49 protein-coding genes, 2 tRNA genes and 1 pseudogene (1 of these 52 cut by a window edge) are annotated in these 57671 nt (G+C 34.0%); 29 read left to right on the top strand and 23 right to left on the bottom strand.

Translation table 11 applies throughout. From position 1 onward, the window contains the following. The first annotated feature begins 119 nt into the window (after window positions 1–119). Window positions 120–1994 (top strand): phosphodiester glycosidase family protein, encoded by a 1875-nt coding sequence (locus CYAN10605_RS01845; protein WP_015218236.1) that lies wholly within the window; start codon window positions 120–122, stop codon window positions 1992–1994. 162 nt (window positions 1995–2156) lie between these two features. On the opposite strand, the gene CYAN10605_RS01840 is transcribed toward CYAN10605_RS01845, so the two are convergent. Further along, window positions 2157–3020, bottom strand: a complete 864-nt coding sequence (locus tag CYAN10605_RS01840) for a fructosamine kinase family protein (RefSeq protein WP_041922608.1) — start codon at window positions 3018–3020, stop codon at window positions 2157–2159. A 135-nt stretch (window positions 3021–3155) separates the two neighbouring features. Between CYAN10605_RS01840 and CYAN10605_RS01835 the strand changes: the two genes are divergently transcribed. The 7 genes from CYAN10605_RS01835 to CYAN10605_RS01810 all read left to right on the top strand — a co-directional run bounded on the left by CYAN10605_RS01835 (window position 3156) and on the right by CYAN10605_RS01810 (window position 9844). After that, complete coding sequence (locus CYAN10605_RS01835) at window positions 3156–3359, top strand: hypothetical protein (protein ID WP_015218234.1); 204 nt, start codon at window positions 3156–3158, stop codon at window positions 3357–3359. Continuing rightward, complete coding sequence (locus tag CYAN10605_RS18495) at window positions 3337–3516, top strand: hypothetical protein (protein WP_150108921.1); 180 nt, start codon at window positions 3337–3339, stop codon at window positions 3514–3516. The genes CYAN10605_RS01835 and CYAN10605_RS18495 overlap by 23 nt, the downstream gene beginning before the upstream one ends. Before the next feature lie 31 nt (window positions 3517–3547). After that, on the top strand, window positions 3548–3742 hold the full coding sequence (locus tag CYAN10605_RS18310) for a hypothetical protein (protein ID WP_051018083.1): 195 nt from the start codon (window positions 3548–3550) through the stop codon (window positions 3740–3742). A 260-nt stretch (window positions 3743–4002) separates the two neighbouring features. Then, window positions 4003–6150 (top strand): IMS domain-containing protein, encoded by a 2148-nt coding sequence (locus CYAN10605_RS01825; RefSeq protein WP_015218233.1) that lies wholly within the window; start codon window positions 4003–4005, stop codon window positions 6148–6150. A 252-nt stretch (window positions 6151–6402) separates the two neighbouring features. Then, entirely contained in the window at window positions 6403–8022 is a 1620-nt protein-coding gene (locus CYAN10605_RS01820) for a tetratricopeptide repeat protein (RefSeq protein ID WP_015218232.1), read from the top strand. 20 nt (window positions 8023–8042) lie between these two features. Beyond that, window positions 8043–8744: a hypothetical protein gene (locus tag CYAN10605_RS01815; RefSeq protein WP_015218231.1), complete on the top strand. Its 702-nt coding sequence runs from the start codon at window positions 8043–8045 to the stop codon at window positions 8742–8744. A gap of 80 nt (window positions 8745–8824) precedes the next feature. Next, complete coding sequence (locus CYAN10605_RS01810) at window positions 8825–9844, top strand: methyltransferase (RefSeq protein ID WP_041922607.1); 1020 nt, start codon at window positions 8825–8827, stop codon at window positions 9842–9844. Window positions 9845–10067: 223 nt separating this feature from the next. On the opposite strand, the gene CYAN10605_RS01805 is transcribed toward CYAN10605_RS01810, so the two are convergent. After that, on the bottom strand, window positions 10068–11312 hold the full coding sequence (locus CYAN10605_RS01805; RefSeq protein WP_015218229.1) for an efflux RND transporter periplasmic adaptor subunit: 1245 nt from the start codon (window positions 11310–11312) through the stop codon (window positions 10068–10070). A gap of 92 nt (window positions 11313–11404) precedes the next feature. Between CYAN10605_RS01805 and CYAN10605_RS01800 the strand changes: the two genes are divergently transcribed. The 6 genes and pseudogenes from CYAN10605_RS01800 to CYAN10605_RS01785 all read left to right on the top strand — a co-directional run bounded on the left by CYAN10605_RS01800 (window position 11405) and on the right by CYAN10605_RS01785 (window position 14752). Further along, the gene (locus CYAN10605_RS01800; RefSeq protein ID WP_015218228.1) at window positions 11405–11851 is read left to right on the top strand and encodes an ABA4-like family protein; all 447 of its coding nucleotides are present in this window, start codon (window positions 11405–11407) and stop codon (window positions 11849–11851) included. 49 nt (window positions 11852–11900) lie between these two features. Then, a pseudogene (locus tag CYAN10605_RS19425) lies at window positions 11901–12032 on the top strand (hypothetical protein); the annotation flags it as partial. A 179-nt stretch (window positions 12033–12211) separates the two neighbouring features. Continuing rightward, window positions 12212–12388, top strand: a complete 177-nt coding sequence (locus CYAN10605_RS18750; RefSeq protein ID WP_190275009.1) for an HmpF-related protein — start codon at window positions 12212–12214, stop codon at window positions 12386–12388. Beyond that, window positions 12376–13776, top strand: a complete 1401-nt coding sequence (gene hmpF, locus CYAN10605_RS01795) for a pilus motility taxis protein HmpF (RefSeq protein ID WP_241212815.1) — start codon at window positions 12376–12378, stop codon at window positions 13774–13776. The genes CYAN10605_RS18750 and hmpF overlap by 13 nt, the downstream gene beginning before the upstream one ends. Window positions 13777–13779: 3 nt before the next feature. After that, window positions 13780–14622, top strand: coding sequence for a hypothetical protein (locus tag CYAN10605_RS01790; protein ID WP_015218227.1), 843 nt, complete (start codon window positions 13780–13782; stop codon window positions 14620–14622). Window positions 14623–14668: 46 nt separating this feature from the next. Beyond that, window positions 14669–14752 (top strand) — tRNA-Leu (locus CYAN10605_RS01785). Between the two features lie 151 nt (window positions 14753–14903). Here CYAN10605_RS01785 and CYAN10605_RS01780 read toward each other — a convergent pair. Further along, entirely contained in the window at window positions 14904–15227 is a 324-nt protein-coding gene (locus CYAN10605_RS01780; RefSeq protein ID WP_015218226.1) for a hypothetical protein, read from the bottom strand. Between the two features lie 134 nt (window positions 15228–15361). Here CYAN10605_RS01780 and arsS point away from each other — a divergent pair, with 134 nt between their 5' ends. From arsS to CYAN10605_RS01745, 7 genes are all read left to right on the top strand, one after another. After that, window positions 15362–16351 (top strand): arsenosugar biosynthesis radical SAM (seleno)protein ArsS, encoded by a 990-nt coding sequence (gene arsS / locus CYAN10605_RS01775; protein ID WP_015218225.1) that lies wholly within the window; start codon window positions 15362–15364, stop codon window positions 16349–16351. Between the two features lie 301 nt (window positions 16352–16652). Then, the gene (locus CYAN10605_RS01770) at window positions 16653–17360 is read left to right on the top strand and encodes an HAD family hydrolase (protein WP_206536265.1); all 708 of its coding nucleotides are present in this window, start codon (window positions 16653–16655) and stop codon (window positions 17358–17360) included. Window positions 17361–17374: 14 nt separating this feature from the next. Next, window positions 17375–17447: transfer RNA gene (locus tag CYAN10605_RS01765), tRNA-Ala, on the top strand. 116 nt (window positions 17448–17563) lie between these two features. Next, a complete protein-coding gene (locus CYAN10605_RS01760; RefSeq protein WP_015218223.1) occupies window positions 17564–18322 on the top strand; it encodes a class I SAM-dependent methyltransferase in 759 nt (252 codons plus the stop codon). 99 nt (window positions 18323–18421) lie between these two features. Then, the gene (locus CYAN10605_RS01755) at window positions 18422–19648 is read left to right on the top strand and encodes an LL-diaminopimelate aminotransferase (protein ID WP_015218222.1); all 1227 of its coding nucleotides are present in this window, start codon (window positions 18422–18424) and stop codon (window positions 19646–19648) included. 331 nt (window positions 19649–19979) lie between these two features. Then, window positions 19980–22412 (top strand): SpoIIE family protein phosphatase, encoded by a 2433-nt coding sequence (locus CYAN10605_RS01750; protein ID WP_241212792.1) that lies wholly within the window; start codon window positions 19980–19982, stop codon window positions 22410–22412. A 394-nt stretch (window positions 22413–22806) separates the two neighbouring features. Beyond that, window positions 22807–23484 carry a GDSL-type esterase/lipase family protein gene (locus tag CYAN10605_RS01745; RefSeq protein ID WP_015218220.1) on the top strand — a complete coding sequence of 226 codons (678 nt, stop codon included), beginning with the start codon at window positions 22807–22809 and terminating at the stop codon, window positions 23482–23484. Between the two features lie 187 nt (window positions 23485–23671). Here the strand turns inward: CYAN10605_RS01745 and CYAN10605_RS01740 are convergent, their stop codons facing one another. After that, complete coding sequence (locus tag CYAN10605_RS01740; RefSeq protein WP_015218219.1) at window positions 23672–24565, bottom strand: CoB--CoM heterodisulfide reductase iron-sulfur subunit B family protein; 894 nt, start codon at window positions 24563–24565, stop codon at window positions 23672–23674. 150 nt (window positions 24566–24715) lie between these two features. Between CYAN10605_RS01740 and CYAN10605_RS01735 the strand changes: the two genes are divergently transcribed. Next, window positions 24716–26299, top strand: coding sequence for a glycerol-3-phosphate dehydrogenase/oxidase (locus tag CYAN10605_RS01735; protein ID WP_015218218.1), 1584 nt, complete (start codon window positions 24716–24718; stop codon window positions 26297–26299). Between the two features lie 248 nt (window positions 26300–26547). On the opposite strand, the gene CYAN10605_RS01730 is transcribed toward CYAN10605_RS01735, so the two are convergent. From CYAN10605_RS01730 to CYAN10605_RS18745, 3 genes are all read right to left on the bottom strand, one after another. Continuing rightward, window positions 26548–26937, bottom strand: coding sequence for a RidA family protein (locus tag CYAN10605_RS01730; RefSeq protein ID WP_015218217.1), 390 nt, complete (start codon window positions 26935–26937; stop codon window positions 26548–26550). A 101-nt stretch (window positions 26938–27038) separates the two neighbouring features. After that, entirely contained in the window at window positions 27039–27284 is a 246-nt protein-coding gene (gene psaC / locus CYAN10605_RS01725; protein ID WP_012307203.1) for a photosystem I iron-sulfur center protein PsaC, read from the bottom strand. Between the two features lie 342 nt (window positions 27285–27626). Further along, window positions 27627–27773 (bottom strand): hypothetical protein, encoded by a 147-nt coding sequence (locus tag CYAN10605_RS18745; RefSeq protein WP_015218216.1) that lies wholly within the window; start codon window positions 27771–27773, stop codon window positions 27627–27629. Between the two features lie 331 nt (window positions 27774–28104). On the opposite strand from CYAN10605_RS18745, the gene CYAN10605_RS18740 reads away from it, so the two are divergent. Together CYAN10605_RS18740 and CYAN10605_RS01715 are read left to right on the top strand one after the other, a co-directional pair. Then, the gene (locus CYAN10605_RS18740; protein ID WP_155082486.1) at window positions 28105–28647 is read left to right on the top strand and encodes a hypothetical protein; all 543 of its coding nucleotides are present in this window, start codon (window positions 28105–28107) and stop codon (window positions 28645–28647) included. A 187-nt stretch (window positions 28648–28834) separates the two neighbouring features. Beyond that, window positions 28835–29617 (top strand): hypothetical protein, encoded by a 783-nt coding sequence (locus tag CYAN10605_RS01715; RefSeq protein ID WP_150108919.1) that lies wholly within the window; start codon window positions 28835–28837, stop codon window positions 29615–29617. A 434-nt stretch (window positions 29618–30051) separates the two neighbouring features. Here the strand turns inward: CYAN10605_RS01715 and rseP are convergent, their stop codons facing one another. From rseP to CYAN10605_RS01675, 8 genes are all read right to left on the bottom strand, one after another. Beyond that, window positions 30052–31146 carry an RIP metalloprotease RseP gene (gene rseP / locus CYAN10605_RS01710; protein WP_015218213.1) on the bottom strand — a complete coding sequence of 365 codons (1095 nt, stop codon included), beginning with the start codon at window positions 31144–31146 and terminating at the stop codon, window positions 30052–30054. A 127-nt stretch (window positions 31147–31273) separates the two neighbouring features. Continuing rightward, window positions 31274–32518, bottom strand: coding sequence for a D-alanyl-D-alanine carboxypeptidase (locus CYAN10605_RS01705; RefSeq protein ID WP_015218212.1), 1245 nt, complete (start codon window positions 32516–32518; stop codon window positions 31274–31276). Window positions 32519–32772: 254 nt separating this feature from the next. After that, complete coding sequence (gene fni / locus CYAN10605_RS01700; protein WP_015218211.1) at window positions 32773–33810, bottom strand: type 2 isopentenyl-diphosphate Delta-isomerase; 1038 nt, start codon at window positions 33808–33810, stop codon at window positions 32773–32775. 186 nt (window positions 33811–33996) lie between these two features. After that, window positions 33997–34806 (bottom strand): TIGR03943 family putative permease subunit, encoded by an 810-nt coding sequence (locus CYAN10605_RS01695; protein WP_015218210.1) that lies wholly within the window; start codon window positions 34804–34806, stop codon window positions 33997–33999. A 17-nt stretch (window positions 34807–34823) separates the two neighbouring features. Beyond that, window positions 34824–35858: a permease gene (locus CYAN10605_RS01690; RefSeq protein ID WP_015218209.1), complete on the bottom strand. Its 1035-nt coding sequence runs from the start codon at window positions 35856–35858 to the stop codon at window positions 34824–34826. Between the two features lie 692 nt (window positions 35859–36550). Next, a complete protein-coding gene (locus tag CYAN10605_RS01685; protein WP_041922603.1) occupies window positions 36551–37144 on the bottom strand; it encodes a DUF3011 domain-containing protein in 594 nt (197 codons plus the stop codon). 16 nt (window positions 37145–37160) lie between these two features. Continuing rightward, window positions 37161–38132 carry a TAXI family TRAP transporter solute-binding subunit gene (locus CYAN10605_RS01680; protein ID WP_015218207.1) on the bottom strand — a complete coding sequence of 324 codons (972 nt, stop codon included), beginning with the start codon at window positions 38130–38132 and terminating at the stop codon, window positions 37161–37163. A gap of 276 nt (window positions 38133–38408) precedes the next feature. Next, entirely contained in the window at window positions 38409–40019 is a 1611-nt protein-coding gene (locus tag CYAN10605_RS01675; RefSeq protein ID WP_015218206.1) for a YcjF family protein, read from the bottom strand. A 421-nt stretch (window positions 40020–40440) separates the two neighbouring features. Between CYAN10605_RS01675 and CYAN10605_RS01670 the strand changes: the two genes are divergently transcribed. Continuing rightward, on the top strand, window positions 40441–41742 hold the full coding sequence (locus tag CYAN10605_RS01670; protein ID WP_015218205.1) for an AMP-binding protein: 1302 nt from the start codon (window positions 40441–40443) through the stop codon (window positions 41740–41742). Between the two features lie 209 nt (window positions 41743–41951). Here CYAN10605_RS01670 and CYAN10605_RS01665 read toward each other — a convergent pair whose 3' ends face one another. Then, on the bottom strand, window positions 41952–42224 hold the full coding sequence (locus CYAN10605_RS01665; protein WP_041922399.1) for a BrnT family toxin: 273 nt from the start codon (window positions 42222–42224) through the stop codon (window positions 41952–41954). Between the two features lie 120 nt (window positions 42225–42344). Between CYAN10605_RS01665 and CYAN10605_RS01660 the strand changes: the two genes are divergently transcribed. The 3 genes from CYAN10605_RS01660 (at window position 42345) to CYAN10605_RS01650 (ending at window position 46338) form a co-directional block, all read left to right on the top strand. Continuing rightward, window positions 42345–43055 carry a hypothetical protein gene (locus CYAN10605_RS01660; protein ID WP_015218203.1) on the top strand — a complete coding sequence of 237 codons (711 nt, stop codon included), beginning with the start codon at window positions 42345–42347 and terminating at the stop codon, window positions 43053–43055. 156 nt (window positions 43056–43211) lie between these two features. After that, window positions 43212–45158, top strand: a complete 1947-nt coding sequence (gene glgB / locus CYAN10605_RS01655) for a 1,4-alpha-glucan branching protein GlgB (RefSeq protein WP_015218202.1) — start codon at window positions 43212–43214, stop codon at window positions 45156–45158. Window positions 45159–45417: 259 nt separating this feature from the next. Next, entirely contained in the window at window positions 45418–46338 is a 921-nt protein-coding gene (locus CYAN10605_RS01650) for a lysylphosphatidylglycerol synthase domain-containing protein (protein ID WP_015218201.1), read from the top strand. A gap of 68 nt (window positions 46339–46406) precedes the next feature. Here the strand turns inward: CYAN10605_RS01650 and CYAN10605_RS01645 are convergent, their stop codons facing one another. The 3 genes from CYAN10605_RS01645 to CYAN10605_RS17690 form a co-directional block, all read right to left on the bottom strand. After that, complete coding sequence (locus tag CYAN10605_RS01645) at window positions 46407–47378, bottom strand: hypothetical protein (RefSeq protein ID WP_015218200.1); 972 nt, start codon at window positions 47376–47378, stop codon at window positions 46407–46409. Between the two features lie 124 nt (window positions 47379–47502). Beyond that, on the bottom strand, window positions 47503–50148 hold the full coding sequence (locus tag CYAN10605_RS17695; protein ID WP_015218199.1) for a choice-of-anchor Q domain-containing protein: 2646 nt from the start codon (window positions 50146–50148) through the stop codon (window positions 47503–47505). Between the two features lie 61 nt (window positions 50149–50209). Then, window positions 50210–51928: a choice-of-anchor Q domain-containing protein gene (locus tag CYAN10605_RS17690; protein ID WP_015218198.1), complete on the bottom strand. Its 1719-nt coding sequence runs from the start codon at window positions 51926–51928 to the stop codon at window positions 50210–50212. Window positions 51929–52723: 795 nt separating this feature from the next. Here CYAN10605_RS17690 and CYAN10605_RS01630 point away from each other — a divergent pair. Beyond that, window positions 52724–53104, top strand: a complete 381-nt coding sequence (locus CYAN10605_RS01630) for a DUF7682 family zinc-binding protein (RefSeq protein WP_015218197.1) — start codon at window positions 52724–52726, stop codon at window positions 53102–53104. Window positions 53105–53396: 292 nt separating this feature from the next. Here the strand turns inward: CYAN10605_RS01630 and CYAN10605_RS01625 are convergent, their stop codons facing one another. The 4 genes from CYAN10605_RS01625 to CYAN10605_RS01610 all read right to left on the bottom strand — a co-directional run. Then, complete coding sequence (locus CYAN10605_RS01625) at window positions 53397–54269, bottom strand: S-methyl-5'-thioadenosine phosphorylase (protein WP_015218196.1); 873 nt, start codon at window positions 54267–54269, stop codon at window positions 53397–53399. Window positions 54270–54389: 120 nt separating this feature from the next. Beyond that, complete coding sequence (rsmG, locus tag CYAN10605_RS01620; protein WP_015218195.1) at window positions 54390–55115, bottom strand: 16S rRNA (guanine(527)-N(7))-methyltransferase RsmG; 726 nt, start codon at window positions 55113–55115, stop codon at window positions 54390–54392. Window positions 55116–55514: 399 nt separating this feature from the next. Then, entirely contained in the window at window positions 55515–56699 is a 1185-nt protein-coding gene (locus tag CYAN10605_RS01615) for an aldo/keto reductase (protein WP_015218194.1), read from the bottom strand. A gap of 163 nt (window positions 56700–56862) precedes the next feature. Continuing rightward, window positions 56863–57671: the 3' portion of a serine/threonine protein kinase gene (locus CYAN10605_RS01610; RefSeq protein WP_015218193.1), read on the bottom strand. The gene runs 736 nt beyond the window's last position; 809 of the gene's 1545 nt are visible here — the last part of the coding sequence; its start codon lies off the right edge, out of view — the gene reads right to left on this strand; the stop codon is at window positions 56863–56865.

Here is a 57671-nt window from a genome sequence, read left to right as displayed (position 1 = left end):
CAGTTTTCATAGTTAGGGCTTTAGCCCTTATATATCAATTCTTTAAAACCCCTAAAGGGGTAACTACAAACTTTTATTTATTTAGTTTGAGCCACCTAGTTAGACTCAGGAAGGTCATTATGAAATTAACTTTGATAAAATCTAAGTTTTTAATTCTTTTTATTGCGTCTCTTTTTTTTGTAAATTTAATTAGTGCATTTCCTCTTTTAGTTCAAGGAAAATTTTTCAAAGATGTTTTTGCTCAAGATGTTGTCCCTCAAGTTACACAAGATGAGGTTTTAAACGTAGTTAATAAAGGTAATGAGGTAATTATTAATGATAAAAATGTTAATTTACCTTGGATACAATGGCAACAAGGAGGGGAAATTCATACAGGTTTAGCAGATTTTGCCGCAGAAGCTAATTTAGGAATAGAGTTATTAAGTACAACGAATAAAGATAAACAACCTGTGCAATGGTTCGCTTATAGTAATATTTTACCAACTCAATTTCTCAATCCTTATCGTTATTTAGACATAACAGATTTAGTTAAAAATACTTCTTTAGAGATAGAGAATATTAATCCTTATTTAGCTTTAAAATTGCCCCCTAGTAGAGTTAATAAGATTTATGAGGTGTCAGAAACTCAGGGTAAAAAAATTATTATTGAACTGAATCAACCTAGTTTTTTTCAAGTAAGTCAAGGTAAAGATGTGGGGATAATTTCCCTTGATAGTCAAGCGGATAATTCTCTTTTTCCCAGTCTCCCGTCTAATAATAATAACCCCGTTATTCAAGAGGAAGAAGGGGACGAAATTCCTGAAAATATAAATATTAATAATAGTAAATTATTTACTATTTCTAGTAAAGATAATAAAACTTTAGTTAATATTAATTTACCTGCTTTTTCTAATTTAAAAGTAACTTCTGCTAATCCGAATATATTATTTGTTGATATTAATGCAACTGCTATTAATCCTAGGGATATATTATGGAATGATGATGTTATTTATAGTAGAAAGTATGTTGGTATAAATAATAACAAAGACCAGTTTTTAGTATCCTCTCTTACCTTAAATACAAAAAGCTATAATTTAGATTTACGTCCTATTTTGACGAATAATAATACTGTCATTGGTATAGCACCTTTAAAAACCACAGCTCAAAATTCAGGGGCAATGGCGGGAATCAATGGGGGATTTTTCAATCGTAATAATCAATTGCCATTGGGAGCGATTAAAGATAGAGAAAACTGGCTATCGAGTCCAATTTTAAATCGAGGGGTTATTGCTTGGAATGATTTAGGAGAGGTAAAAATTGATCGCATTAAATTAGAAGAAACTATTACAACGGGTAGAGGCGATCGCATCATCAATAATTATGTTAATAGTGGATATATACAAGCAGGATTAGCCCGTTATACGGAAAATTGGGGTTTCAATTATACTACTCTTAGTGATGGAGAAATCGTTGCAGTGGTGGAAAATGGCATTATCAGAGACAAAATTGTGGGAGTTAAAGCAGGAGAAGACAGTATTAATATTCCCCCTAAAGGTTATCTGTTAGTGTTTCGTAAATTTAGGACAGGAGCAGACAAATTTAGTCTTAATGACTCTGTTACCGTCAATACATATACTAATCCTACGGATTTCGCTAGTTATCCTTATATTATGGGGGCGGGTCCTCTATTGCTTCTTAATGGTCAAATTGTTTTAAATGGGGAAGCGGAAAATTTCAGTAAAGCCTTTAATACCCAAAAAGCCTCCAGAAGTGCGATCGCAGTTAACAATCAAGGTAAAATTCTCTTAGTTGCCGTACATAGTAGAATCGGTGGAGCAGGTCCAACCCTTGCCGAAATGGCTCAAATTCTCCAAAGAATGGGGGCTATTTCCGCCCTTAATTTAGATGGAGGAAGTTCTACTCAAATTTACCTCGGCGGGGCAATTATAGACCGCTCTCCCGCCACTGTTGCCAGAGTTCATAACGGAATAGGAGTATTCCTAAGACAAAGATAATACTGGATCTGGGTTCAAAGTTAGGGGTGATAAAAGAGGTTTCAGGTTTCAGGTTTCAGGTTTCAGGGTATTGGGGTGTTGGGAGAAGTTAAAAGACTTTTGCCTTTTGCCTTTTACCTTGTCTTAATTACTAATTGCCGTTGTCCTTTTGAAATATATTCGCTACTTAATGATTCTGTTAATCATCGATTTTGCTTGAGATAAATAACCACCTCCAAAGAGGTTAAAGTGATTAAGAATATGATAGAGGTTGTAGATAGTTTTTCTTTGTTGGTAGCCACTATCTAGGGGGTATTCTTGGTTATAGCCTTGATAGAAGTCAGAGGGAAAACCGCCGAACAATTCCGTCATAGCTATATCAGCTTCTCGATCGCCATAATAAAAAGCAGGATCAAAAATAGTAGGTGTGCCATCAGCAGTAAAAGCGGCATTGCCAGACCATAAATCACCGTGAAGTAAAGAAGGATGCGGGTTTCTATGGCTAAGAATATCTTTAATTTGAGCCACTATTTCCCCAATATTTGAAAAATTTGCCCCTTTACGATTAGCTAGTTTCAGTTGATAGCCAATTCTCGTTTCTGCAAAAAATTCTGACCAATTATCCCCCCAATCATTAATCTGAGGAGTTGAACCAATCGTATTATTTATTTTCCAACCGAAACGGGTTTCTTTTTGATAGCGATGGAGTTGTGCTAGTTTTTTCCCCATTAGTTGCCATGATTGACTGCTACCTCTACCTAATTCAAAATACTCCAAAACAATATAGCTATTATTTCCCGCAATACCGTAACAAATTGGTTTCGGCACTAAAATGGTATGGGTTGAGTACATTTCTTCTAATCCCAACGCCTCCGCCATAAACATATCTAAACTAGAGGCACTATTTAATTTAATAAAATAACTTTCTTGAGTGCCAATTAATTGATAGGCTTGATTAATACAACCCCCTCCAATAGAGCGGCGATCGCACATTTCAAATTTTTGCTCAATATTTTGATTAATTTTTGAGATAATTTCTGACCACATTTCTGATGTCATAATTTGGTAAGCTAGTTCAATGAAAATTAACTAATTCTACATTAAAATTATTTAAAATAAAACTATTACAAAAAGAATTAATATGTTAAAATAAATAAAAATAATTAACAATAGCTAATAATAATGACAAAAAAAAGAATAGATAAATCAGTAATAAACATCACCAGTTTAACAGATGAAACAGACGAAAAAACTTATTGGTTAAAGAAGAAACCAGAAGATAGGTTAAAAGCGTTAGAAATGATGAGAGTAATTAATTATGGCGAAGATGCAACTACCGCTAGACTTCAGAGATTTTTTGAAATTGCTGAATTTAAAACAAGTTGAATATCTGTTGGTAGGAGGTTATGCGGTTAGCTATTATGGTTATCCTCTTTCAATAGGAGATATGGATATTTGGATCGCAATTAATCCAGATAATGCCGAAAAAGTAGTGGAAGTATTAAAAGAATTTGGATTTGATTTACCTGAATTTATCACCTAAATTATTTTTGCAGGAAAATAAAATTATTAGAATGGGAAATCCACCACTGAGATTAGAAATATTAACCACCATTTCAGGAGTTAAGTTTTCAGATTGTTTTGCTGAAAGATTAATAACAAAAATTGACGATATTGATGTCAATTTAATTAGCTTAAAACATTTAAAATTGAATAAACAGGCTAGTGGAAGATTTAAAGATTTAAACGATTTAGAAAATTTACCTTAGTTTTTTACTGTAGTATTATTACTTAGCAACTATCAAGTAACTTAGTGCAAGACAATGGCGATAGTATTTTTAGTATTTAGTAATTAATAATCAATTGAAGCCTGAAACCCACCCTTATCCGATATTCTTAAACCAAAATTGAGGTTTTGTTAACAAGTTTTCTTAATCGTAATGTAAATCAATTTCTAATTCAAATAGTCAATGCTAAAATCTCAAGTTAGTAAATTAATGTCCTTCTGCAATCTTAATTATAGTTAGTCGTGCAAATATCCTTAGATTACTTTCGTATTCTCGGAGTCCCCCTTCAGGCGGATTCAGATTTAATTAATCAAGCCTATGAAGATCGTTTGCTTCAGTTACCCCATGAGGGTTATAGTGAATATGGCATCACCTCTCGTCAGAACTTACTTAAAGTTGCTTATGATGTCCTAAAAGATGAAGAATCTCGCCTAGAATATGAGTCTTCTCTATTTACGAAAGAATCCCAAGAGGATATTTTTCTTGAAACATCGGAAGAAGTGACGGTAGAAATTACCAATGATTTGTTAGTAGGGGCGTTAATTATTCTTTATGATTTAGGAGATTTTGAATTAGTTTTAAGATTAGCAACACCCTACCTTGAAGATAAAAATAACCTAGAAGATTTAACAGATAATAAGGAAGAAATTGATTTTATTTGGCAAGATTTAATTTTAACGGCGGTTTTAGCCTATTTAGAATTAGCAAGGGAGAAGTGGCAAGATAAAGAATATGAATTAGCGGCTAATTATTTGCAAAAGTCTTATAATCTTTTGAATCAAGAAGATTTATTTCAACCTTTAAAAAAAGAAATTAAGCAAGATTTAGGAAAGTTAAAACCTTATGAAATTTTAGAATTATTAACTAGAGAAAATGAAATAAAAGAAGATCGAGAAAAAGCTCTTAATTTGCTTCAAGAAATTTTAAATATTAGGGGAGGCATTGAGAGTCAAAAAATTGATGATTCTGGATTAAATGTTGATAGTTTTTTACGTTTTATACAACAAATCAGAGTTTATTTAACAGCAGAAGAGCAACAAATTTTATTTGAAAATGAGGCAAAAAGACCCTCTCCTGCGGCGGCTTATTTAACTGCTTATGCTTGTTTGGCGAGAGGATTTACTGAAAGAAAACCAGATTTAATTATTAAGGCAAAAAATAATTTAATTTCTTTAACTATTCATCAAGATGTTTATTTAGAACAGTCTATTTGTGCTTTATTATTAGGACAGACTACCGAGGCAGAGTTTTCCCTAAGTCAGAGTAAGGAAAAAGATGCGATCGCACGTATTCAAGAAATATCGGCTAATTCTCCCGATTTATTACCCGGATTGTGTGTTTATACGGAAAAATGGTTACAAACAGAAGTTTTTCCCCAATTTAAAGGTTTAAGAAATGTGGATTCTTCCTTACAAGCCTACTTTGCGGATGAGAAAGTGCAAAATTATTTAGAAAGTATCTCTCCTCCTTTAATCAGTGAAACAGAAGTCTTAAACGAATCTTCTCCTTCTGTAGAAGTTAACAATATTTCACAAATTAACTATTCTGCATCAAACTTACCTATCAGTGAGGAAGAAAAAATTATTGATGATAACAGACAAGAAAACCAATCTCATATTATCAATACTCAAGTAGTAGAAGCAGAAGAAGAAAAGCAAACCACATCTTTGTTGGTAGAGGATGAATTATCCCCATCAGAAGATTTAATTGGTTTTGGCGATTTTCTGGATGCGGAAATAGAAACAGATTCGGAGGAAGATACGCCATCTGTTGCTAAGTCAACCCCCCGAAATTTATCTCCTTGGTATAAAAGTCCTGTTTTTGTTCCTTTAATTGGCTTAATTATTTCAACTGCGCTCGGCGTAGCCGCACTTTCAGTGACCGCATTTTTAGCGGTTAAAATCTTATTTAAACCAAAACCCGAACCCTTGAATATACCTTTGTCAGAACCTTTAATTCAATTACCATCCCCAGAAAAAGAGCTAATCAAAGAGAATCTGCAAAATCAATTAACTCCAGAAAAAGCCTCAGAAATTATTGCAGGATGGCTAAATGCAAAACAAGAAGCCACGGGGCCTAATTATAATTTTATCCCACTCAATCAGGTGCTTTCTCAACCCCTTGCTTCCGTATGGATTGCTAATGGTAATGCTTTAAGAAGAATTAATGCTTATAGACGTTATGAACATGATATTAAGATACAGTCAGCAGAAGTTAACCCTCAGAATACAACAGAAGCAATTATTAAAGCCGAAGTGTGGGAAAAGTCTCAATATTATCAAAACGGTGCATTAAAACCCAGATTTTCTTATGAAGAACGATTATTAGTAGAGTATTCTTTAGTAAAAGAGGGCGATAAATGGTTGATTCAAGAAATTAAAGTTTTATAATTCAGGTGTTGGCTATCATATAAAAAGGTTAAAAGGGCAAAGAGTAAAGGCAAGGGGCAAAGGAAGAATGAAGAATTAAAAATGAAGAATGAAGAATTAAAAACTCCTAACTCTCATCTTCATTACTCATTACTTGTTTCTCCCCAATACCCCAACACCCCAAACCCTCAAAACTCCGAATTCGTTTCCTCCTCATCCTCCATCTAATCGTATTACTTATTAACTAGGAAAAATGATGTTTAGATAAAAACTATGGATTGGGTTGCTCTACTCAAAAATCAACAAGAAGACTTCATTTATCGCCTTAAATCAGAACATTTTTTGTCTCATCGTTTTAAGGGTGTATTTGGAGAGTCTTTTGTTGTTAATAAAAATAAAGCTATTCCTCTGATTCAATCTTCCGAAAAATTAGCAGAAAAATTACAAGAAACCCTAGATAATCATGATAATCAATTAACAGAAAATATCTTTAAAAATAAACTGATAAAATACTGTGTTAATTTAAGTTTTGGCGATTTGCTAGTGGAAGTAAATCCTGAGCAACATTTTCTTGATGATTTTTTGATTCTTGCATTGAAGGATAATCATAACTTTCGCATTATCGTCAAATTAGTCATAGCTGATTCTGCAAATATTGCTGATTTTGCTGATGTAAAATGGTTTTTTACCCCAGAAGAAGTAAAAAGTAATCAAATTGTATTATGTGCTTTTTCTGGGGAAGATTTAACACTAAATAAAAGTCAATATAAAATTATTTTTGCCGGATTTTTACCTACCTACACTTTAAATATTTCCAAAAGACAAAATAGATTCACTTTTTCTTTTTCTCATCTCTTATATATGGGGGGGTTAAAATTTTATTTAACATCTTATTTAGATCAAAAATATGACTATTTAAAACAAGCTAGTTTACATAACAATCATGGTGATTATTTAAGTGCTATTTACTGCTATGATCAAGTTTTAAAAAATAATTCTATCGATTATAAAGTTTATTTATTAAGAGCGATCGCAAAATGGAAAATAGGGAGTCAACAAGGAGCATTAGCAGATCTTAATCAAGCTATCATTATATATCCTAAGTATGACTTAGCTTACCATTGGCGAGGTTATATAAAATATAAAATACAAAGTTATCAAGAAGCAATATTTGACTATACAGAGGAAATAAAAATTAATCCCCTCTCAATTTATGCTTACTATAGAAGAGCGTTATGTTATGAAAAAACAAATAGTTTATTAAAGGCTTTTGAAGACTATTCCCAAGTGCTTATTTTAAATAATAATCTTTACCAAGGCTTTTATAATAGGGGAAATATTCGCTACGAATTAGGCGATAAAGAGGGTGCATTAGAAGACTATCGAAAAGCCTTACAGTTAAATCCTTCCCTAGCTAAAGCCTATTATAATTTAGCTATTATATACAATGATTTAGGAGAAATAAACCAAGCAATTTATAACTATAAATCAGCCATTAATTTAGTACCAAATTATGTAAAAGCCTATTATAATTTAGCTATTATTTATGTAGATTTAGGGAAATATAGACAGGCGATTATTCACTATGATAAAGCCTGTGAATTAGATAACGAATTTATACAAGCTAAATATAATAAACAATTTTTACTAGAATATTTAAGACAAGAAAAACAAAATAAATATAACCCAGAATATAATCAAAATAGCGAAGGTAAAAGTAAGTTTAAGAAACCCGAACAATTCACTCCAGAAATAACATCAGATTTGTTACCAGAAAAGGAACATCATCAAGATGAGAAAAAAATAGTAGTTAATAATGATATTATTAAAGTACAAAAAGAAAACAATTTTGATAAAATATCCATAGATCCTTGGAATACGAAACCAAGATAATATAGTGATTAAAAAAATTTATGATGGACAAAAAATATGATCCTTTACAACCTCGCTTAAATCCTGAAATTGAAGAAATTTTATGGTTAATTAAAAAAAACTGTGATGAGTTAATTAAGGAAAAAAATTTTTTAAGCAGACGAGGACAGGCTAGAATTTTAATTGCTCATTTGGAAGAATTGGTAGAACAACCAGAATATTTTATTGATGTTGAAGAAGGATTGATAGATGATTCTCGCTATTGGATGAAAGAAGGCAATTTTACTAATAACTCTCCTTTATTTTTAAAAGAAAAACCTTTTGATTTTGCTGAAACGACAGAAAATTTATATTTTTTTTATAGTAATAATAAATTCTCTTTATTGTATAAAAATGTACCTTTTGACCCTTATTATTGTCCTTGTTTAGACTATGGTTTTATTGTTTATACCTTAGAAAAACTTTATACAACTCAACAAGAAACACAAGTTCATATCAATGATAATGAAGTAATAACAAACTGTTTGGATGAAATCAAATCTAGTTATTCTCAACAATACTTACAAACGGATAATCGTTATTTTATTTTAATTGATCCTTTAGGGGTAAATTATGGTTTATCTTTAACAGTAACTACAACTAATAATTATGAAGAAGCTATATTTATTGCCAATAGCTTAACAGATTATTTGCCTATTCGTTTTTTAGTTGCTAAACAAATTTATGTTTTTGATACCCATTAAAAAAGGATTTAAATTTTTAATTTGATCAGTAAATTGTGATTTACAATCAAGATAAACCTAGAAAAAATATCGTTAAATTGATGAATAATCATCTCTTACCGCCTCATATTCAATTAACTCAGATGATTTCTGGTTATTGGTTATCTCAATCTATTTATGTCATTAGCAAATTAGGTATTCCTGATTTATTGCAAAATAGCCCTCAGACTTGCGAAAAAATGGCTAGTTTAAAGAATATTAACTCTTCCGCACTGTATCGTGTGATGAGAGCCTTAGCTAGTGTGGGAATTTTTTCTGAAGTTGAATCTCAACGTTTTAGTCTAACTCCTTTGGGGGAATATTTATGTGAAAATCATCCCCAATCGGTAAAAGCAACAGCGATTATGTTAGGAGAAGCCCCTCATTATCAGGCATGGGGTAATTTATTTCACAGCGTGAAAACAGGAAAACCAGCCTTTGATGATGTATTTGGCATGGGAGTTTTTGAATATTTTAAGTCTCATCCAGAAGATGCAGAAATTTTTGAAAATTCTATGAGTAGTTTTTCTTTCAGTGAGGAAAGGGCGATTTTAGAGGCTTATGATTTCTCTGATTTTACTACCATTGTTGATGTGGGAGGTGGTTATGGGGAAATGTTAGGCTCAATTCTGGAAAAATATCCTCAATGTCAAGGTATTCTTTTTGATGAGGAATATGTTATTAGCCATTGTCAGGAAACCTTGAAAAAACATAACATTAATAACCGTTGTCAGGCAATTAGTGGCAGTTTCTTCGAGAAAATACCTTCTGGAGGTGACGCTTATTTACTTAAGCATATTATTCATGATTGGGGTGACGAAAGTGCGATCGCAATTTTGCAAAATTGTCGTGAAGTGCTACCAGAACATGGTAAAATTCTTGTGATGGAAATGATTGTACCTCAAGGAGATACACCCTCATCAGCAAAGATGTTGGATTTGAATATGTTGGTAATGTGTCCGGGGGGGAAAGAAAGAAGTAAAATCGAATTTGAAGAACTTTTTTCTCTAGCTGGTTTAACTCTCCATCGGATAGTTACTACATCCGAGGAAGTCTGCATTTTAGAAGCAACAAAAAAATAAAAGATTGGAATTTGGAGTTCAAAATTTTGGGGTATTGGGGAGAAACGAGTTCGGAGTTATGAAAGAGGTGTCAGGTTTCAGGTTTTAGGTTTTAGAAGAAAGTAATGAGTGTTCAGAGTTTTTAATTCTTAATTTTTAATTATCAACTATTCACTATTCACTAATTGCCCTTTTCGCCATCACTCATAGATGAAAATTTATCCCGACTCGGGTAACTTATTGCTTATTTGCTAATAGCACTGAGTTTTACTTTCTGGTTATCTTTTAAAGAGTTACTACTACGGGAAACTATTTTATCTGCTTCATTTAAACCCGTTAAAACTTCTACCTTACCGTTTCTTCTTTTTCCTAGTGTTACTTCTTTGGCAATAACTTTTGTTTCTGAAGATTGATTATTAACCACAAATACTATATTATCTCGCTCTCCCACCTGTAAAGCTGATTCAGGAATCGTAAGAGAAGGATTATCGGCGGTAAATTTAACCCTTGCAAGTAAGCCTTGTTTGATTTTCCCTTCGGGATTGCTTAAAAGAATTTCTAGGGGAATTTGTCTGGAGTCACCTTGGGCGGCAGGGGATATTTGATTAATAATACCTGTAAATGTTTGATTAGGAAACGCATCTAGTTTGACGTTAACGGTTTTACCTAATGCCACTTTCGCTAAATCCAATTCCGATACCGCTACATTGACAATGGCTTGGCTAAAATCGCCGATACTAATAATTTCCCCCCCTGTTTGAATTAAGTTACCTTCTTCCGTTAATCTTTCTAAAACATAACCATCAGAGGGAGATTTTATTTTTGTAAATGCTAATCTCTTTTTTTCCTCAGCAATAACCGCTTTTTGACTGGTAATTCTTCCCTTAGCGGTTTCTACTGCCGCTTCTCTCACCTTTACTTGAGATTGTGCTGATTTTAAAGTCTGTTCTGCGGTTTTCGCTTCTGTTTGAGCTAATTCTACTTCTCTTTTTGCGATCGCACCTTCTTCGTATAACTGTTGTAATCTATTGGCATCAACTTGAGCTTGTTGAAAACGCACCCTCGCAGATTCCACCTCCGCTTGAGCAGAAATAACATCAGATTGAGCTTCGGTAACGGCAGAGTTAAGGGAAATTAATTCCGCTTGCGCCCTTGCTAAAGAGGCATTGAGTAAAGTATCATCCAAGGATGCGATAGTTTGACCTTTCAAGATGCGATCGCCTACATCTACTGTTAACTCCAATAATTGCCCCTCCGCTTGAGAACGTATGATAACCTCTTTTAAGGGTTCAGTTGTACCGATATATTCCCTTGTAGGAGTCAAAAATTCCCTAGAAACTGCCTGAATATCCACAGAAGGAATACGAGCAGATGGAGGTAAAGATTCCTCTTCTTGGGCAGTAGTTTCAGGCGGATTTCCACAACTAGCCAGAGGAAGAAGAAATAATAATAAACAAGAAAACTTAATAAAATTAGAATAAATATTCATAATAATTAATTGGGTAAGGTTTGATTAAAGTACAGAAAAAATTGTTTTTATTGTATCATTTTCATATTTGGAGTTAGAAAAAATAGAAATCAATGATCGAGCTAAACCAATTATTTAATTTAACCAATTTATTTGTTTTACCATTTTGGACAATGATGGTTTTTCTTCCTAATTGGCAGTGGACACAAAAAATAATGAAATCTTATGTGATCTTTTTGCCCTTAATATTTGTCTATATATATTTATTTATTACTGGCTTAAATTCTGAATCAATTGAAATATTATCAAATCCTAAATTGACAGATTTAGCACAAGTTTTCAGTAATCCAAATATTACTTTTGCTGGTTGGGTTCACTTTCTTGTTTTAGACTTATTTTTAGGTAGATATATTTATTGGCAAGGACAAACTGAAAAAATCTGGACGATTCACTCCCTAATTCTTTGTTTATTCGCTGGTCCTATTGGGTTTTTATCCCACATAATTACCCGTTTTATTCAATTAAGTCTCATCCAAAAAACAGAAGCAGAAACGGTCTAATTAGAGTTTCTTTCTCTGATTTAATGGTGAGAGTCGTCAATTTGCTGGAGATTTTACTACCCACCCCGATTTCAAGGTAGAAGGTGCGATCGAATCAGGATTGAGAGCGGCAAGACAAATAGACCCCTTAGCACGTTCAGAAGCTGATAGTTTTGTACGTCAAGAACAACTTTGTCTTTAATAGAAACTCCAAGGACTTAAAATCAACGAGTGAGGGGAGAAAAAATTAGGATAATCATGGTCAATTAGGATACAAACAACCTCAATCATTTAGTGGCAAAATCCAATCATGAGCTATTATCATTTATGATTAGAGGAATATATTATAAAAAGGTAAACCATAAGTAGGGATCAGGATTTGTGTTATATCTGGCAGAGGTAAAAGTTCAAAATAGAGGTTTTGTTGGTGGCTATAAAACAGAATTAAAACTGTTAGCAGTACAAGCCAGTGATCAAACATGGAATATTGTTTCCGGAGATGACATCGTTACCATAACGATCAAACAGGAAAAGGTACTCTCTATATTCTCAATTTAGATGGAAATAAACAATTACAATCCAATCCTGAATTGGCAGGTCAAAGAATAGTTAATTATTTACGTCATCTTTCCAGAACCTTAGAGAAGTCAAAGGCTCAAGAAGAGGAAATAGAAACGTGGAAAGAATCTTTGCAACTTCAAGGGGAAGAAATTGGTCGTCGTCAAGCAGAACTAGATCAGCAACAACAATTATTACAGCAACAGCAACAAGAACTAGCCAGACTAGAAGAGGAGAAAGAAAAACTTAGTGGTGCATGGGAACAAGTTAGACAAGAACAGGCTCGTTCCAATCAAAATAAAGAAAATTTAGCTAACGTTATCCAAGAATTTAGTCAAAGTGGCTATAACAGAGAATTATTACCCCAAGCACTATCAGCCTTAGATAATCAACAAGCATTATTAGATAATTGTTGGCAACAGCTAGAAGTTCAAAAAACCACCTTGCAACAAAAGCAACAGGCACTAAGTTCTAAAAAGCAAAGTTTATTACAACATAGGCAAGAGGTGAGGGTATTGCATGAAAAATTGCAACAAGCCGTTATCAATTTAGAATTACAAGAACATTTACTGAAAGAAAAAGAAAGCGCTTTTGAGCGTATTAATCATAATTTTCAAGCTGTTCAACGTCTTGATGATGAGGTTAGTTTTTTAATGGATGACAGTGATGAAACTGATATTGATTTCCAAAGACTTGAATCTATGCCTTTAGGGGAATTAGAGGAAGTTTTTAATAATTTACAACAAGAAACTTCCAAGCTGGTTAATTTCGTCAATATGCAAGAAGAAGAATTATCTTTACAAAGTAATGAAGTGAAGGAAGTTCAACATAAACTTTCTCAAGCTAGTGAAGTGGAAAAATTTTCCCTAGAAACAGAACTAGCAGATGCTCAGGAAGCCATGAAACTGTTAAATGAAACCTTAGTAGGACAAAGAAGAAACCTCAAAAAGCAACAGAAAGTTTTAAATGAGCATTTGAAAATTTTAAGTCGTCGTAAGGGTTTAGCAGATGTGGAATTTTCTGAAACAGTTAGCCTTCGCCCTTTAAAGGATGAAATAGAGGTGCAAAAAGATATTATTGCCAGAAATAAAGAAAGAGTAGAAAATGAGATGAATAATTTACGACAAACTCGCCCCCATTTAGAACAAGAATTAAATCAAGTTAGACAACAGTATGAACAAAAACAAGCTCAAACGGAAATTTTAGAAGAAGAGTGGTTGAATTTATATCAACAAGTTGCGAAAATTGAGGTTGAGGTGGAACTTTTAGAACAAAATATCAATCCTTTGCAACAGGAATTAAATTCTGCAAGAAATCAACTTCAAACCTTAGAACCCGCAAACAAAAAAATAGAATATCTCTTACAACAAATCCAATCTATATTATAAATTGTGAATATTTTAACTGTACTCTGTGAGGGAATAAAAGATAGTAGTGAGGTTAGAGAAAAGGAAAGAGAAGAGAGGGAAAAGGGTTATTTTAAATACCCTAATTATGACCTTGTTAAATATATTCAGGTTTTTGTGAATATTCGTTTTTTGTCTTTACCTGTTTTTGTTCTTACCCTCGTTTTTTATTCATTGTCTATTTCCCAAGTTTGTGGCGAGACAGTCGGTGATAGTTCAAACTTAGATGTTGATCCTAGCCTAATAGAAAATAGTCCAGTTATTCAAAAATGGATTAAAGAAATTCCCGATGTTAGTGACGAAATTCGCAATCAGCCTAGTTTTCCTACCTTATTTCGCATTGGATATAGTCAGTTTCCCTCTAATCATCATTCTGGTGGCGTTTATTTTGGCATTGAAGATTTATTTGTAGGTGATACTCCTCTAACTTTTAGTGCCGACTACAGCAGTGATTTAAGTAATAATTCTCAAGGGCAACGTCTCTCTGTCGGTAGCACGATACAATATTATCTTTTACCTTTAGGTAGTTATATTAACATTGCTCCTGTGGTTGGTTATCGGTACATTGAAACCAATGGTTATCATAGTGATGGTGTTAATGTTGGTGTTAAAGTCAAATTGGCATTTTCTCCTCAAGGTGCGGCGGATATATCTTTAATTCAAAGTTTTATCGCTCCTACTAGCAATGATGAAGTGGGGGTTACAGAAATCAAAGCAGGATATGCGATTAATAAACATTTACGCTTATCGAGTGGTATTAGTTGGCAAAATTCTATTAAGCAGGAAGACTCCCAACTTAATATTGGTTTAGAATGGATTTTGAAATAATTTCCCAGATAATTGCTAAATACGCTAGAATTGTTAAATTATCAGGGCGGGACTGGCGGAATTGGTAGACGCGCTAGATTCAGGTTCTAGTGTTCGCAAGAACTTCCGGGTTCAAGTCCCGGGTTCCGCATTTATTAATTAACCTAAGTTCGAGATTTTATCTATGAGTGATGGAGAAAAGGGCAAGGAACAAAGGAGAATAGTTTATAACTGATAAAATAAATGTCTGACATTTATCTTTGCTTACAAAATTGACTATATTTCATTATAAATTTATTAATTTAAATTTCTTCTGTTGTCTGTGTTGAGTTATTTTCCGAGAGGATTAATTTGGCACAAATATCTCTAAGTCGCATTCTTTCTATGTAAGGCCATCCTCCTACTTCTTCTAAATGTCTTAAAAGTAAATAGAGGCGATGACGAGTATCTGGCAAAGCTGGTTCAAACATTTGTTGTTGAATGTTGCGGTGCAATGTTTCTAATTCCCTTAAGATAAAGAGTACTGCAAAAAGATTTTCTTGGGATTCTTCGGCTATATCCCAAATCTGTTTAACTAATTCTTTAATTTTGGGTTCGATCGCACTATAATTATAATCGCTATTCATGAATATTCAATTTACTAACAGGAAAACCATGATAATTGATCCTACTGACTTTTGCCTTCATAATCAATTATGAGTTGTTATAACTTAAATAATAGTTAAAAATAAGAAAATAATATCAAATTTAAGAAGCAACAATGAGTTTTTCTGACAGCATTATGAGTTTTTCTGAGCGAGTTAAGCATAATTTACCCAAAGAGAAAATTGATATTCTGCAAATTAATTTAGGAAGAAAATGTAATATTAGTTGTACTCATTGTCATGTAGAAGCATCCCCAAAAAGAACAGAAGAATTAAGTGAAATAGCCTGTCAAAAAATATTAAAAATTATTGAATTGTTCCCCCAAATAAAAACAGTAGATTTAACGGGGGGAGCTCCAGAAATGAATTATGGTTTTGCTGAGATTGTTAGAGTAGCTAGAAAATTTAATAAAGAAGTAATAGTAAGAACTAACCTGACCATATTTTTTGAAAATAATTATGAGTATTTACCTGAATACTTTGCTGATAACCAATTAAGAGTAGTTGCATCTCTACCTTGTTATTTAGAGGGTAATGTTGATAAACAAAGAGGTAATGGAGTCTATAATAAGTCAGTATTAGCTTTACAAAAGTTAAATCAGCTAGGCTATGGCTATGATCCTAACTTAATTTTAGACTTAGTTTATAATCCTGTTTTACCACAAGAAAAAAAATTTAATTTAACTCCTAGACAAGATAACTTAGAAGAGAATTATAAAAAATATTTAAAAGACAATTTTCAAATTAAATTCAATAATCTATTTACTATTACTAATTTACCCATTGGAAGGACTAAATTCTACTTAGATAAATTTAATTTAACACAGGATTATTTAAGATTTTTAGAAGCTAATTTTAATAGTGCGACCTTACCTTTTTTAATGTGTAGAAATCAGTTATCTATTGATTATTTGGGAAATATTTATGATTGTGATTTTAATCAAATGAGTGGTCTTAATGCTGTCAATCATCAAGGAAAAAAACTAACCTTAGATGATATTTTAGATAGCAATAGTTTAGATCTAATTTCTCAAATCAGAACGGAAGATTATTGTTATGGTTGTACTGCAGGGAGTGGTTCTAGTTGTGGGGGTGCTTTATTGTAACTTCAGTTTGGCTTAAAAATATTTAATTGAGGTAGTTTCTAGGTGTTAGGTAGCAGGTGTTGGGGATAGGGGGATGAGGGGATGGAAGGAGAGGTGGCAGGTATCAGGTTTCAGAAAAAAGTAATGAGTAACGAGTAACGAGTAATTATCAACTATTCACTATTCACTATTCACTACTTACCTTTGCCCTTTTTTTGACCATAGTCAGAAAAATTTATCATGAACTCGGGTTATTATAATTAATTGTAGTGATGTCAGTGCTTAGGTTTTATTAATCGATGCTTTAAGGGGTTATTGTATGGTGTTGAAAGCGATTCTATTTGATTTTAATGGGGTTATTGTTAATGATGAGATAATTCACCAAAAACTAATTGATGAGTTATTATTGAGGGAAAATTTACCGCCATCGGGTAATCAATATCAGAAATTTTGCCTAGGAAGAAGCGATCGCGCCTGTATTAAAGATATATTAGAAGCAAGAGGTAGAGTTATAGGTGAAGAATATTTAGACAAATTGATTCAAAGAAAAGCTCAAGATTATCGGCGAATCCTTGAGGAAATGGAAAAATTACCAAGTTGCGATCGCATCACTGAATTTATTTTATCATTACAATCTCGTCATTTATCCCTCGGAATCGTTACAGGGGCATTACGCACAGAAACAGAATATATACTAGAAAAAATGAACATTTGTCAATACTTCTCCGTAATTGTGGCAGGAGATGACATCAAAACCAGTAAGCCTTCTGGTGATGGTTACTTGCTCGCAGTGGAAAAAATCAATCAACAAAATCCCTCCCTAGAATTAAAACCATCGGAATGTTTAGTAATTGAAGATACCCCCGCAGGAATCGAAGCTGGAAAAAATGCTGGTATGGCAGTGGTTGGAGTCGCAAACACCTATCCCTTACATCTGTTACAACGACAAGCTAATTGGTGTGTGGATAATCTGATGCAATTAGATTTAGATTGGATCAATGATACTATGAAAGCTAATTTTACGTTATAATGGAAGGTTGATTCGGGGCATTAGCTCAGTTGGTAGAGTGCTGCGATCGCACCGCAGAGGTCAGGGGTTCGAATCCCCTATGCTCCATTTATTTATCTAACACTCAAAATATTATTACCATTGCAAGAGTGCTTCGTTGCCCATTCCCGATCTAAACTAAAAAGCATAGCTTAATTCACTAACCCTGTACATAAGAAGAAAAAATGGAAGATTATCAACTTTTAATAGATCTTCATAAAAATGCCTATAGACAAGGTCCTGGAGGTGATACTGAGTCAAAAAAGGCACTTGATTTAGGAATGCTAGATAAATCCCAACCTTTGAAGATTGCCGATATAGGCTGTGGCACAGGGGCTTCTACTCTATTATTAGGGAATCTTTTAGATGCTCAAATTACGGCGGTGGATTTTCTTCAAGACTTTCTCGACATACTTAACACTAGGGCAAAAAATTCTGGATTGGCAGAAAAAATAAGTACTCTTTGTTGTTCCATGGAAAATTTACCCTTTGAAGACGAAGAATATGACGTTATTTGGTCTGAGGGTGCAATATACAATATGGGTTTTGAAAAAGGAGTAATAGACTGGAATCGTTATTTAAAAGTGGGTGGATTATTAGTAGTTTCAGAAATTACTTGGATTAGTAATTCTCGCCCTTTAGAGGTTCAGCAATATTGGGAAAAAGAATATCCAGAAATAGATGTGTCATCTTCCAAGATTAAGATATTAGAGAAAAACGGTTATTCTCCCATTGGCTACTTTGTTTTACCAGAACATTGTTGGTTAGATAATTACTATCAACCGATGCAGAATAACTTTCAAGATTTCCTTATGCGAAATGGTAATAGTGAAGATGCTAGAGCAATAGTCGAAGCTGAAAATAAGGAAATAGAATTATACAAGAAATATAAAAATTATTATAGTTATGGTGTATATATTGCTAAAAAGTTACATTTACCATAGAAACTTAGCAAAGTAGTGATTATATGTAATGAATCCAACTATTTCAGCAGAACCTAATTAATGATAAACTGAGATGATTAATCTTTACATTTATTAATAATGGCACGAATTAACGATAATTACTTAAAATTAAAAGCTGGTTATCTTTTTCCTGAAATTGCTAGACGGGTTAACGCTTTTGCTCAAGCAAATCCCGACGCTAAAATTATCAAATTGGGCATTGGTGACGTTACTGAACCTTTACCCCAAGCCTGTCGTAATGCGATGGTGAAAGCAGTGGAAGATATGGGCGATCGCGCTAATTTCAAAGGTTATGGACCTGAACAAGGATACCTATGGTTAAGAGAGGCGATCGCAACTAATGATTTTCAAGCTAGAGGGTGTGATATATCCCCAGATGAAATCTTTATCTCTGACGGTTCTAAGTGCGATACAGGCAATATTTTAGACATTTTTGGCAAAGATAATAAAATTGCCGTTACAGACCCAGTATATCCTGTTTACGTTGATACAAATGTCATGGCTGGTCATACAGGAGAAGCCAACGAGAAAGGAGAGTATGAGGGTTTAGTTTACCTCCCCATCAGTGCCGAAAATGATTTTACCGCCGAATTACCTAACGAAGCAGTTGATTTAATCTATCTTTGTTTCCCCAACAATCCTACCGGTGCAACAGCTACTAAAGAGTATTTACAAAAATGGGTGGACTATGCCAAGGCAAACGATTCTATTATTTTATTCGATGCCGCCTATGAAGCCTTTATTACCGATCCTACTTTACCTCATTCCATTTATGAAATAGAAGGGGCAAAAGAATGTGCGATCGAATTTCGCTCTTTTTCCAAAAATGCAGGATTTACAGGAACTCGTTGTGCTTTAACCGTTGTACCTAAAACCCTCAAAGGAAAAGCGAATGATGGCAGTGAAGTAGAGTTATGGAAACTCTGGAATCGTCGCCAATCCACAAAATTTAACGGTGTATCTTACATCGTACAAAGAGGAGCAGAAGCAGTATATTCTCCCGAAGGAAAAGCACAAATTAAAGAATTAGTCAACTTTTACCTCGAAAATGCTAAGATTATTCGAGAAGAACTCACTAAAGCTGGTTTAACCGTTTATGGTGGTGTTAATGCACCTTATGTATGGGTAAAAACCCCCGATGGTTTATCTAGTTGGGACTTTTTCGACAAACTCTTACACAATGATAATGTAGTTGGCACTCCCGGATCTGGTTTTGGTGCCGCAGGGGAAGGTTATTTTCGTCTTAGTGCTTTCAACAGTCGTGAAAACGTCATCGAAGCCATGAGAAGAATTAACGGTAAATAACCTCAATTCGGTTTAAGAATATCGGATAAGGGTAGGTTTCGGGTGGCAGGTTGCAGGTGTTAGGGTGATGAGGAGATGGGGGGATGAGGTGATGAGGGGAAAGGGGGAAACAAGTAATAAATAATAAATTAGTAATAAGTATTCGTGATAAATTAGTAATAAGTGTTCGGGGTTTTTAATTCTTAATTTTTAATTCTTAATTCTTAATTCTTAATTATTGCCTATTGCCTTGTCCTAATTAACTCCTAATTAAAAATTCCTTACTATGCTTAGGTTATTCAATCAGCTTAATTGTCGAACAAATCTGCGATCGCTGCTTGTGTTTCCTTTTGTGTGTCAAATACTTATCGTTTTAGGAGTAGTTAGCTATTTATCTTATCGTAGTTCTCAAAAAGCCCTGCAAGAAATAACGAATAATCTACAACAAGAGATAATATTGCGTATTGATAGTAATATAAATGGTTATTTAGAAGAAGGAAATCATCTCAATCAAGTAAATAATAATAATATTATTTTTAATCCTTCATTAATTAATAATTTGCAAGAATTAGGAAGGTTTTTTGTTTACCAATATCGCTGGAATAATACCGCTAATATTATTGGATTTGCCCGTCAAGATGGTAGCTATGTAGAAGTTTCTCGCCAACCATCAGGGGATTTTCACTTAGTTATTTTAGAACAAAAAGAGGGGCAATCAAATCAATTATCGACATATTTGATTAATGCCAAAGGTGATATTTTAAAAACCCTTAGTATTGAAAAAAACAGCGAGTTTGACCCACGTGAAAGTTCATGGTATCAAGAAACAGTCAAAAACAATCCAAGCGGTTGGCAGAATATTTATCAAACCAAATTAACCAATCAATTAGTTATTGCTAGTAGTCGAGTAATTTATAATTCAGATCAAGAATTTATCGGTGTTTTAACTAATAATATTCGCTTGGGAGAATTGAGTTTATTTTTAAATCAATTAAAAGTAGGTAAAACAGGAGCGGCTTTTATTCTTGATAGAAAAGGTAGATTAATTGCAGATTCGGTTAAATTTTCTCAAGGTACATTAGAAGAAGAAGAAAGATTTTTATTTACCCCTGCCACTACTAACAACAATCCTTATATTCGCAATATAGCAGAATATTTAAAGAAAAAAAATTTATTCTCTAAATCATTAGAAAATAGCTTGGTTATAGATTTAGCTATTAATCAAGAAAAAATATTAATAGATGTCATTCCCTTTAATAATCAAGAAGGTATTGATTGGCTGATTGTTTTAGTTATTCCCGAATCAGATTTCACAGGATTTATTCGAGCAAATACCCGTGTTAGTCTAAGTTTATCTATCTTGGCTATTATTATTGCAACCATAAGCGGTTTAATCACATCCAAAGTAATTATTCAACCAATTATTAACCTAAAAAATGCGTCTCAAAAAATATCCCAAGGCAAATTTAATCAAAAAATTCCCTCTCAAGGAATACAAGAATTAGACTCTTTAGCACAATATTTTAATCACATGAGTGAGATGTTAGAGTCTATTTTTAATAACCTCAATAAATCTTTACAAGACGTTTCTAATCTAAAGTATGCTATAGATCAATCCGCTATTGTTACGATAACAGACCCAGAAGGAATTATTATTTATAGTAATGATAAATTAGTAGAAGTATCCGGTTATTCTTATGAAGAATTAATCGGCACAAAAACAAAAAAATTAAAATCAGGTTGTCATAGTCAAGAATTTTATCATCAATTATGGACAACGATTTCTCAGGGAAAAGTTTGGAGAGGAGAAATAAAAAATAAAACTAAAAATAATCGTTTTTATTGGGTAGATACAACTATTGTTCCTTTAACTGATGAAAAGGGAAATATCTTACAATATTTATCTATTCAAACAGAAATTACAGAAAGAAAAAAATTAGAGAAAAATTTAGAGCAAATAGTACAAATCAGAACTCACGAACTTGCCCAAGCCAATGAAGAAATTACCTTACTAAATCAACGATTATGCTCTGAAAATTTGCAACTAACAGGCAAACTAAAATTACTCCATCAAATGCAACAATTAATTCTACCAAAAAAAGAGGAATTGGAAAAAATACATTGTTTAGATATTGCGGGTTATAGTGAACCTACTGACGAATTAGGAGGAGATTATTACGATATTTTAGCGGATGATAATAGTGTCACTATTGGCATAGGAGATGTCACTGGTCATGGTTTAGAAAGTGGTATTTTAATGGTAATGACTCAGGCGGCAATATGCACTTTAAAACATTTAGGAGATACAAATCCTATTGACTTTTTAGACATATTAAATCGGGCGATTTTTTTTAATGTTCGTCGAATGAAGTCAGAAAAAAATTTATCATTAGCTATTATTAATTATTGTCAGGGAGAAGTTTGTATCGCTGGACAACATGAGGAAATAATTATTGTGAGAAATCATGGAGAAATAGAGTTAATTGATACTATTGATTTAGGTTTACCTATCGGTATTGATGAAGATATAAAAGAGTTTATAAATTATCACAAAATTACTTTAGATAAAGGAGATGGTATAGTGCTTTATACAGATGGTATCACTGAAGCAAGGGATGTTAATAAAAATCAATACGGTATTGAGCGTTTGTGTCAGGTTGTGAGTGAAAATTGGAGTTTAAGTTGTGAGCAAATAAGAGATATTATTATTGATGATGTAAAAAGGTTTATTGGTTTGCAAAAAATCGAAGATGACCTTACTCTATTACTATTAAAACAACGGTAAATAAATTAAGAATGGCTCTCTTACTTCTCGTCGTGTCAATTATTGCTTAGGAAAAGGTGTCAGGTTGCAGGTGTCAGGTGTCAGGTCAAATACAAACTTTTAATTTATAAAAAATACATTTTCGTTATAATTTGTCCCATATATTATAAGGTTTATAACAGTTATTTTCTAATAATTTATTATGACTACTTTAGAAGAGCCTTAAAAATTAAGAATTAAAAATTAACTATCGACGACATTGAAAAATATCATGGTTTGAATATTTTAAAAAACCTTTTCCCTTTTCCCCTCCCCCCTCTCGAGGGGGGATAAAGGGGGGTTTCTCTTCCCTAAGCTAACCAGCAAAATTAGACTCAAACTAGCTTACTAATTGAATAGATTACTAATTGACAAAATGCAAACACTTGATAACTTGACTCTGAATAATCAGGTACTGTCTTCACAACCATTGCGCATTATTGCCATTGGAGATAGTTTGGTATATGGTTATGGAGATAAAGAAGGGGGAGGATGGGTAGAAAGATTGCGCCGTCACTGGATGAATAGTCCTCAAGATCATGTATTGTATAATTTGGGTATAAGAGGCGATCGCACTTCTCAAGTAAAAAAAAGATTAAGCCTAGAATTTAGCTACCGAGGAGAAATCAGAAATAAATATCCTGACCTAATAATAATGTCTGTCGGGGTCAATGATACCCCTCGTTTGGGACATAATCAAGGACGAAATCAAACCAGTTACGAGCAGTTTAGTGTAGAGATAAATAGCTTGTTAGATCAAGCCCAAGAATTAGCTCCTGTCATGTTTGTCGGCATGATTCCCGTTGATGAGGATAAAATGCCCTTTCTCGACTGTTTTTACTTCAATCTTAGAGACCAATATCACTATAAAGAAATAACGAAACAAGCCTGTCAACTAAGAAATATACCTTACCTTGATACCTTCGATTTATGGATGAGTCGAGGTGAAAACTGGCGAAAATCTCAAATGTCACCAGATGGGCTACATCCAAATGTTAAAGGCTATGAAACTCTTTTCCAAGAGATACAACAATGGCAACCAATTTTTTCTTGAGTTCAAAGTTCGGAGTTTAGAAAAAGGTGTCAGGTTTCACTCAGATTTTGCTTGCATCTAGCCAAAAATGCACTGGTGAAGGAAGAGAATAGGAAACAGTAAAAACTGTTGATATTTGAAATTAATAAGTGCGATCGTATCTTTTAATTAAACCTTAATTCGGCAACACCATTTTGTTAATTTTATATCAATATCCCAATAAATGTAAAACTTTTGCGGTGGAAACCACATGATTATTCAGACCCAACTTTTCAGGCTCAATGCCTAAAGCTAAACCAACTAATTGGGGTAAATGTAAAATCGGTAAATCTAATTTTTTTTGTATAACTTTCGCAACTTCTGGTTGACGAGAATCGAGATTAAGGTGACATAAAGGACAAGGAGTTACAATACAGTCTGCACCATTGTTGATTGCATCCAAAAGATTCTTTCCTGCCATTTTAAAAGATTGTTCTGTGGCATAGCTAGAAAGAGGCCAACCACAACATTTGATTCTACCCTCATAAAATACAGGAGTTGCCCCTAATACTGAAAATACTTGTTCTAATGATTGAGGATTGAAAGGATTATCAAAAGGAAGATGTTTTTGAGCCCTTAATAAGTAACAACCATAAAAAGCGGCACACTTTAAACCTTTAAGGGATTTGACCACTTTTGCTTGTAGTGCATCTAAACCATAATCACTAATTAAAGCCCATAAAATATGTTTTACTTCTGTTGTACCTTGATAAGGTGAGCAATTTTCTTTCTTTAAAAAACCATTGACTTGGTTAAAATATTCCACATCATTTTCTTTTGCTTCTTTTAATCTCTCATCCACATGACCAATTACTCCCTGACAAGTACTACAGTGGGTAAGCAAAGGTAAATTTAGCGATTCTGCAAGGGCAATATTTCTTGCATTTACAGTATCTTCTAATAACTGTGAGTCTTCTTTGTAAGTTCCAGAGCCACAACAAGCCGCTTTTTTTAATTCGATTAATTCAATATCTAAAGCCTGAGATATGGCTATAGTAGATTGATGTAACTCATGACAAGCCCCTTGAGCAACACATCCGGGAAAATAAGCATAGCGAAGCATAAGTAAATAGAAAAATGAGTGGTTTAGAGATTAGTATTTTAATCATAACTAAATTTTGCAACACCAGATAATCGAGTAAGAAATGAATTAAAAATGTAAGTTAAATGAGTCTTAGCTTATACTGAAAGAGACGATCAGAATTGTATTATCATGAAAACACAGCTAATCGAAAGACAAGCCCAAATCAAAAAATTAAAGCAACAAGAGTTTGACTGTCTGATTATTGGCGGTGGTGCAACGGGTGTTGGATCGGCGTTAGAGGCTACAAGAAGAGGCTTAAAGACTGGTTTGGTAGAGCGTTTTGACTTTGCACAAGGTACAAGTAGTAAAAGCACTAAATTACTTCATGGGGGAGTGCGTTATTTAGAACAGGCTTTCAAAAAATTTGATTGGAATCAATTTAATTTGGTACGAGATGCTTTAGCAGAGAGAAAAAATGTCATTCAAATGGCTCCACATTTAGCAAAGCCCCTACCTCTGATTATTCCTCTTTATCAGTTTTGGCAAATGCCTTATTATTTTTCTGGGCTATTAATGTATGATTTTTTATCTGGAAAACAAAGTTTAGGTAGAAGCAAGTTATTGAGTCTCAAACAAACTTTAGAGCTATTCCCCACTCTCAATACAGAGGGGATGATTGGTAGTGTCATGTATTATGATGGTCAATTTGATGATGCTCGTTTGAATGTAGAAGTTGCTATGACAGCTATTGAATGTGGAGCTGCGATCGCAAATTATGTAGAAGTTACGGAAATTATCAAAGAAGGAGAAAAATGTAGAGGAGTTAGAGTGAAAGATACTTTAACCCAAGAAACCTTTGAAATAAAAGCTCAAATCATTGTTAATGCCACTGGTCCTTATACTGATTCTATTAGGGAATTAGATCAACCCACCACAGAAAAATTGTTGAAAGTTAGTTCTGGAGTGCATATAGTTATAAATAAATCTTTTGCTCCCGGAGAAGGTGCATTATTGATACCTAAGACTGAAGATGGTAGGGTTATTTTCATCGTACCTTGGCGAGGTTTTACTTTAATTGGCACAACAGATGAACCAGCAAAAGTAGAAGATAATCCTCAAGCCACCGAAGCCGAAATTCAATATCTACTTAAATATACGAATCAATTTTTAGACAAAACTGTCAAACGAGAAGATGTATTGTCTGCGTGGTGTGGGTTACGACCATTAGTTTCCCCTACCCATGCGGCGGCTAAATCCACAGCAAAATTATCACGAGATCACACTATAATAACCTCTAAATCTGGTTTAATTACTATCACTGGCGGAAAATGGACTACTTTCCGCAAAATGGCAAAAGATACTATTAATAAGGTGTTTAATCAATTATCTTTTTCTTCCACTGCCAATTCATCTCTATCTTTAATTCCTGTTGTGGGGGGGAAAGACTTTGACAGAAATGAATTAGACAAACAATTAGCCACTAATGTTGATGATGAGCAGATAAGAAGTCATTTAATCAATTACTACGGTTCAAGAAGTTTGATAATTCAGGAAATAACAAAAGAATTAGGCGTTGAGAGATTGACCCCCAAATATCCTTTTATTACGGCAGAAGTTGTTTATGTTTACCGCTATGAAATGGCTCAAAAACCAGAAGATATACTAGCAAGAAGATTTAGGCTTAGTTTCTTAGATTCTCAAACCAGCCAACAATTGAAAGAAAGGGTGTCAGAAATTATTAGCAATCTTCAACAAGTCCCAATTGAAAAATAAAGAGTGGAGACTTGTATTTGACAAAATTTCTCTGAAACAATTATTAAATTGAGAAAAAATGTATTTAAAACCATTTTAATCGTAGTTTATATTAATTACGAATACTTTTCTCTGTTCCTCTTCTCCCCTTAAAAGGGGAGACACAGAGGGGTTTGCCCTTTTCCTACCGCCACCTACGGTAATTCTACTCAAATTCTTTATTTAATGGGAGTCTTACGTCAACAAGATAAATATTTTCTGATTTATTGTTATCTTACGGCAATACACTCAATTTCTACTAAAACATCCTTGGGTAAGCGAGAAACTTCTACACAAGCACGAGCGGGAGGTTGTTCTTTAAAATATTCAGCATAAACTTCATTCATTGGGACAAAATTAGTTAAATCACTGAGAAAAACTCCTGTTTTAACAACATTAGACCAATTAACACCACTTTCGATTAAGATGGCTTCAATATTTTTCATCACTTGTCTAGTTTGTGCCTTTATGTCTCCCTCTCCAACAATTTCTCCTGTTTCCGGATTTAAGGGAATTTGCCCCGCAAGAAAAATTAATTCCCCTGTAGCTGAGATGGCTTGACTATAAGGACCGAGGGGAAAAGGAGCATTCTCTGTAAAAATAACTTTTTTCTGACTCATAATAAAATTTGGTTAATGATTATAAAAAAATATTTAAGCAAAAAAAAACCAACTGCCGTCAAAAAAAAAGACAACAGTGGTGATTTTGATATATTTATTTATTAGTAGGCTAGACCCATACTGCGAGTGGTTTCTGCACCTAAATAAACACGGATACTTAAAAAGTCGGTAGGACAAGCAGTTTCACAACGTTTGCAACCTACACAATCCTCAGTACGAGGAGAAGACGCAATTTGTCCAGCTTTACAGCCATCCCAAGGTACCATTTCTAATACATCAAGGGGACAAGCACGAACACATTGAGTACAACCAATACAAGTATCGTAAATTTTTACACTATGGGACATAAAAAATACTCCTTAGCGAGTTGTTATTAATGATTTCTTAAGTCAGTTTACTTAAACGCAGTATATAATCTCTGTCACCTTTTCTGATATATAACTTCAAACTCTGTAACAATTTTTCTTCTTTTAGGATGGACAACGATAGATAAAAAGCAATGATTAGAAATTATAAAGTTTAGAATCAGGATAAATAATAAATAATTCAACTTTAAATAATAGATAATGATTAAATTTCTATGGAGAAAGAGTCGTTTTTTAAACTTTTGCCATGTGAAATCTCGCCTCTTATTTCACTTCAGGAAGAAGTGTGGCAATACTAAAAAAAGAAATAATTATATTACAAGACTATGATATATAATTTCCCATCATTAACCAATTTTGTTTTTCCCATAATACATTGAACACATCATCAACGGTACATAAAAGAAAGTCAGAAAAAGTTATCTTACTATTAACATTAACCTCTGGTTTTATTCTGATTCCCTCATTCATATTGCTTATGGCCTCATCATGGGGTATTGATGACTACTTTATCGCTAAACTTTATCAGACAGAGAACTTTCATGGTTTATCTAACAGAATTTTCTTTTGGAGTCCAAGGTTTTTTTCCGAAATTGTTTTATATGTATATTATCGATTAGTTCCTTTTCTTGGTAAACCGTTAACAGGAGGGATTAATCTTATCACATGGCTTTTTTTAATAAGTTCTATTTTTTTGTTTATCAAGGAAACTCTGAAAAAACATAGTTTAGTCCGACAAGATGTTTACATAAAATTATTAATCCCACTTTTTATTACATTTGTTCTGTTAAATTATTTTCTCTTGAGTCAAAATCCGGGCTCTATGTTTTATGAGTCAGTAATTTCTGTTCCTTATGTTTCAACTTTGGCAGGAATAATATTTAATCTCAATTTTTTTATTAATCAAAGTAATTCCATTAGTATTTCTCGGTTTTATCTTTTATATTTAATTATCTTCGGTGTTATCACATCATCTTCATGGGAAATGGGAGCAATTTACCAACTACTTTTTAGTACGTGTTTATTTTTCTCCTTGATATTAACTACTATTTCAACTAGATTTTATGATCTTCCTTTTCATAGTTTACATACTTTTAGTCGTTGGACATTATCGATAGCTAATTTAATCCCGTTTTCCCTTTCTTTATATATTTTATTTTTGCTTAAATCAAATAGACTTGAAGTTGTTGAATTAGCTCAAATTGAATCCCCATTAAAAGGAAATTTTCAAAATAGTTTAAGTAGTTCCTTTATACAATTTTTTAGAGAAATATTTTTTTTAAATGATGTGTCAGGAGAAGCTCAAGTTAATTTTTTTTTCTTTTACATATTCTATTTTTTATAAGTTGGCTTTTTTGCTTTTGCTTATTCTAATCTTTTATCGAGTACAAATTAAGTTTAATGTTATTACCAAAAATGCCTGTTTTATATCAATTTTACCCCTTTTTGTTACTCAGTTTGTTATTACATTATCTTGCTATTATAAATTTGGTCTAAGTTCTTTGCCTAGACAGTTAAGTTTTAAGTCTGCATTGATCGGATTATTACTAGTTATTATTGCATTAATAATTGCTTCAAATTTATCTTATAAATCAAAGAAATTTAGATTCAAATCAATACTAAATAATTCTATTAATCTACTTATTACTTTTTCTTTAACTTTTATTCTTTTAATTAATTTACAATTCAAATATCTCAAACAAGACCTAAATAACTTAAGTAATATTGTTGCTAGTAATACTCAAAACTGGCAAGAAAATCTTAACTCTGATCAGCCAATAGCTATTTATACGACAATATTAACACATTATGTGGGAAGGACATATTTAGATGATGGGTTTTATCCTTCTTGTGACAAAGAAGAAGGATTTAATGTTTTTGCGGAACGATATGCAAATTACTTTAATAAAAATAAATTATATGTAATTCCTTTTAATTCTGAATCCCCAAATTTTAATCTAAATATATTACAAAAAAAAGCAAATAAGATCAATTTTATTTGTAGTCATAGCAGTGATTTAGGTAATGTTGATTCTATTAATCAAAGTGAAATTAAAAATTCTGTTTTTGAGTTAGTGGAAAATCAAGAAATTGTATTAACAGGATGGGCGATTAACCCAGATAAAAGTAAAGGGAAAAAAGTATTAATTACTATGGGTGATGATAATAAAATAGTTAAGGAGACACAAGTTAATTTACCACGTCCAGATGTTGCTGATTATTTCAATAATCCAATTTATCTTAATTCAGGTTGGTTACTATCTTTTATTCCCACTATTAACGCTTCTCAAGATCCTGTTAAATTCAGAGTATAGTCTTATGATCCTATTACAAAAGAGGCTTACTTATTTAAAGAATTTTACCTTAAGTTTCACGAATCTTAATTTTACTCTGATTGAATTTGATTAAATAATTTGCTTATAATCTTGATATTCTTGAGAAGATCGAAAAAAACTTCTATCAGGGTGAAGCTATTTCATTATAATTTTTTGAGTATTTTTTTGAGTATTAAGTAATAAATAAGGTTCTTCAGAATGTGGTTATGATAAATTAAGAGAAACAGGACTTCTATAACCTTTATAAAATAGTGTTTATAGTTAAATAAAAACTAAAAGTTTATAAATTATTATTTAATAATCCCTTATTGCCTCTTGCCTGTTGCCTACCCTAACTAATAATTTACATACTCACACTGATAGAGCTATAAGTGTTCCTAATTCCTAATAAAATACACAGTATTTTTACTTTTTTATTCAGGCAATAATTGTTGGAAGAAAGCGAGATTTGCAGTGTCTCTTAAGATTAAGAAAACTCCTAAACCTAAAAGTAATACTAGGCCCGTTTGCATAATACCTTCTTGTAATTTATTGGGTAAGGGTTTCCCTGTGATTCCTTCTACTACTAAAAATGCTAGTTGTCCTCCATCGAGGGCAGGTAAAGGTAAGATGTTGATAATGGCTAAGTTGATGCTAATTAATGCTCCAAATTGGAAAAGATTACCTAGATCATTTTTTGCTAATTCTGCTCCTACTGCAACAATGGCAACAGGCCCCGCCACCTGACGGGCATTTTCTTGAAAATTGGTGATTAATTGTCCAAATCCTTGAACTGTTAACGTTGTATAGCGTTCAAATTGTTCGGCGGCAAGGGTAAATGGTTCAATTATATTTTGAGGACGGCGTTTTATAATTTCTCCATTAGGTGCTAACATTACTCCTATTTTTCCTTGCCCATTTTCTCCCAATTCGGGGATTATAGGTAAAGATAGGGTTTCTTCTCCTCTTTTAATTGTAAAGTTAAGGGTTTGATTGGGTGATTTCTGGATGGTTTGTCGTAAAATATCGATCGCATCTTCTTGAGTAGGTAAAGTTTGATTATCGATGGCTAAAACTACATCACCACTTTTCAACCCTGCTTTTTGGGCTGGAGATTCTATTTCCGTGAGAATTTCAGGAATTAAGACACCTTGTTGATAATTAAAATCCTGAACACCGACGGTAGCAACTTGTCCTACTAATAAGAGATAGGCAAAAATCAGATTTGCGATAACCCCTGCACTAATAACAATAGCACGATCGAACACTGGACGATTTCGTAATAAATTGGGATCATCTAAAGGGATTTTACTATCAGGATCATCATCTGGAAAACCTACATAACCCCCTAACGGAAATGCTCTGAGGGCATATTCTGTTTCTTTACCGTCATATTTAGCCAAAACTGGTCCAAAACCAATAGAAAACTTATTAACGTGAATTCCCTGTAATCTAGCCGCACCAAAATGTCCTAATTCATGTACTACTATTAATATTCCTAAAACGGCGATCGCTGCCAATACTGACATAATTATAATTTACCTTTGTTAAGAAATCTTTAACATTTATTATAATATAACCTCAGTTCGGCATAAGAATAGGTGTTAGTGAACTAAGCTATAGTTTTTAGTTTAGATCGGGAATGGATGAGAGCACTTAACGAAGATAGCCAAATTTAACTTCAATATCAGAATTTGGTTTTAAGGGTTCAATAGTCCAATGGTTGTGCAAATTTTGTAATAAAACATCCTGTTGATTACGCAAGTTATCTAAGCCATTTCCATAGTTAACAATGGCAAAATAAACTTTTTCCCTCTCAGATGTTTGAATAACTCCTGCTAAGGCACTAACTACGGCTAAAGAGCCTGTTTTACAGGGGATACCAAAGGGAATATTTCGAGCTTCGATCGTACCTTTATTGTCCACTCCTGATACTGGAAATAAATCTCCTAAGTTGTAATTAGTTTTTTCAAGAAGGGTATCTAATGCCATAAACATTCTGGCGACAGCACGGGGAGAAATACGGTTATCAACTCCCAATCCAGAGCCGTTTTGCAATAAAATTTCCTCTTGAGGCACATTAGCCACTTGAGACACAATTTGGGCGATTTTTTCTCCCCCTCCTATCTGTTGAGCAAGAGATTCAGCGATTTTATTGTTACTATAAACATTCATTAAACGCAGAATTTCTCTGAGGGTTAAAGATTGATGAGTTAAGATTAACTGGGAATGATCTGGCTTCTGGGAAAAAACTTTTACTCCCCCTTGAATACTAATTTTGGGACGTTTTTGGAAGTTTTGAATCTCTTGATATTGTTTTTCGATGACATAAGACCAATTATCGCTGTTAAATGCTTGTTTTAACATTTCTCCCGATTTTAAGGGGTTTTCTTGATAATTCATCTGCCAATTACCCACTAAAATCAAATCCCCTGTAATGTTATTGATACCTAAATCCTGTAATCTATTTGCAAGGGCGATCGCTTCTTCCCAGACAAATAAAGGATCTCCTCCAGCCTCAACAATTAAATCCCCTTCTAAAGTACCATTATTGATTTTTCCTGTAGTGAAAATATTAGTGACAAAACGATGATCTAAATCCCATGTTTGTAAAGATGCGATCGTGGTGGCAACTTTAGTTAGAGAAGCGGCGGGGGCGGGTATTTTACCTCGATTATCAGCTTCGATCGACCAATTAGACTGAATCCAAACCCCTTGTTGATCTTTGATTAATCCCTGATTTGCCAAATTATTGAGATACTGATCGACTATAATCTGCACTTGAGGATCTGATTGGGTCTGAATTTGAAAAATCTTTGCCTCATGCCACCTAATAACGGGAAAAGAATCTGATTGAGGAGACTTAAAAAACAAAAAGGCGAATAAATCAGCTATAAACATCAGTCACAGAAGGGAATAACACCAAATAGTAATCTATTTTACCCTGAATTCTGGATAAATTTTGATCTATGAATGATGGAGAAAAGGGCAAAGGGCAAAGGTGAATAGTGAATAGTGAATAGTGAATAGTGTTTATAGTAAAAAAAAACTAAAAGTTTATAAATTATTATTTAATAATCCCCTATTGCCTCTTGCCTTTCAGCTTACCCTAACTAATAATTTACATACTCAAAGTGATAGAGCCATTTTAATTTTTAATTATTAATCGTTAAGTTTTGGGAAGTTTTTAAAGAATTTATATTCTTATTTCCTGTACAGAAAAGTACTGTTTTTATCTCCGCAATTATTAGTTTTACTAACTCCTCAATAGCTTCTTCTGAAGTCATAGCCGTTTTAAGAAAAGGATAAGCTAAACCCACCACGTCCGCACCTAAAGCCAACATTTTAGCCACTTCTAAACCATTACGAATACCTCCCGAAGCGATTAGGGGTATCTCGGAATATTGTTGCCGAATGTCTCTAACGCAGTCAGCCGTGGGAATACCCCAATTAGCAAAGGTTTTACCTAATTCTTTCTGAAGGGGATTTTTCGCCCTTTCACTCTCTACCATCGCCCATGATGTCCCACCCATACCAGCTACATCAATAGCCTGAATACCTGCATTAATAAGTTTTTCCGCCATTTTTACGGATATACCGTTACCCACTTCTTTGGCAATAACGGGTATGGGTAATTTATCACATACTTGCTCAATTTTTGTTAATAAGTCTTTGAAATTGGTGTCTCCTTCAGGTTGGATACATTCTTGTAAGGGGTTGAAATGGAGAATTAAAGCATCTGCTTCTAAAATTTCCACTAATTTTAAGCATTCTTGCCAGTTATAACCATAATTAAGTTGTACAGCCCCCAAATTGGCTAATAACATTATATCTGGGGCATTATCACGTACTTGAAAGGTAGAAGCGATTTCTGGTTTTTCAATAATAACACGTCCTGAACCAATACCCATTGGTAAACCATATTTTTGGGCAATCCTAGCCAATCTTTGGTTAATTAATTGGGCGTTTTCCGTGCCTCCTGTCATAGAAGATATTAACAAAGGAGTATTTAATTGACGGTTTAAAAAAGTGGTATTAATGTCTATTTCTTGATAGTCTAATTCTGGTAAACAAACATGGGTAAATTGATATTTTTCTAAGCCATTTGTAATTTGGTTTACTTGTACTTTTTCATCTAAGCAAATACGAATATGATCATCTTTTCGGCTTTGAGTTTCTGTTAAATTTACCATAATAAACCTAATTAAATATAAAATTTTTTTGGCGATGTAAAGGTTATTTCAATTAGAAATTGACAATTAAGAAAAGGGCAAACCCCCCTTTATCCCCCCTCGAGAGGGGGGAAGGCAATGATTAATAGTGAATAATTAATAACTCAGAACCCATATTTTCCTTTCTTTCTAGCCCTGATGAACAAACTAATAAGCATAAGGATTAGAAGGAGTCGGAATTGTTTTTACCATTTTTGCTTGTAAAACTAATTGTCTCTTTTCCTTGACTAATTTATTTTCGGTTACTTCTAAGGCGGGTAAAGTGACAGTATTCATCAAACCTTGAACTTCTAACCAACTATCAGGAGGAAATTCATTGCGAGAATCGGGTAGTTCTACCAAAATCCCCACGGGGTAAGCATCCACCGCACAACAGGTCAAGACAAAGCGAGAAAGATAAATATAGTTATCAGGAAGATGATCTAAATGTACCACGAATCCCGTTATGTTAGCAGATTGACCGATATAATTATCTGGCTCAGGATATACATTCAAGGTTCTAACCCATTCTATCAAAGAGCGCTTTTCAGGGGGAATTTGATTAAGAAAAGATTGAGTTTGCAGGGTTGTGGGAGGTAAGGTATCTGTTACGCCTCTTTGCATTGCAGTTTGGCTATTTAACACCATTGGATTGATAATCAAACCTAAAACCGCAACGGCTATCAATAGGCTACTTCCCCATCCTTTGGGTAGTAGGTTGCTGTGTTGACTATTTGCTAATTGTTCAAAATTGGGATTTTTTTGATGATAAATAAATACTTGATATATCTTCGCTATAGATAGTAACAATAAAATAATACTACTAATAAGTACTAATAAAAAATAGTTAGGGTGAATTAATAAATAAAGCTGTCCTGTTATCCAATATTTAAACAATAATATTGACCAAGAAAAAATAGCTATTATATCTATAACATTAAACCATTGTTTTTTATTATTTAGTAGGTGATTAATCATGGTTTTAATAATAAAAATTAGAATAGATAGTTATAGGAGAGAGTTAATATAAAAGTTAATTGAGCAACAATTACCATTAAATAAACAATCATTCTTGGTTTAAAAATAGATAACATTAAGCCGATCGCTTTTATATCAATCATAGGTCCAAAAACCAGAAATGCAACTAAAGAAGCGGTGGTAAAAGTAGAGGCAAAAGATAGCACAAAAAATGAATCAACCGTAGAACAAATAGAAACAACGGCGGCTAAAATCATCATGGAGATAATAGAAGTGATGGTATCTTGTCCTAAATTCAAAATAATCTCTCTGGGGACAAAGACTTGTATTGAAGCTGCGATCGCACTTCCTAATATTAACACACCGCCTAATTCTCTGAGTTCGTTCGTAACATTGCTAATAAATAAATTCCACTTGTAAGACTTACTAACTTGACTTTTTGGATTAACAGGGGATTTCAACAAAGTTTGATCCATTTTGACTGTCTGCCCTTGAGGTGAAAGAAGAAAGCTACCAGATTGTAAAAGACTGTATTCTGGTTGAGAGGGAGATGTTTGAAGGGATTTTTTGGCTTCCATTTGCTCAAAAATAACAGTCAAACGCTTTGCTAACAATGGTTTCAATAGAGGTCGAGGATCTTTTTGTAAACTGAAAATACACCCTACCGCAATGGCAATAGTCAAAGAAAAGATTATCCTTAACCAAAAAACTTCAGGTTGTCCTCTAAAAGCGACATAAGTTGACCATAAAACGATAGGATTGATAGTAGGGGCGGCAAGAAGAAAAGAAATTGCAACGGAGGTAGGTAAACCTTGTAACAGTAAACGACGGGCAACGGGAATGTTGCCACACTCGCATACAGGAAAGAAAAAACCGAATAAACTGCCAATTATCGAACCCAAAAAAGGATGATTGGGGATTCTTTTAATTAAATTACCTTCATCAAAAAAAAGAATTAAACTACTAGATAACAATACCCCCATTAACAAAAAGGGCATCGCCTCAACTAATAAACTGGTAAATAAAGTAAAAGCACTATAAATTTGAGTCATGAGTGTGAGATAAAAAAAATAAGAAACCTAATTACTAAAAACCAATAATCTAAGTCATAAGCTAATCTGAGTTGGATATTTTGATAAAGAGGAGAATTCTTAAGACATGAATATATTATCAGGCGTTGCTGACTTTAGCTCATTTAAGTGAGGTTGGGGGGAGAATGAGGAATAGGTAATAGTGATAATATTTTGATGTCTCAATTTTTTACATAATTTCAGTACATTTCATACCATTATTAAGTAACGCCTATTATCAAAATAAAGAAAAAGATAACTCAGAACACTTGATATAGACTCATTATTTATCATCTCGGTTCCATCTAAAGTTCTACTTTGGAAGACTATAAATTAATCTAAATAGACATCTCCATTAATTGCTAAAACGAGGGCTGAAGCCCTTACTACGAGCCAATAAAAAATATTTTTTGGAGAAGTCTAATGAAAGTAACCTGAGTTCGGGATAAATTTTCATCCATGAATGATGGAGAAAAGAGCAAACCCCCCTTTATCCCCCCTCTCGAGGGGGGAGGGCAAAGGTGAATAGTGAATAGATTTTAATTAGTAATTAACAATTTAGATAAGGCAATAGGCAATAGTGTTTAATCAACTTCCCCCTAATGCTCCAATACCCCAATGTCCTAACACTCTGACTCCTGATGAAACCTCTATCTTATCCATTATTCATTGAATTATCGTCTTCTAATTTCAAAAACCCCACGACATCCTTGATCAACCCAAATGCCATTTCTATCGTAACCCCATGTACTTCCTTCCCAACATCCAGAATTACTAAGTTGTCGTCTCATCACAACACGATCGCCTCTACGAATATCCGCACCACAACGGGTATAATTTCCTCGATCAGAATTACAGGTAATAGTATTACCCCCATCATAATTGTTATTGTCAGAACTACTGGCTATGGCTGCTGCGATCGCACCTACAGCTAAAACACCACCAATAATTGCCGCCGTATTATCTCCACTACTATTATTATTATTGTTGTAATTATCCCCTCTTCCTCTGACGGCAAATTCAGCACTACAACCGCGATCGACCCAAATACCATTACGATCATAACCCCATGTACTTCCTTGACGGCACTCCGTTCGACTCAATTGGCGAATTAACTTAACTCCCCCTCTGGTGTCGGCATCACAAAATTTATAACGTCCTTTGTAAGACTCACAGGTAAGACGACTTTCTGCGGATGCAGGAGTTGCTTGAGCAAAAAATCCACAGCTAATGACGCTAATTAAAGCTAACTTATACCAATGCTTCATTTTTAATTTCTCCTTTTTATTGACTAACACACTGAGACATTCTTTCTGGGGTTTCATCATGAAATAGTTTTAAATCCACTTTTTTCCAAATTGGACTACCATTTGCCTGTAACCAGGATAAATTATCCTTAATTAAAGAAGCCACAGGAGATACTTGTTCACAACCATCATTTTCTACAGTAAACAATAATGATTGAACCGCAAGAGTTTGAACTTCCTCCGATTGCCACTCATAAGTATTAGCGGGGAGAGTAACAGGAGAATATAAACGAGAGAAAAAATCATCATCTTCATTTATAGCTAAACTGATAGGTAAAATCTGAAAATTATCTTCCTTCAAAATTTGTTCTGTTAAAACCTTTGCAGGAACTCCCACCACATAAAACATCGCATCAATTTCTCCATTTCGCAGAGCATCAATACTACGCTTCACATCATAAGTCAACAACTCTTGAGGATTAACACCCCATTGAAAAAGTAAAGTTGTAGCGGTTGTGCTAGTACCGCTATTTTCATCCCCGATAGAAACTATCTTTCCCTCCAAATCTTCCACCGACTTAATATCTTTACGGGTGATAAGATGAACTTCTTCTTCATAAAGAGGCAAAACTATTCTTAAACTTTCAGCTTTGCGACGTATTTCTTCATTATCATTGGCAAAGGTGTTGTAAAAAGCAAGAATATCACTCTGAGTTAGTCCAAGGCTAACACTGTTATAGCGGAAAACATCATCAATATTTTGTAAAGCCCCTTTTGTCGCAATAATATCTATATCAAGATTATTTTCTTGGGCTAACTTTTCAATATCTTTTGCCGCCGCATAATATTCTCCCGACTCATCTCCTGCAACAATCTTAATTTCTGTTGAAACATTTTGAGCTACTGTGGGATAGAACAGAGAAAATGAAGTTATAACTGTAGCAGTAATTCCTAGTACCCCTGAGAGAAAAGGAAAACTGTCAATTAATCGCAATGATTTTCTTTTCATTGTACAAAAATCCGACAAGTTTTATTTATATATGCGATAATTCTAATGGAAAAATCGGAAACCGCCACAACTAAGAATTAAGAATTAAAAATTAAGAATTAAAAACTCTGAACACTCATTAATCATTACTTATTTCCCTCCATCACCTCATTTCCCCTGAACTCAGAACTCATTTCCTCCTAATCCTCCCATCCCCTAAACACCCTGACACCTCTTTCATAAACCCGTTCACCTATCTTAACCGACAATTCTATACTGAGTTCACTTGATAATTATCTACCATTGATCAATCTTGCTTGATTCGTTACTCCAATCATCATTATCATCAAAATAAATATCGTTACTCTCTTCTTCCTCATTACCATAATCTAAAGTATCTTTAATTGGTTCAATGACACGGGTAATAGCATCTTGCACAAAGGCTTTAATAAATTCATCCTTGCGACTCAACTTAAATTGTCGTTGCACAACTTCTGTAATTCCGCCGTCTCCCCAATCTTGATCATGACTGAAATATTCCACAAAACTTTTTCCCGCAATGCGAGTTAGATAAGCGGCACTAATTGCCTGAATAACCTTCCCAATAACGTAAGTAGCCGCCGTAAATTGGAGGGCTTTTGCTACTAATTCCACCGCCCCTTTTACGACTCCTAAACTAACCAATGTTTTTCCTAAAGAAAGGGCTAAATCTCGTCCTGTATCACTATTTAACTCACAACCATAAACTTGTCCAATTTCTACTACCATTTGTGCGTTTACTGCGGCCGTTGCTAACATATCCACTACAGGTAAAGGAGTACAAGCAATTACCCCTGCCCCAATCCATTGATAACGGGCGATAATTTTATCGGCTTCTCGACTACGTTGTTGACTAATTAATTTTCGAGCTTCTTCTCCTAATCGTTGAGATTGTAACAGAATATTATCTGCTAATAAGTCATCTCCTTCGGCTCGACAAATTGCCGCTAAGCGCTTGATTACCCCGATTATTTCTATTTCTGGTTGTATAATTTCACTTTCGGAAAACTGCACGGGTTGAGGATTCGCACAGGCTTTTAATACATCTACTGAGGGAATAAAACTTTTTACTCTTTCTCGCAGTTGGTTTAAGATAATTTCTTGTTCCTCCTCTGAGTATAAGTCTATCTTATTAAAAACAAGAAGCGATCGCTTCCCGATACTAGCTAAAGCCTCCAGAGGTTTAAATTCTGACGCCCTTAAATCGTTATCACACACAAAAATTAATAAATCCGCCGAAGTTGCTAATTCCCTTGCTAATTGTTCCCGAATTTCTCCCGGCGCTCCCATTTCCAAAATGCCCGGAGTATCAACGATCGCAATTTCTCGGTTAAGATTAGGTAATTTCAGAGTATAAGTAACCCCCTCTGTCGTTGTACCCATACTAGCTTGAACATCTCCCACCATTTCCCCCATTAAAGCATTAACCAAAGAAGTTTTTCCCGCACTTCCTGTACCGAATACTACCACTTTTAGGTTTCCTTGAGTTAAACTAGCTTCAATAGCTTGAGACTTAGCTAAAAGGGCTTTTTGGGCAACTTCATCTTGTATTTGTGCTACCTGTTTTTTAACTGCCTTAATTGTTTCTGACGCAATTTCATTTTTTTCAGAAGGCAAAGCAGGTAATATTTTTCTTCTTTTTCGTTTACCCTTCCCTTTGCTGTTGGGGGTGACACCTAAATAGTAGATAAAAAGAACAATAAAGCAAATCAGTAAAACAATGAGAATAAATACTAAAAAATTGGCTAAAAATGGGCTAGTCCATGCAATTTCACTATAAAGTCTCGATAAGCTACTAATTAGCCATAACATTAAGCCAAAAATAGCACTAATACCGACAATAATTGTGATGATGCGAGATAAAGACATGGATTAAAGAATTTAAAAATTAAGAAAATTAAGCTAGGCAACGAGGAAAGCTGATAGGTAACAGGAGATTTTTAAATAATGGCTCTATTACTTCTCGTCGTGATAAATTGTTCGTTGAAAAAGGAAAAAGGGGAAAGGTAAATAGTGAATAGTGAATAGTTGATAATTACTCGTTACTCATTACTTTCTTCTAAAACCTGAAACCCTGTACGGGCGAATGGCCATTCGCCCCTACTTCACCCTCTCCCCTCATCCCATCATCTCCCCATCCCCTAAACACCCTGACACCTGCTACCTGCCACCTGAAACCTTTTTAAGACATAATTTATCATAACCACACTCTGAAAAACCATAGTTTTTATTTAAGCTAACACTTTTTTAAAAGACAATTGAATAATACTTAAAGTTAAGAGGGGCTAAATTGTTTGAGCAAAGACTATTTGAAAAATATTTATCTATTATTAATAAGTTTAATCAAGAAGAAAATATAATTATCTTTTTAGGAGAAAATGATTTTTGCAATTTTGTTTCGGCTTTTTTTGCTTGTATAAATAGTAATGTTAGTTTATTTTTAGTTAATCCTAATTGGGGTAAACAAGAATGGCAACAAGTAGAAAAAATAGTTACTCCTGATCTTATTTTTGGTAAAATCAATTATAAATTTAGTCGAAATAAACAAAAAAAACAAACCCGATTGAAGGGAATAATGATCCCCACAGGAGGAACATCTGGACAAATAAAATTTGCGATCCACACTTGGGAAACCTTAACTAATTCTGCCCTAAGTTTCTATCAATTTTTTGGTAATCTTCCTATTAATTCTTTCTGCTGTTTACCCCTTTATCATGTTAGTGGTTTGATGCAGGTTGTTCGCAGTTTTATTAGTGAAGGAGATTTCGTTTTTAATACTTTTAATTATTTAAAAAATAACCATCAAAGCATCGTAAATTATCAAGATTATTTTATTTCTTTAGTGCCAACTCAATTACAATTTTTCTTAGATAAAAACCCTTTCTTTCTGCAACAGTTTAAAACTATTTTAGTCGGTGGTGCATCCATTTCTCCTCAACAAATTAATTTAGCAAGGACATATAATTTACCTCTTGCTTTAACCTATGGAATGACGGAAACTGCGTCGGGAATTACAATTTTAAAACCTGAATATTTTACTAACAATAATAATAGTAGTGGTCAAGTTTTACCCCATGCAAATATTATATCCAGTGAAAAAACAAAAGATATTGATGAGGTTAGGCAAAAGGGATTTTTACAATACTCAACTTATCAACAGAATATTATTGCTATTAAAGCAACATCTTTATTTAAAGGTTATTATCCTCACTATGAAGAAAAAGAAATTTACCTTACTGATGATGTTGGTTATTTTGATCAGGAAGGATTTTTATGTATTTTAGGTAGAAATAGTCAAAAAATTATTACGGGAGGAGAAAATGTTTTTCCCCAAGAAATAGAAAAGGCAATTCTCAACACTAATTTAGTTCAAGATGTAGTAATTAAAGCTGAAAAAGATCCTTATTGGGGAGATGCGATCGCATCTTTTTATGTACCAAAAAATAAAGGGATTAAACCAGAACAAATAAAAGCAAAATTAAGAGGGGAAATAAGTAATTATAAAATCCCTAAAATCTGGTATTGTGTCACAGAAATCCCTAGAAATTCTCAAGGAAAAGTAGAGATAAATAAATTAAATAGAAGGTGTTAAGTGTTGTAATAAGTAGTTTTGTATTAAAAAATTGGTATTAATACCCTGTTTTTGTGCCTGTTGGTTTAGTTGTTGAATCATCCATTGAGGTAGTTCAATATTTAAAGGATTGTTTTTGTTGTAATGACAGCGTGAGTTGTTTTAGGGGGCGTTTAGTTTGAGTTAAGTCTAATTAGGGGGTTATATCTTCTCCTTGGTCAAATTTATGGTCAAATTCTTTCGCTTTCATACAATTTTATCTCTTTACTTTTTGCTCTACGGACTGAAATAATGGGTACAATATCTCCTCGATAAGTAATTACGGCAGTCCAATGTTTCTGTTTTAGTTTAGCAATTACAATCCATTTTGGTTCAGTTTCTGTTTTGGTAGGTATTTCAAGTAAGTCTTCGTCTTGCCACAACTGTTGTGCTTCAACAAAATCCATACCATGCTTTTTTGCATTTGATTGACTTTTATGAGAATCGTATTCAAACTTAAACATTCTTAATTCTCTTGACACTAAGACCTTAACAGATTATATATGACACCAGATTTGAAAAATACCATTAATCAAAACTTAAACTAGACCCAATTATCACGTTAGTAACGATATAGATTAAACATGGAACTAAAACGAGAATTTTTCCCCTTAGTCCGCAAAACCGTTATGCCTCGTCCTTACTACACAGAAGAAACAGATGTGTTAGGGCAAAAAGGTACAGCATTAGCAGTAAATGCGGCAATTTATGGAGATAATTGGTATTTAGATCGAGAAGCAGGATTAATTGAGATTTATGGGGCTGGTGCGGCAATTTGTTTCCGTAATATATTGCCTCGCAAAAATAAATATGAAAAAGAAGGGCTTTACCTTCGTTTAAAATTGGCTTACCGTACCACTGAAAACGCCAATGTAAATATTCGTACTTTTTCTGGTCGTCATATTACCATACCCAATAGTTTAGAAGGAGCGATGTATGATGATTCAGAAACTTACTGGTATGTCACCGATGATTTAACCCTTAATATCAACTCTATTTACACCGATGAAAAAATGTGGATTCAACGGGTTGATTGGGAATGGGTAAGTAAAGAGGTTATTTATGAAGATGAAGCAGTTGAAGAAAGAAAACTATTTATTCCCCGTAATCCTAAAGATATTGAAAAATTATATGTCCCTCAAAAAGTTAATCCCACTACCATTAAAGAATTTTTAGTCAAAAAGATTCAAAATGATGACTACTTTGCCAAACGTTGTTTATCCATGTTATGCGAAGACAAATTAATGGCGAAAGATATGGTGGAATTATTCAAAGAAACAGGCATTGAGCTATAAAACAATTCTTTTGTTAGGAATTAGGAATTAGCAACGAAAAAGCTGACTGAGTGCTAACAGTGAAAAAATAGCAAAAAAAATAAAAATGAATATTATTAATAAATAATAAAATTAATCGCAAATTATCCTAAGTTCATCAAGCAATTATAAAACAATATGGTTATGGCACAAACAAGGCAACAAGACTGGTTTAGTGAGGTTGATCTATACTTATTCGGCGAAGGAACTCATTATCGAATTTATGAACAGTTAGGAGCTCATCTCACTGAAAGAGATGGTAAATCAGGGGTTTATTTTGCTGTATGGGCTCCCAATGCTCAAAATGTCTCTTTAGTGGGAGATTTTAATAACTGGCAAGCAGAACATACCAACATGAAACGCAATATGATGGGCATTTGGGAAATATTTATGCCCGGAATGAAGGAAGGAGAAAAATATAAATATGCAGTCAAAAATCATCATGGTTATAATTGCTTTAAAACAGACCCCCATGGCTTTGAACAAGAGATTCGCCCTGCCACTGCTTCTATTGTTAGAGATATATCCTATACATGGGGCGATCGCACTTGGTTAACTCAAAGACAGGAAAACCACTCCTACGAAAAACCTATCTCTGTATATGAAGTCCATTTAGGCTCATGGATGCACGAAAATATTGAAAATCCCCCCGAAAATGGTGTTATCGTACCAGTACCTGATAAACAGGGTGCAAGATTTTTAACCTACCGAGAATTAGCCGATCGCCTCATCCCCTACGTGAAAGACATGGGCTATACCCACATTGAATTAATGCCCATTACCGAACATCCCTTCGATGGTTCATGGGGTTATCAAGTAGTCGGCTTTTTTGCCCCTACTTCCCGTTATGGAAGCCCTCAAGATTTTATGTATTTCGTTGATCGCGCCCACCAAGAAGGTATCGGGGTTTTGATTGACTGGGTGCCGGGGCATTTTCCCAAAGATGAACATGGATTAGCCCGTTTTGACGGTACACATTTATATGAATATTCCGACTGGCGTAAAGGGGAACACTTAGAATGGGGTACATTAGTATTTAACTATGAACGTAACGAAGTCCGTAACTTCTTAATTGCCAGTGCCTTATTCTGGTTGGAAAAATACCACATAGACGGCATTCGAGTGGATGCAGTGGCTTCCATGCTTTACCTTGACTATGAAAGAGAAGTTTGGGTAAGAAACCAATACGGAGGCAGAGAAAACATCGAAGGAATCGACTTTATTCGCCAATTAAACAACGCTATCAAAGAAAACTACCCCGGAGTTTTAACTATCGCTGAAGAATCCACTACCTGGGAAAACGTCTCACAACCAACAAAATACGGCGGTTTAGGCTTTGATTATAAATGGAATATGGGTTGGATGAACGACACTTTAAAATATTTCCTTGCCCATCCCCACGATCGCCCCAACTTCCACAATAAGTTAACATTTAGTATGTGGTACGCTTTTACCGAACACTTTATGTTATCCCTCTCTCACGATGAAGTAGTCCACGGTAAAGGACACCTATGGCAAAAAATGCCGGGGGATGAATGGCAACAAATGGCAAATATGCGCCTATTGTTTGGTTATATGTTCGCTCACCCCGGTAAGAAAACCCTCTTTATGGGTATGGAATTAGGACAAAGACGGGAATGGAAATATTTTCTCGATCTCGACTGGTGGTTATTAGAATGGCAACCTCATCGCCAACTACAGCAATTAGTCAAAGATTTACATATCTTATACCGCAGTCAACCCGCTCTTTATACCGATGATTTCACCCATGACGGATTTCAATGGATTGATTGCCATGACGCAGGACGCAGTATGCTTACCTTTATGCGTAGAGACAAAAACACTCACGAAGTTTTAGTGGTAGTGTGTAACTTCAAACCCGATGTTTACTATCACTATTGGTTAGGAGTGAATGAAGCAGGTACTTATGAAGAAATTATGAATACTGATGATCTTAAATATGGTGGTAGTGGAGTAGTAAATCAAAAAGTGAAAACTAAAGATTGGAATCATTGCCCCTGGCCTTATGCTTTAGAAATAACAGTTCCGCCCCTATCCATGACTATGTTTAAAAAAGTTAAATAACCTGAATTAGGAGTTCGGAAAGAGGTGTCAGGGTGTTTAGGGGATGGAGAGATGATGGGATGAGGAGAGAGGGTGAAGTAGGGGCGAATGGCCATTCGCCCGTACAGGGTTTCAGGTTTTAGAAGAAAGTAACGAGTAACGAGTAATTATCAACTATTCACTATCTACCTTTGCCCTCCCCCCTCTCGAGGGGGGATAAAGGGGGGTTTGCCCTTTTCGTCATCACTCATAGATGAAAATTTATCCCGAACTCAGGTTAATGAAGTTATTAAAGCAATTTTTACGCTACTTTATTTTTGGAATCACTCTATTTTTTTTAGCTACTACTATTGTTAATAATTGGCGTAGCATTACAAGTATAGAATTTAATAAATATCTTTTTTTACTTATTTTTATTAGTTTAATATTAAATAGTTTTGCTCATATTTTTTCTGCTTGGGTATGGACTTGGATTTTAACTTTATTTAACTGTAAATTAGGTGGGTTTTCTGCTGTAAAAATTTACTTAATTACTAATATCAGTAAGTATATTCCGGGTAATATATGGCATTTTGTGGGCAGGGTAAAAGCAATTCAAAATCACGGTGATAGCATTGCCTTGGGAACTTTTCCTGTGGTTCTTGAACCTTTGCTAATGGCGATCGCATCTTTATTAATTACTATATTTAGCGTTAGTTTAGGAATTTTAGAAGTAAATTTTTCTCCTCTTATTTTTTCTCTATTATTATTTTTTATATTAATAATTTTAATTGTAATTCATCCTAAATTTATCAACCCAGTTTTAAAGAAATTAGTAATAAATAAAGGAAAAGTAGAAACAAATATTAAATTAAATAAATATCCTTTTTTACCTTTAATAGGAGAGCTAATTTTTTTGCTTTTAAGAGGTAGTGCTTTTATGGCTTTAATGATGCCTTTTATTGACTTAAATATTATCTTAATTCCCCAAGTATTAACTGCTTTTAGTTTTGCATGGTTGATTGGTTTAATTGTACCCGGCGCCCCCGGCGGTTTAGGTATTTTTGAAGCAGTTGCGATCGCATCTTTAGATCCAGCTATCTTTCCCCGTGATAAAATAATCATTGTTGTTGCTTTATTTCGCTTCAGTAGTATTATTGCTGAAACCTTTACCGCTTATCTTGCTTGGTTACTATACTCAGTAATAGTGAATAATGAATAGTGAATAGTGAATAATTAAAAACTCATTACTCCTTACTCATTATTCCTCCAAACCTGCCCTTATCCAAACTAGATAAATTCTTGATACTTGTTATATATATATTCTCCCGGAATAGCTTTAAGAAAAGACTCTGGTATTTTATATTTATGGCTAGGATATTCCTGTCTAATTTCTGCCAAAGTTTGATATTGCTTATTCCAATTTTTGACAACTTCTAAAAGTTGATTAAAACGATAAAGTAAATTTTCATAACGATAAGAGAGTGCTATATACTGAAGGATTTTTGCATAAATAATAACCTTATCTTCATTGTTGGGAATACCCACTAAACGACCTATTTTTTCTAACTCATCATAGTTAACTTTCACTACTAATACTAAAGCCTTTAAAGTTTCTAAATTCTGTTTCTTTAACTTTTTTAAGATTGCATTGATAACATTAAAAATTGAATAATCAATTAGATTATATTTTTTAAACAAAATTAATAAATTTAAACCTATCTCATCTTTACTAATAGCATCGATCGCATTTTTATAAGATAATAAAGCCTCTTTGGTTGGTTCATTACGAATAATATTTATGAGTTTATCAATTTCTTCTATGACTATTTGATTAAATAAATTAGGGTCAGAAGTTAAGTTTAATTGTTCCTCTATAAAATTATATAATTCTATTTGAGTTTTACCCTGAAAATCTAGCTCTATTCTTCTGATGGTACGAAAATAATTAATATGCTTAGTAGTAAAGATAAAAATTTTAATAAAGGTCTGTAAACCCTTATATTCTTCCAGATTATTTTCTACTTTATTTCTAATTCTTATATAAAGCAAAAACTCATCCGTATATTGCTCATGATCGAGCATTTTCATTGTTGGAAAAATTTTTTCCAATTCCTCTAATTCCGTATCATGTAGCGATAATGCTAATTCGGGTATTTCTTGACGATTTAAAGCCCCTAAAGCCCTTTCTATCAAACTAACTCCACCGAATAAAGGACGATTCCACCAAGGTTTTGTTTGTAATTCCGATTGAGATTTCATGACTTATCCATTGTGGAAGGTTGACACTCTCCCGCTTAAAGACGTGGAGAATCTTGGTTTATTTATTTTAACTTATGAGCTTAATAGAGTTTTTTTATTCCTAATTTCTAACTCCCAATTTTTTTTAAACAACTACCTCAAAAGCGACTCCTTCCAAACGAAAATCACTAGAGTAGTTAGCTAGAATGCTATCTTTCTCTCCTTCTAAGGCAAATAAATAAGTCCCGGGTAGCTTCAAACTTTGAAAACGATAAACATCCTCACCAATATCTGCATCTGCACCGTAAACGTAAAAAGCCACTCCTTCTTCTTTAAAGTTTTGATGATTTTGACGAATAGACACACTTTCTGCTTCCGTGGCAAATAAATAAGTCCCGGGTATGTCTGTATTTTGAAAACGATTAATGCGAATCAAACCATCCGCTTGTTGATCTGCTACTTTAAAGGCTTGTCCTTCTTCTATAAAATTAGGATAGCGCGATCGAATCTGTTGTGCTTCTTGTTCTTGAGCATAAAGATAAGTTCCAGCAACATCCTGATTTTGAAAGCGAAAAATAGGAGTGTTAAGCAAAGAGTCTATTTCTGTTAACACTCCCTGAGTATCAATATAGCCAGATTCCACACTACCTATATCGACTGTTCCATTATTAATACGAGGATTACCAAATTGATCTACTGGATTAGCAGAAAAGAATTGTTGTAACTCGACAATTAAGTTATTTCCTGCATTAATCGCAGGGCTATCATCGATGGGCTGATAAGCAATAATATCTCCTCCAAGAGTTGCGATCGGTTCTAATAATGGATCTAAAGGATCGGTTGTACTTCCCACAATATTATTATTAACTCCGTCCACAATACCATTAGCACTACTACTGCCAATAAGGTTGAAAGCACTACTCCTTCCAAAAAAACCATCAATATCAGTTGGTAGAGGCGGATTCGGTATTTCTTTGATTATCTCAGCAATTTTACGATTTTGAAAGCTGACAATAGTATCAAAATTTCTGACTTGATTATTTTGATCTCTGACAAAACTAGCGGATCTTTTATTTTCATCATTTAAGGTAATCGTATTGTTAAAAGTATCAAAGGTAAAAACTTCTTGGGTATCAGCAACAAATATATCGATATTTTCTTGAAAGTTATTACTAATATTAGGATCTGATAAGACTAAAATTAATTTCCCTTCTTCATCAAATTCAAAATCGGTGTTTAAAAAGATGGTGTTACCTGTACCATCATCATAGGCAAATTGAAAATTCTGATTTGGATTACTAATTAAATTATTATCTTCTCCTAAAAAACCATTAGCTTCACTAAAGAAGTTATCAGGATCATTGATAAGGGGATTGGATGGAGAGTAGCGGTTAAAAACAAATTCGATGTCAGCATCACTATTAAAGATTAAGTTATCTAAACCAACGATCCCAGTTAAGTCCAAACCTTCTGGGGGATAACCAGAAAAGGGATCTTCATTGCGATACAATACTCGAATGTTGTAATAAGAGTCACGAAAAGGAGTAACATCTGGAGGCGGTTGAATTAAGCGATTTGTACCGTCAATAATATCCCAAACAAATTCATCTGCAAAATTAGTGAGAGGAGTTGTGGTTAAGTTAAAAACGGGAAAATCAGAGGTAATTTCTTCTCTTTGTTCTAAGGGTACTTGGTTATTGGCAACAATGGTGTTCGTGATAACTGTACTTGCTCCTGTGGTTTCTGAGTAAATACCGCCTCCCACTTGTCCAATATTATTAACAATAGTAGAATTAACGATAGTGGCTCTACCTCGGTTGAGAATACCCCCTCCAGTATCAACCCCAGCATCATTAGCGGAGATATTGGTATTTACAATGGTCATAATTCCAGCCCCATCATTGGCAATACCTGCCCCTGCTCCTTCAATATCAGTAGGTTGAGATGACTCAACAGAGTTATCAATAATAGAACTACGATTAATTCTCATTATACCAGTATTGTAAATTCCCCCCCCTGTTTTGACTTCGGCTGTAAAAAAATTAGCATTATTAATAGTTTCAGCACGATTATTTTTGATGAGAGAATCATTAATAGTTAACTCTCCATCATTATTAATTCCTCCTCCTTTGACTTCACTTAAACTGTTAGCAATAATGCTATTATTTATTATCACTCTTGAACCCGCAGAAACATTTATCCCAGCACCATTGGGAATAGTATCCACATTACCGATTTGGATTGATTCTCTTGCATCTAAAGTGTCAATACGACCATCCCCATCAGTATCGACAAAAATACTCTGATTTTCAATCAATAAACCATCTTGAACTGTAACATTCTCAAGGGTTAAAAATCCTCCTGAGAGTACGTCAAAGACACGATCGCCCACAGTGAAAATTCTAGTAACAGTTCTAAGCGACTCACCTTCTAAGTTTGCTCCTGCAAAGGTTCTTTGTAACCCTAAACCGCTAATAATCGTATTTTCTGGATCTTCTCCAATAATAGTGACTCTACCACTAATATCTAAATCCCCTGTGGTTTTACGACTTTCAATTAAAGTGGCTAAATCTGGGGTGCTATCATCGATGGCAGGTGGTTGTAAAATATTTTGAATGGTTAAGTTATAAACTCCAGCAGGTACGTTGATAACGTATTCTTTGGAAGGGTTGGCATTGGCCTGTAAAATCGCATCCCTAAGAGACAGCCCATTAGCCGAACTACCGTCATTTTGATCTTCAGTTGTGGTTACATTTAAAACTACTTGACGGGAAAAATCGAATGTAGTCATAGTTTTACCTCTTTTTTAAATGATGATGTCAATTAAAATTTATAAGTTTAATAAAATTTTTTTAAGCTACTTCAAAAGCAACTCCTTCTAAACGGAAATTATCAAAATTAGCCAGTATATTATTCTTTTCTTGTTCTTTTACATAAATATAAGTTCCGGGTACATCTAAATTTTGTAAGCGGAAAATATCTGTTCCTTTATTGGCATCTGCACCATAGACATAAAATGCGATTCCTTCTTCTACAAAAGTATTAGAGTAGTTTTGTAAAACGCTTTGTCTTTCTTGTTCCCCTACATATAGATATGTTCCGGGTTGGTTCTGATTCTGAAAACGATAAATGGTTATTAAGTCGTCTTCGGGGTTAAATGCAACCCTAAATGCTTCTCCTTCCTCTCGAAAGATAGGATGATTTGTTCTCACATTTTGAGCTTCTGCTTCTCCGACAAAAAGATAAGTTCCCTGTACTTGGGTATTCTGAAAACGAATAATGGGGTTAGTCAATCCGGGATTGATAGTTTCGCTATTAATTCCAGAATCTTCATTAAATTCGTAGCTACCTAAATCCACAACACCATCATTTATTCTAAGCTCTCCTCTTTGGTCAGTGTTACCGAAATAGTTACTTAAATCTCTAATTCTGGTAACGGCGTTATTTCCTGCATTAATAGCTGGGCTACCTGCTTCGATAGGGTGAACTAATATTTTTGATGCTCCGTCTGTGGTGGTAAATTCGCCCGGTAAATCACCTAGTCGGGGGTCTATAGGTTGAATAACTGTTCCCACCTGATTATTATTTTGACTATTAACAAGAGTTCCTCGTGCTGATGTACCAATTAAGTTATAGGAACTTTGAAGATTAAAATTACCATCTATGTCTTCACTGTTTGTATTTTCCGCAACAATACTATTACGGAGGATGGTATTCACTGTGGCAGTTCCGTCTTGGGGATTACCTGAAAAGATACCAGCACCTGTAGAACCGCTATTACGTGCGATCGTACTATTGATAATTGTGGTTTGCTCTCCCTGAACCCAAAGACCTCCACCAATCAAACTGGTATTATTGGAAATGGTACTATTAATAATGGTCATTTCCCCACCAGCATCATTAAAAATTCCTCCTCCTCCTAAAAGGGTTTCTTCATTGATAGTGTTACTGGTAGAGTTAAAGGCAATGGTACTGCGGTTAATTATCGCCCTTCCTCCTTCACCGTTATAAATGCCTCCGCCACTGTCCACAGAAAGGTTGACTAAAACAACGGAATCATTCACTTCTAAAATACCGTTATTGGCAATGCCTCCACCTTTACCGTTAGTGCGGTTTTGAGCGATAATCATGTTATTTAAGGTGGCTTTTCCTGCTGATTCAACATTGATCGCACCACCATCAACGGCTATTGTACCTGCGTTTCCTTCTTCGTCAATAATGCTATCTGTGCCGACGTTGGCATCTTGGAGGGTGAAATTCGCAATACTGAGGTTGCCTGTGCCTGAAACATTAAATATGCGATCGCCTAAAAAACTAGCAGAAATGATTGTGTTTCCCGCACCAGCACCAATGATAGAAATACTACTACTAATATCAAGAGAACCATCTTCAGTAATAGTTAAATTATAAGTGCCATTAGGAACGTTAATGATGTATTCTCGTCGTGGATCTGCATTCGCCTGAATAATAGCATCCCTTAAGGATAAACCATTGGCGGCACTACCATCATTTTGATCCTCGGTAGTTGTGACGTTTAATGTTACCTGAGCGGAAAAATCTTCTGGATTCATCTTCTCCTCACCTAAATTAAATTAATTTTTACTAAAGTCACCATTAAATATAATCCATTACTTAAGTAATATCAATATAGTTTATGTTATTGCTCTCTGCTATGGGAATTTTAACAAAAAAAATTGGGGTTCTAAATAATTTTTTCTCGATTTATTTTCTTTTCTATTTACCCTTTATTCTTGATTAATATCTCTTTCAAAAAAATTTTTGTTGCTTATCCTAAGTATTATTACTTATTTTATTTTCTAGGTTCGATTATATATTAAGTAATGTTAATTTATGCTAATTTATGTTAATTTTACCCGGGAATAATATTTGGTTTTGGGGAATTTTTTTCTCATTAATTGAGATTAATTTTAAGTTTTGTAAAGATAATCTTAATAAAATTAAATAAAGTTTGTTGATTTTAAGAACCATCGAGTATCCTAAGTATTGTGAGGGGATCAATGTTAGATAAAGGCTTTTAGACTAATTATTTATCAAAATTTTTTCCTTTGCAAATTAATAAGATTATATTTTCAGAATTATTAGGGCATAAAATACTAATTATCTTATTTAATACCGTATATTTTATTATGATTAATTACTTTATAAAAAATAACTTATCTTGCAGAACAAATACTCATTATCAACGGTATAGAGGAATAATTGGTATCAGTCAACTACCTTGATAATTTTTGTCGTCTGAAATCAAAAAAATTTGCTGATAGAAATAGAAAATAATTAGTTTAACGGTTCAACTAACGGATTCTCGGCACATTTAATCATACTGAAAATTATTGGAGGTCAAGGTCATGTCGAGAAGAAAGAAAAAATTTGCCTGTGGTCATAGCGGTTACGGTAAAGTTTGTCATAGATGTGAACAAAAACATTCTTTTAGGGAACAAAAAAGAAGAGAAAAAAATGCTTGGCAGGAGACTTTTTGTAATGATCCTATCGATTTAAGTTCGTTGCCTAAAAATGTAGTACTAAAGGCTCGACAGATAATAAAACATATTCAAAATCAAACTTGCTATACGAATTTTAGGGGAAAAAGACTGAGACACGATCGCTTCATTATCAGTATTCCCGTCACGAGAAATTATCGCCTTATTTGTAGGGATTATGGTAGTTTTGTCGCTCCAGAGGCTGTAGTTTCCCATGAAGATTATAATGTTTGTAAACCCGGGAGATGATTGATAAGTAACCCCCGTTTGGCTTAAGAATGAGGAGTTTTCAGGTTACAGGTGTTGGGGAGATGGGGGGATGAGGGGAGAGGGAGATAAGGTGTCAGGTTTCAGGTTTCAGGTTTCAGGTTTTAGAAGAAAGTAATGAGTAACGAGTAACGAATAATTATCAACTACTCACTATTCACTATTCACTATAAACTATTTACCTTTGCCTCTTGCCTTTTGCCCTTTTCTCCGTCACTCATAGATGTAAATTTATCCCGACTCCCTGCCCAGGTTGATTAGTACAAAACTTCAGTTAAAGATATTTTTTCAACAATAAAGATAGCTTTTCCTTAGTAGCTTCTGGGGCGTTATTTAAGGGAGTAATAATAGCATCCTTTAAGGCTGAATGGGCTTTACTAACAAAGGGATTTTCTGCGATGAGTTTCACTGTTTCCCTAATCACTTTTTGGGCATTGACAGCGTTTTGATGTAGATTTTGAATAACTGTTTCAACGGTGACATGATCATGTTCAGGATTCCAGCAGTCGTAATCTGTGACGAGTGCGAGGGTAGCGTAAGCAATTTCAGCTTCTCTGGCTAATTTTGCTTCGGTTAAATTTGTCATGCCAATGATACTTGCTCCCCAACTACGATACAAGTTAGATTCAGCAATGGTAGAAAATGCGGGACCTTCCATACAAATATATGTTCCGCCCTCATGTAATTCAATATCTTCTAAGTTAAGATTAGTGATAGCTTTGGCTAAAATTTTTCCTAGTTGTGGGCAGGTGGGATGCCCAAAGGCAACATGAGCAACAATTCCTTCTCCGAAAAAAGTGGCAGGACGATTTTTGGTGCGATCGATAAATTGATCTGGTATAACTAAATCTAAGGGTTTAATTTCTTTTTGTAGTGAACCCACCGCAGAAGCGGAAATAATATACTCTACTCCTAACTGTTTAAGAGCATAAATGTTAGCTTGAAAAGGCAATTCTGAGGGTAAAAGATGATGATTTCTACCGTGACGGGGTAAAAATACCACTTTTTCACCATCTAGTGTGCCTGTAATGAGATTATCGGAAGTTTTACCAAAGGGAGTTTCAATGGTTATTTCCTCGATGTTTTGTAGGGCTTCCATCTTATATAAACCACTGCCCCCAATAATGCCTATTTTAATCGCTTCCATGTTTTTGATTGTTTATTTGTTTGTAAGGTATCTTTAATATTCAGTTTAACGAAATGATTGTCAGAAGGTTATTAATATTTAAGGTTTTCTCAATCCCTTAATTTTCACTTTGAATTGAATTCATAATGGGTTTTTGGTGGGTTTTCCTACTTCACGAGGATATTTTTTCGGGGTATTGGTTATTTTTTTGATATAAACATTATTACGGGTGTAGTTATTAACAGGAGTATTTTTGTTGGTAATTTCGATTAATTCTCCTCCTAATTTATAGGCAACTTTTGCGATTTTTTCTTGTTCTTTTTGTTCAATATTTCCTCTATATAAAATCGCAATTCCACCTTGTTTTAATAATGGTAAAGTATATTCTAAGCAAACAGATATTTCCGCAACGGCTCTTATTAGGGCAAAATCATACTTGTTTCTATGGTTTATATCTTGTCCAATTATTTCTGCTCTATTAATTAAAGTAATAACATTTTCTATATTTAATATTTGTTTTGTTTCATCAATAAAATTAACTTTTTTGGCGATCGAATCCATTAAGATAAATTCAGATTCAGGAAATGCGATCGCACAAGCTAATCCGGGGAAACCGCCACCAGTACCAATATCAATGACTTTTTTATTCTTTAAATCATAATCAATAATTGGAGCTAAAGAGTCCCATAAATTTTTTTCCCAAAATTCTTCCACAGTAGTAATACGAGTTAAATTCAAGTATTTATTCTTGATCAAAATTTGATTATATAATTCTTGCCATTTTTCTAATACTGAAGAAGAAGGAGTCCAATTAAGAGTTTTTTGCCATAATTCTAAATGATGGGGTAGTATTTGTTTTTCTTCCATTGTTAATGATTAAGTTAGGTTATTGCCATGATTATTTTAAAGCCTAATTTATTAGAGTGACTTACTCCCATCGCTTTACTTCGTGTAAGCATGGGCTTCTCAATATCGCTACTGAGAATTTACCACCCTAATCTGAGTTTTGGATAAGCTGAAAGCATCCCAACTCGTAGTCAGAAAACCTTATAGCTTCTTCTTAGAAATAACGATAAAATTGCCTTAAACCGAACTGACTTAAACAAGGGGCTTAAGCCCCTTGCCTAGGTCAGAAGAAAGCCCCTTGCTAAAAACCCCTACCACCTGCAACCTGCAACCTGACACCTGACACCTAACCTTATCAGATATTCTTAAATCGAACTGAGGTTACCTATTACTCCCCTGACACCACTTTTTCATCAACTCCTAATTGGTTTGAGATAATCTTTTAACTTCTTGCCCTCCAAGTAACGATTCGGTTTGTGCTAAAAATTCAGGAATTTTATCTCGGTGAGGACTATTTTTTAAACAATTAGTTAAATCGAAATCCGCTAATTTATCCGCTTTTTGCCCCGGAAACCAATGCCCACCATTACCCAAAAGGTTATAACGCATTTTGCCGTATTCCACTAAATCATAAGCAAGAGCTAAATTACGTAGCCATAAAATCATTGGAATATTGATATTACCCGGTGTATCTTCATAATTCGGCAAACCTTTCTCCCATGTGTTTAGCCATTCTTCCCCTAAAACTCGTTTGGCTTCATTTTCTAAACGCTCAATAATTGGAGGTAACAATTCCTCGGCTTGAGATAATAGAGGTAGAGTTTTCAAATGTTCATCAAAATCACTAGGTTTATCTGCACCCACACTAAGAGTATGGATTTGTGGATGGGATAAGCAGAAAAGATTGTTAAAAATGATAGGACTTAAAGGCTGACATAAATCTACTAATTTTTGTGACGGTTGATATAGCATTCCCCCTTTATTAGAAGGACTAATTATAAATACACCCATATCATGACGAGTTGCAGATGTGATCGCATCCCAATTTTTTTGATAAATCCAGTACCAATGTAAGTTAACGTAGTCAAATTGATTAGTTTCAATGGTCTTAATAATTAAATCCGTAGCTCCATGGGTAGAAAAGCCAATATACCTAACTTTTCCCTGTGCCTGTAGTTTCCTAGCAATATCTAAACATCCTCCGGGGCGAATAGTGTATTCCAACAACTCAGGGGTGTTAATACCGTGAATGCCTAATAAGTCAACGTAATCTAATTGTAAATAACTTAAAGACTTTTCAAAAGTGGCGAGAAATTTTTTACTATCTTCTTCTGGAGGAACTTTTGTTTGTACAATTAACTTTTCCCTTGGCAAAGTCGGTAAAATTTTACCCAATTGCATTTCTGAAGAACCATAAAACCTCGCAGTTTCAATGTGATTAATACCCACTTCCAAACTTTTGCGAATGGTAGCTTCTAAATTTCTTTGATTATCTTGAGGAATTTCTATAAAGGGTAAATCTTGCCATTTATATTGATAACGCATTCCACCACAAGAAAATACGGGCATTTGTAATTCTGTTCTACCAAATCGACGATATTGCATATTTAATCTTCAAATTTTTTTTAGGCTATATTTATTTAAGTTTGGGATTAGCAAAAGGGCAAAGGGCAAGGAGTGAAGGTAAATAGTGAATAGTGAATAATTACTCGTTACTCGTTACTCCCCTAAACCTGACACTCGAAACCTCCATACCACTAATTGTTGATTACTTATAGCTTTCTGATAACTTACTTAAAATTTTTGGTTTTAGACGTTCAAATTCATCTTTTAATCTTTTTTTACTAACTCTTGCATCTCCTGTACTGTTATAGTGTGTACTATTTTTGATCCATTCTTGCATGATTTTACATTGATTGGAGGCAATGGTTGAAACCATACTATGTTGACATTTTCGGGGTTCTTCTAAAGCAAAAAAGAGAATTTTATAACTGCCTGTACCAGCTAAAGAGGCAACTACTTGTTTTGACGTCTCATTTTTTAAGTCTAAATAACAGGGTAGCCATCTCGCACCATAAGTAGGATTATAAATGACAGTAATCCATAATATCATCGGATGGGGAGAGCTTAAAAATAGAAATTGATTATAACGAATACTAACTATACGGTTGAGAATATCTTGCTTGTCCAACATAACCCATAGACTGGGATAAGTCTCCGTTTCGGTATTAACTATGCGGGGAAAAACGATTTTTTGTAGAGGTTTATTTTTTGGCCAAGTTAAATCAGTAATGGTTTTTCTTGATGGAGATGATACTTGGGTGGCATCATCTTGAGAATGGGGATGTGCGATCGTAGTTTTTTCTTCTTGTTTTGGTATATCTGCAACAATTGTCGGTTGTCCTGAGTAACTTGTTTTCTTTGCCCCAGAATCACGTTGATCTATCTCTACATTTTGAATAACTTTTAATATCTCTGCCACTGTTTGAGGGCGATTATCCCGTGATTTTGCCATACACTTCATAATGATGTTTTTTAAATCCGAAGGTATGGGTAAATGAGCTTCAAAGGGGCGAG

It is taken from the genome of Cyanobacterium aponinum PCC 10605 (assembly GCF_000317675.1).
Taxonomy (GTDB): Bacteria; Cyanobacteriota; Cyanobacteriia; order Cyanobacteriales; family Cyanobacteriaceae; genus PCC-10605.
This window is presented reverse-complemented; position numbering and strand designations above follow the sequence as displayed.

Coding starts and splice junctions, on each gene's coding strand:
- CYAN10605_RS01845 (WP_015218236.1), top strand. CDS start 120: ATGAAATTAACTTTGATAAAATCTAAGTTTTTAATTCTTTTTATTGCG.
- CYAN10605_RS01840 (WP_041922608.1), bottom strand. CDS start 3,020: ATGTGGTCAGAAATTATCTCAAAAATTAATCAAAATATTGAGCAAAAA.
- CYAN10605_RS01835 (WP_015218234.1), top strand. CDS start 3,156: ATGACAAAAAAAAGAATAGATAAATCAGTAATAAACATCACCAGTTTA.
- CYAN10605_RS18310 (WP_051018083.1), top strand. CDS start 3,548: ATGGGAAATCCACCACTGAGATTAGAAATATTAACCACCATTTCAGGA.
- CYAN10605_RS01820 (WP_015218232.1), top strand. CDS start 6,403: ATGGATTGGGTTGCTCTACTCAAAAATCAACAAGAAGACTTCATTTAT.
- CYAN10605_RS01815 (WP_015218231.1), top strand. CDS start 8,043: ATGATGGACAAAAAATATGATCCTTTACAACCTCGCTTAAATCCTGAA.
- CYAN10605_RS01810 (WP_041922607.1), top strand. CDS start 8,825: ATGAATAATCATCTCTTACCGCCTCATATTCAATTAACTCAGATGATT.
- CYAN10605_RS01805 (WP_015218229.1), bottom strand. CDS start 11,312: ATGAATATTTATTCTAATTTTATTAAGTTTTCTTGTTTATTATTATTT.
- CYAN10605_RS01800 (WP_015218228.1), top strand. CDS start 11,405: ATGATCGAGCTAAACCAATTATTTAATTTAACCAATTTATTTGTTTTA.
- CYAN10605_RS01780 (WP_015218226.1), bottom strand. CDS start 15,227: ATGAATAGCGATTATAATTATAGTGCGATCGAACCCAAAATTAAAGAA.
- arsS (WP_015218225.1), top strand. CDS start 15,362: ATGAGTTTTTCTGACAGCATTATGAGTTTTTCTGAGCGAGTTAAGCAT.
- CYAN10605_RS01760 (WP_015218223.1), top strand. CDS start 17,564: ATGGAAGATTATCAACTTTTAATAGATCTTCATAAAAATGCCTATAGA.
- CYAN10605_RS01755 (WP_015218222.1), top strand. CDS start 18,422: ATGGCACGAATTAACGATAATTACTTAAAATTAAAAGCTGGTTATCTT.
- CYAN10605_RS01745 (WP_015218220.1), top strand. CDS start 22,807: ATGCAAACACTTGATAACTTGACTCTGAATAATCAGGTACTGTCTTCA.
- CYAN10605_RS01740 (WP_015218219.1), bottom strand. CDS start 24,565: ATGCTTCGCTATGCTTATTTTCCCGGATGTGTTGCTCAAGGGGCTTGT.
- CYAN10605_RS01735 (WP_015218218.1), top strand. CDS start 24,716: ATGAAAACACAGCTAATCGAAAGACAAGCCCAAATCAAAAAATTAAAG.
- CYAN10605_RS01730 (WP_015218217.1), bottom strand. CDS start 26,937: ATGAGTCAGAAAAAAGTTATTTTTACAGAGAATGCTCCTTTTCCCCTC.
- psaC (WP_012307203.1), bottom strand. CDS start 27,284: ATGTCCCATAGTGTAAAAATTTACGATACTTGTATTGGTTGTACTCAA.
- CYAN10605_RS18745 (WP_015218216.1), bottom strand. CDS start 27,773: ATGAATGAGGGAATCAGAATAAAACCAGAGGTTAATGTTAATAGTAAG.
- rseP (WP_015218213.1), bottom strand. CDS start 31,146: ATGTCAGTATTGGCAGCGATCGCCGTTTTAGGAATATTAATAGTAGTA.
- CYAN10605_RS01705 (WP_015218212.1), bottom strand. CDS start 32,518: ATGTTTATAGCTGATTTATTCGCCTTTTTGTTTTTTAAGTCTCCTCAA.
- fni (WP_015218211.1), bottom strand. CDS start 33,810: ATGGTAAATTTAACAGAAACTCAAAGCCGAAAAGATGATCATATTCGT.
- CYAN10605_RS01695 (WP_015218210.1), bottom strand. CDS start 34,806: ATGATTAATCACCTACTAAATAATAAAAAACAATGGTTTAATGTTATA.
- CYAN10605_RS01690 (WP_015218209.1), bottom strand. CDS start 35,858: ATGACTCAAATTTATAGTGCTTTTACTTTATTTACCAGTTTATTAGTT.
- CYAN10605_RS01685 (WP_041922603.1), bottom strand. CDS start 37,144: ATGAAGCATTGGTATAAGTTAGCTTTAATTAGCGTCATTAGCTGTGGA.
- CYAN10605_RS01680 (WP_015218207.1), bottom strand. CDS start 38,132: ATGAAAAGAAAATCATTGCGATTAATTGACAGTTTTCCTTTTCTCTCA.
- CYAN10605_RS01675 (WP_015218206.1), bottom strand. CDS start 40,019: ATGTCTTTATCTCGCATCATCACAATTATTGTCGGTATTAGTGCTATT.
- CYAN10605_RS01665 (WP_041922399.1), bottom strand. CDS start 42,224: ATGTTTAAGTTTGAATACGATTCTCATAAAAGTCAATCAAATGCAAAA.
- CYAN10605_RS01660 (WP_015218203.1), top strand. CDS start 42,345: ATGGAACTAAAACGAGAATTTTTCCCCTTAGTCCGCAAAACCGTTATG.
- glgB (WP_015218202.1), top strand. CDS start 43,212: ATGGTTATGGCACAAACAAGGCAACAAGACTGGTTTAGTGAGGTTGAT.
- CYAN10605_RS01650 (WP_015218201.1), top strand. CDS start 45,418: ATGAAGTTATTAAAGCAATTTTTACGCTACTTTATTTTTGGAATCACT.
- CYAN10605_RS01645 (WP_015218200.1), bottom strand. CDS start 47,378: ATGAAATCTCAATCGGAATTACAAACAAAACCTTGGTGGAATCGTCCT.
- CYAN10605_RS17695 (WP_015218199.1), bottom strand. CDS start 50,148: ATGACTACATTCGATTTTTCCCGTCAAGTAGTTTTAAATGTAACCACA.
- CYAN10605_RS17690 (WP_015218198.1), bottom strand. CDS start 51,928: ATGAATCCAGAAGATTTTTCCGCTCAGGTAACATTAAACGTCACAACT.
- CYAN10605_RS01630 (WP_015218197.1), top strand. CDS start 52,724: ATGTCGAGAAGAAAGAAAAAATTTGCCTGTGGTCATAGCGGTTACGGT.
- CYAN10605_RS01625 (WP_015218196.1), bottom strand. CDS start 54,269: ATGGAAGCGATTAAAATAGGCATTATTGGGGGCAGTGGTTTATATAAG.
- rsmG (WP_015218195.1), bottom strand. CDS start 55,115: ATGGAAGAAAAACAAATACTACCCCATCATTTAGAATTATGGCAAAAA.
- CYAN10605_RS01615 (WP_015218194.1), bottom strand. CDS start 56,699: ATGCAATATCGTCGATTTGGTAGAACAGAATTACAAATGCCCGTATTT.